Source organism: Pseudomonas nabeulensis, assembly GCF_004682045.1.
In the GTDB taxonomy this organism is placed as follows: Bacteria; Pseudomonadota; Gammaproteobacteria; order Pseudomonadales; family Pseudomonadaceae; genus Aquipseudomonas; species Aquipseudomonas nabeulensis.
Window position 1 is genome coordinate 1 of sequence record NZ_QUZT01000043.1, and the last position, 55274, is coordinate 55274.

A 55274-nucleotide genomic window follows, 5' to 3' on the forward strand; every position below is an offset into this window, starting at 1 on the left:
CTGGCATTAGGGCTTGCCCCCTCCCACATTGGGACAGCATCATTTTCGATGGCTGATCAAGCCCCCAATCGCGCCGTCACCTCGTTCAACTCCCCCGACAACCCCCGCAAGTTCTGGCTCGCCGCTTCGGTGCGCTGCACGTTATCCATATTCGCCGTAGCCACCGTGGTGATCTGGGTGATATTGCGCGAGATATCCTCGGCCACCGAAGTCTGTTCCTCCGCCGCCGTGGCGATCTGGCGGTTCATGTCGCGAATCGCCTCCACCGCCTGAGTGATATGCGCCAGCATGGCACCGGCCTGGGCGACCTTTTCCACACTTTCATCGCTGCTCGACTGGCCGCTGACAATCGCCTCGGCCGCATCCACCGCACCGGTCTGCACCGCCTCGATAATCCCGTTGATCTCGATGATCGACGCCGCCGTGCGTTGCGCCAGGCTGCGCACTTCGTCGGCCACCACCGCGAACCCACGCCCCGCCTCGCCTGCCCGCGCCGCTTCAATCGCCGCGTTGAGTGCCAGCAGGTTGGTCTGCTCGGCGATCCCGCGAATCACTTCCAGCACTTTGCCGATGCGCACGCTGTCGCTTTCCAAACGACGGATGATGGTGCCGGTGTTGAGGATCTCGTTGCGCATCTGGCCGATGGTGGCAATGGTGACTTGCATCACTTCACCGCCTTCACGGGCCGAATGGTCCGCCTCATCGGCCGCTCGCGACGCACTGGCGGCATGGCGAGCGACTTCCTGGGCGGTGGCCGACATTTCGGTCATGGCCGTGGCCACCTGGTCGGTACGGTCGAATTGTTCGTGAGTGCCGGCGCTCATCTGCCCGGCAATCGCATTCAACTCGCCGCTGGCGCTCACCAGATCGGTGGCACTGCGCTGCAAGCGGCTGAAGGTTTCGGCGAAAAAATCCCGCAGCGTGTTGGCGGCCGCGGCGAGGTGGCCCAATTCATCCTGGCGGCGACTGGCAACGCGCTCGGCAAAGCGGCCGTGGCTCAGTTGGGTCACGTAGTCGATCAAGCCACGGATCGGCAGGATCAGGTTACGGTTGATCAAAAACAGGCTGAACAACCCAATCACTGCACCCGACAGCAACATGATCGCCAGGCCCACCCACACGGTGCGCTCGGCGTAGGCACTGATGGCCAGGGATTGTTGGGTGCCTTGCTCGCGCAGGTCGTTGACCAAGGTGCTCATCTGCTCACTGGCGGCACGGTCCACACCTTTTACCGCAGTGTCGCCGGCAGTAGGATCGCCCCCGGCAGCCACATAGGCATCGCGGCCCTTCTGATAAGCCACGCCGAGCTGTTGGTGTTCCTGGCGCAGGGTTTCGATACGTCGGCTCAACGTGGAGTCGTTGCTGGTCTGGGTGACCAGCCGCGTGAGGATGCCTTGCACATCACGTTGACGGTCCTGGAACTGCCCCCAGTATTTCTCCATATCCTGGGGCTGCTTGCCGCGCAGCAGGACGTTTTTCCATTCCTGCACTTGCACCTTGAATTGCAGGTTGGCCTCATCGATCAACTGCGAGGTCAGCAACGGCCCTTCCAGCAAACTGCGATAACTCTGCACCCCATTAGACAGGAAGTTGAAACACGCCAGGGCAATCAACAACATCGCCAGCAGGCTGCCACCGAGCAGCGACAGGATTTGTGCTCTCAAGGAGGTACGCAAAACATTCATCGGGGTAAAGCCTCGATACAAGGGATAAGTGCACGCACGCCGCAACCTCCCTGTTATCAAACGACTCTCCGCGCCTGAATCGGCTGCGCTAGAGTCTTCTTGAACAGCTCCCGACAGACGGTCAAATAAATGTCACGGCAGCGAAATAAATTCAGAACCGTCACAAAACTGTCATTTCACCTTGCAATGATTCGCCTACGCGAACCTGTGAAACGTCCTACAGGTGCTTTCTCTGCGAGCCTCCATGAACCACAGCATCGATCACGGCCATCAGGATCCCGATCTGTTTGGCCTGCTCTACGGTTTTCGGTTTCGCCCCGGTGCAAAAGGCGAGCAGATTGATTCGGCCACCGCCCTCAGGGCCTTGCAGCAACCGGACGACCCGGAAGAGTTCCTGTGGCTGCACCTGAACCTGGCCCACGCCGCGTGCGAGCGCTGGATGCAGTCGCACCTGGACTTGCCCGCCGAGTTCTTCGAAGCACTGCACGAAGGCTCGCGCTCCACCCGCATCGAGCATGTGGACTCGGCCTTGCTGGCGGTGGTCAACGATGTGGTGTTCAACTTCAGCAGCATGGTCTCTTCGGATATTTCCACGCTGTGGGTGTGCGCCCGCAGCCGCCTGCTGATCAGCGCACGCCTGCAACCTTTGCACTCGGTGGACAAACTGCGCTCGTCGGTAAAGGCCGGTGAGCGCTTTCGTTCCCCGCTGGAATTGCTGGTGCACCTGCTGCGCGATCAGGGCGAAGTACTGACCCAGATCGTGCGCAAGACCAGCATCAGCGTCGACCAGATCGAAGACCAGTTGCTGTCCTCGCGCCTGTCCACCAACCGCGCCGAGCTGGGCGCGGCACGCCGGGTGCTGGTGCGCCTGCAACGCTTGCTGGCGCTGGAACCGGGCTCGTTGCTGCGCCTGCTCAACCGCCCGCCGCAGTGGCTGCAAAAGGAAGACGTGAAGGAGTTGCGCAAATCCACCGAGGAGTTTGCGCTGATCATCAACGACCTGACGGCCCTGGGTGAACGCATCAAGTTGTTGCAGGAAGAGATCGCCGCCAACCTCAACGAACAGAGCAACCGCACGCTGTTCACCCTGACCGTGGTGACGGTGCTGGCGTTGCCGATCAATATCATTGCCGGTTTTTTCGGGATGAATGTGGGGGGTGTGCCGCTGTCTACGGACCCGGAGGGGTTTTGGATTTTGGTGGCGCTGGTTGCCACGTTTACTGTGATTGCCGGACGCTGGGCGTTCCGCAAATTCTCAACCTGAAATGCATTTAAAACTGTGGGAGGGGGCTTGCCCCCGATGGCGGTGTGCCAGTCAACAGATGCAGTGACTGACACTCTGTCATCGGGGGCAAGCCCCCTCCCACATTAGCCCTCCAGCACTTCTTAGATCGGCGCAAGGCTCAATTAACCAAACACTGACCTGCGGCAGCATCTCTGTAACATTCTGCAATGAATATGAAGGACATCCTCCCCACTCGGATGCTCCGGCATGGCCACCCCTTCCCTGACTGCCTCCTCACACGCCGCCCCCACACCCCGGCTGGACAAGAAAAACAACCTGGTGACGGTGATCATCTTCTTCGCCGTGCTCGCCATGGGCCTGTTGTTCACCGCCTACAGCCTGATGCACGACATGCACGAACTGGGCACCGTGGTCACCACGTGGACGCCGTTCCTGCTGCTGGGCGTGGCGTTGTTGATCGCGTTGGGTTTCGAGTTCGTCAACGGTTTCCACGACACCGCCAACGCGGTCGCGACGGTGATCTACACCAACTCGCTGCCGCCGCACTTTGCGGTGGCGTGGTCGGGGTTCTTCAACTTCCTTGGCGTGCTGCTTTCCAGCGGTGCGGTGGCGTTCGGCATCATTGCGCTGCTGCCGGTAGAGCTGATCCTGCAAGTCGGCTCGTCGGCCGGTTTTGCGATGATCTTCGCCCTGTTGATCGCCGCCATTCTGTGGAACCTCGGCACCTGGTGGCTGGGGTTACCGGCATCGTCGTCCCACACCCTGATCGGTTCGATCATCGGCGTCGGCGTGGCCAATGCCTTGATGCACGGGCGTGACGGCACCAGCGGTGTGGATTGGAGCCAGGCGATCAAGATCGGTTATGCCCTGCTGCTGTCGCCGCTGATCGGCTTCGCGTTTGCTGCATTGCTGTTGCTGGCCCTGCGCGCCTTCGTGAAAAACCGCGCGCTGTATAAGGCACCGAAGGGCGACACGCCGCCGCCGTTGTGGATTCGCGGCCTGCTGATCGCCACCTGCACCGGCGTGTCCTTCGCCCACGGCTCCAACGATGGGCAAAAAGGCATGGGTTTGATCATGTTGATCCTGGTGGGCACCCTGCCGATGGCCTATGCGTTGAACCGCACCATGCCCGCCGAGCAATCCTTGCAGTTCGCCGCCGTGGCCGAGGTGACCCAAGTGGCCCTGGTGAAAAGCGCGCCGCAAGCGCTGAGCGGTGACCCGCGTCCGATCCTCTCGACCTACGTGCGCACCAAGGAAGCCACCCCGGAACTGATCCCCGCCCTCGCCGCACTGGCCGGCCAGATCGGTGATGAAGTGAAGGGTTATGGCTCCCTGGCCAAAGTGCCGGTGGAAGCCGTGGGCAACGTGCGTAACGACATGTACCTGACCAGCGAAACCATTCGCCTGATGGACAAGGACAAGGTCGGCCACTTCGACGCCGATACCCAAGGCAAGCTGCAACTGTTCAAGCAACAGATCGACAGCTCCACGCGCTTTATTCCGCTGTGGGTCAAGATCGCCGTGGCCATCGCCCTCGGCCTGGGCACCATGGTCGGTTGGAAGCGCATCGTGGTGACCGTCGGCGAGAAGATCGGCAAGACCCACCTGACTTACGCCCAAGGCGCTTCGGCGGAAATGGTGGCGATGCTGACCATCGGCGCGGCGGATATGTATGGTTTGCCGGTGTCGACCACCCATGTGTTGTCGTCCGGCGTGGCGGGAACCATGGTGGCCAATGGCGGTGGGTTGCAGATGCGCACGATTCGGAATTTGGCGATGGCGTGGGTGCTGACGTTGCCTGCGGCAATCCTGCTTTCAGGTAGCCTCTACTGGCTGTTCACCAAACTGTTCTGACCCACCACAAAACCTCAATGTGAACAGAGAACTAATGTGGGAGGGGGCTTGCCCCCGATGGCAGTGGGTCAGCTAAAGATCAGTTGGCTGACCCACCGCAATCGGGGGCAAGCCCCCTCCCACATTTAGTCCTCTTTGTTTTTCAGAGAGTGAACAAACCAGCCATAACCTTGAGCCGCTTCTTGTACACCCGCCGCGCCTCCAACGCCTCCTCCAGCGTTACCGCCACAAACCCCGCCCGCTGGTTCGGCTGCATCTGCCCGATCAGGTCCAGATCCGCACTGATCACCGTGCCGATCATCGCGTAGCCACCGCCCGACACCGCATCCCGGTGCAACACAATAGGCTCCAACCCCGCCGGCACCTGGATCGAGCCGATCGGGTAGCAACTGTCGACGATATTCGACGGATCAGACCCCGCGCCAAACGGCTGTTCCCGTGGCTGAAAGCTCAGTGCGCTGCCGCCCTTGAAGCGATAGCCGATACGGTCCGCCTCCGAACCCACGGTCCACGGCTCGGCAAAAAAACTGCCTTTGGCCGCGTCACTCAGGCGCTCGTAATACAGCCCCGGCACCACGCGCAACGTTACATCGCCGCCTACCGATCGACGTAGCGCCATGGGCAAGCTGTTGCCCGCTCGCCCCGCACCGCTGGCCTCGCCAATGGGCAACTCATCCCCCTCCTGCAAGCGTCGCCCGTTGAACCCACCGAGTGCGCCGAGGGTGTACGTCGAGCGACTGCCCAGCACCAGCGGCACATCGATGCCACCGGCCACTGCCAGGTAGGTGCGGGCCCCGGCCTTGGGGAACTCAAAGCGCAACACCTGCCCGGCGCGCACGTGGAAAGCGGTGTCCTGATGCACCACTTCACCATCCAGGCGCGGCGACATCAATGCACCGCTGAGGGCCACCAGTGCATCCTGCTGGAACTGCAACTCGGGGCCGATCAAGGTGCATTCCAGGCCGGCAGCGCCCGCCGGGTTGCCGACCAGATGGTTGGCTGCACTCAACGCGTATTGATCCAGCGCCCCCGAAGGCGGAATGCCCAAGTGGTAATAACCTTCGCGACCAAGGTCTTGAACAGAGGTGGCGAGGCCGGGTTTGAGGACCTTGATCATGCCAGCGCCTCCTGCAGGGATTTCGGATAACCCATGGGGTCGGCGAGAAAGGCGTCGAGGGAAAACTCCACCGGACGGATGCGCAGGTCGAAACGTCCTGCGTCCACCTCGGCGACCGCCAGGTCGTAGGCGTCGCGGTCCATGGGTTTGAACTGCACGATATCGCCCGGCCGGAAGAACACCATGTGTTCCTTCAGGTAGGCCAACTGCTGCGCCGGGTCATAGATTGGCGCCGGGGTCACGCCGAACATCTGGTAACCGCCGGCGCCGCGTACCGAGTAGATGCAGCCGAAGCAGCCGCCATGACCAAGGGTCAATTTCGGCGTGTCGGTGCGTGGGCGCAGGTACTTGGGCACCTGCAATTGCCGCTCGCGTTCGACCATCTGGAACATGAACGGCAGCCCCGCCACAAAGCCCACCATCGAGACAAACCACGGCGCACCACTGTGGGCGGCGATAAACGCGTCGACATCGGCCAGGCCATTGATGCGAGCGGCGTACTCAAGGTCAGTGCCGCTGGGGTCTTGATGACGGTCGCGAAAACGCATCAAGGTCTCGTGGGTCCACGGGTCGTTGTACAGCACCGGGATTTCGATGATGCGCGTGTGCAAGGTGCGCTCGGCCACGGCCTGGGCTTCGGCGGTCTGCACCGCGTCGAGCAGCACGTGAGGCGCGATGCGGTCGGGGTCGAAGCGAATCTGGAACGATGCATTGGCCAGGCACACATCCAGCACGCCTTCCAGCGCCAGGCGCTCTACCGCTCGGGTCACCGCCATGCCTTTGAAAAAGGCCTCCAGGGACATGCTGTCGCTGACCTCGGCAAACAGATGTTCATCACCGCCGAAGCTGTAGCGGATGGGGGACGTTTCAGCCATGTCTGTTCCTCTTGGAATCGTTGTAGAAAGGCAGGCGAAAAAGTGTGAGATCGTTTTTATTGGGGTGTTTTGACCGTGATGCCCGCTCGGTCCAACGCCTCGCGGGTGGCCTCTACCAGGTCCAAGGCACCGGGAGTGTCGCTGTGCAGGCAGATGGAATCGAACTCGATGAACAGGTCTTCGCCTTCTACGGTTCTTACCAACCCGGTCTGACAAGCACGTAGGACACGCGCCGCCACTGTCGCCGGATCCAACGCCCGCACATTGCGGGTAAACACGATTGAGCCCGTCAGATCGTACTCACGGTCAGCGTAAAACTCCCGCACCACCGGTTGCCCCAGCTCCTTGGCCACACGCCAGATCACCGAGTTGGGCATGCAATACAGCAACAGCGTCGGCTCGATGATTTGCAGGTTTTGCACCAGCAAGCGCGCCGCTTCTTCGTCACGGGCCAGGTGCATGTAGAGCGCGCCATGGGGCTTGATGTGTTGCAGGGTCACGCCCTGGGCACGGGCGATCTCCCGCAGGGCGCCGAGTTGGTAGAGCATGTCGTCCACCAACTCCTGGGCCGGGGCGTTGATGTGTCGCCGGCCAAACCCCACCAGGTCGCGAAAGCCTGGATGGGCACCAATGGCCACGCCCAATTGCTTGGCGCGCTCCACCGTGCGGCGCATGGTGCCGGGGTCGCCGGCGTGGAAGCCGGTGGCGATATTGGCCGAGCTGATGTAGGCCATCAGCTCCGAATCCACGCCATCGCCGATGGTCCAGGGGCCGAAGCCTTCGCCCATGTCCGAATTGAAATCCACTGCCTGCATCGGGGTCGCTCCGCCTAAGTGATGGAAGAAAAGTAGGCTGCGCCTTGACCCCTTGGGAAGATCTATTATCAGATAGGGTATCTTCTGAAAAACAGATATACACAGATCGTTCCCACGCTCCGCGTGGGAACGCAGCCATGGCGCTCTGCGTCCGGATCTCACTATGTCCCTGACCCTGCGCCAAGTGCGCTACTTCGTCGCCACGGCCGAAATCGGTCAAATTTCCCAGGCCGCGATTCACTTGAACATCTCCCAGTCGGCGGTGACCACCGCGATCAAGGAACTGGAAGCCATGCTCGGCGTGCAACTGTTCGTGCGCTCGGCCCAGGGCATGAACCTGACCGACGCCGGGCGGCATTTCCTCAACCGCGCCTACGTGATCGTGCGCAGCGTGGATGACGCACTGAACAGCCCGCTGCCCGACTACCGCGCCAGCGGCGTGCTGCGTCTGGCCGCCAGCTACACGGTGCTGGGTTACTTCCTGCCTCATCATTTGCAGCGCATGGAACACTGGCACCCGGACGTGACCATCGAGGTGTTCGAACAGGAACGCCAAGCCATCGAGCAAGGATTGCTGGACGGTCAGTTCGACATGGCCGTGGTGCTCACCGCCAACCTCACTCACCCGGATATCGTCTCCGAAATCCTGTTCAACTCAGAACGCCGCCTGTGGCTGCCCAGCCATCACCCACTGTGCGAACGCGGTGCCGTGAGCCTCGCGGATGTGGCGCAAGAGCCTTACATCCTGCTGACCGTCGATGAAGCCGAACACAGCGCCATGCGTTACTGGGAGCAGGCCGGGCAAACGCCCAAGGTGCGCCTGCGCACCAGTTCAGTGGAGGCGGTGCGCAGCATGGTTGCCAATGGCAGCGGCGTGGCAATCCTCTCCGATCTGGTACACCGCCCCTGGTCGCTGGAAGGCAAGCGCATCGAAACCCTGACCGTGACCGACCCGGTCACGCCGATGAGCGTCGGCCTGGCCTGGCACCGCGAGCGAACATTCACCCCGGCGATGCAGGCGGTGCGCGATTACTTCCACGACGCGTTCCTGGCACCGCAGCAGTTGTCGGCACGGCGTTAGAGCTGGGATTGCAACAACGCGGCCAGCCAATCCATGAATACCCGCACCCGCTGCGGCAAATGCCGTTGACCGGCGTACAGCAGCGACACATCCAGCGGCGGCGCCGGGTAGTCGGGCAACAGCGCCACCAGTTCACCGCTGGCGAGCAATTCGCGAATGCCCAGGGCGGGCACCTGGGTTATGCCGAAGCCGCCCAGGCACGCCACCCGATAGGCATCGGTGCTGTTGACCGTGACCCGCCCGGCCATGGGCACGCGATGGACTTTGTTGCCTTGCAGGTATTCGAAGCCCGCCGAACGTGACCCCAACGGCCGTACGTAATGCACCAACTGGTGGTGCGCCAAGTCGGCCAGGGTTGTAGGCACGCCATACCGTTGCAGGTAGCCCGCACTCGCGCAGTTGATCATCGGCATGCTGCACAACAGTCGCGCCACCACCGTCTGATCGGGCTGCGCGCCCACCCGCAACACGCAATCGAAGCCTTCGGCGAGCAGGTCGACCTGGCGGTCGGTGCTGCTGATCTCCAGCTCGATCAACGGATGTGCGTCCATGAATTCCGGCAGGCGCGGCAGGATCAGCTCCCGCGCCATCACGTTGGGCATGTCCACGCGAATGCGCCCGCTGAGTTGCGCCTCGTCCTGCCGAAACAGCCCTTCCAGTTCCTCCATGTGTGACAGCAGATCCTTGCTGCGCTCATACAGCACTCGGCCATCCTGAGTGGCTTGCACCTTGCGTGTGGTGCGTTGCAACAGGCGCGTGCCGAGCAGTTCTTCCAGGGCCTGCACATGTTCGGACACGGTAGAGCGCGGCAGCCCCAGGCTTTCGCCGGCGCCGGTAAAGCTCGACAGTTCGGTGACGCGCACGAAGGTGCGCAGCAGCTCAAGTTTATTCATGGGATTGTTCGCCTTATCCGGCCAGTGATTCCGGTATAGCGCTGTTTATCACGTTATGGGCGAATAAATACACTCAGTCCCACTGATCACCCATGAGGACTGCACCATGACCCGTAAAATCGCACTCATCACCGGCGCCAGCCGTGGCCTGGGCAAAAGCGCCGCGCTGCACCTGGCAGCACAGGGCGTCGATATCATCGGCACCTACCACAGCGCAGCGGGCGAAGCCCAGGCCGTGGCCGAGCAGATTCAAGCCCTGGGTGGCCGCGCCGCGATGTTGCAGCTGGACGTGGGCCAGAGCAGCACCTTCGATGCTTTTGTCGGCGAAGTTGGCAGCGTGCTCAAGGATGTTTTCGCACAGGATCACTTCCACTTTCTGATCAACAACGCCGGCATCGGCGCCCATGCCAGCTTTGCCGAAACCACCGAGGCGCAGTTCGACCAACTGCTGGCGATCCAATTCAAAGGCCCGTTTTTCCTGACTCAAAAACTGCTGCCGCTGATCAGCGACGGCGGGCGCATCCTGAATATTTCCAGCGGCCTGGCACGGTTCAGCCTGCCGGGATATGCCGCCTATGCCGCGATGAAAGGCGCAATGGAAGTACTCACTCGGTATCAGGCCAAGGAACTGGGTGGGCGCGGCATCAGCGTGAATATCCTGGCGCCGGGCGCCATCGAAACCGACTTCGGCGGCGGTGCCGTCCGTGACAACGCCGCGCTCAACACCATGGTCGCCAACAACACCGCTTTGGGCCGCGCCGGTTTACCGGACGATATCGGCGGTGCGATCGCCACTCTTCTGGCCGACGGCAGCCACTGGATCACCGGCCAGCGCATCGAGGCGTCGGGCGGCATGTTTCTGTAGGACTTTCTCACGCAGCACGTCATAGCCCCAGTGATAGGCATAGGTGTACGGCAGGAAAAACAGCAGTACACCGATGTCGAGCATAAACGCCTGCAACAGGCTGATATTCAGCCAGATCGCGATCAACGGCACGGCCACGATAATCAGCCCGCCCTCAAACAGCAGCGCATGCAGCACCCGCGTCCATGCGCCACCGAACAGTTGCAGGCGCCCCTTCAAGCGGTCGAACAGGCTATTGAAAATGATGTTCCAGGTCAGCGCCAGCAGGCTCAGGCCCAAGGTCACCGCGCCCATTTCCAGGGCGGGCCGGCCGGTGATCAATACCAGCAGCGGTGTACAGATCAACAGGGCCAGGCCCTCAAAACCCAGGGCTTGGCAAACACGTTCAGTCATCGATTTGGTGGGGGTCATACCCTGCGCTCCGTGAGTGAAGAATGTTGCCATGATCACCCTCTCACTCGATACTTCATAACCAATAACCATCGATCAAGGCGATAGTCATGGCGTCCAACGAAGTGCTGCAGGCGTTTGTACAGGCGGCGACCCAAGGTTCGTTTTCGGCGGCGGCGCGCAAGCTGGGCAAGAGCCAGTCCACCGTCAGTGCGGCGGTGGCGAGCCTGGAGATTGACCTGGATGTGGTGTTGTTCGACCGCAGCAGCCGCAAGCCGACGTTGACCCCCGCCGGGCATGTATTGCTGCAACGGGCCGAACAGGTGCTGGAGGCCAGCAGTCGCCTGGAATTGGCGGCGAGCCAGTTGGCCCAGGGCCTGGAGCCGAAGCTGACGGTGGCCATGTCGGACACGTACCAATCACAGCGCTTTGAAACCACCCTGATCGCGCTGGATGAACGTTACCCCGACCTGGAAATGGAGTGGCTGATCGCCGAATGCGACGACCTGATCGACTTGGTACAAAGTGGTCGGGCGCACATTGCGTTTATCGAGCAACAAGCGGTCTACCCGCCGGACCTGACCGCCTCGCCGGTGCAGGAGCGTACCGAGATCGCGCTGTTTGTTGCGCCGCAACATGCGCTGGCGGGCCTGGCGAGTATCGATCAGCAGACCCTGCAACAGCATCGCGAGTTGCGCCTGGCGAGCATCGTCAAACCCTTCGACAGCCGCCCCGCGGGCCGGGTGTGGTCCGCCGCCAGTTACCTGTTGCTGATGGAAATGGCCCAACAAGGCTTCGGCTGGGCGCCCCTGCCCCGCTGGCTGGTAGAGCGCTTTGGCAATGACAGCTTGGTAGAACTCAACGCACGCGGCTGGCCACGCTCGGTGACGGTGGATGCGTTGTGGTCGCGCCAACAGCCTCCGGGGCCGGCGGGCAGTTGGTTATTGGGCAAGATGCTTGAATGACTTTCTACAGATAATGAGGATCAAAATTGTGGGAGGGGGCTTGCCCTAATGCCAGTCAATTAAGACGTAGCAATTGTAAAAGTAACCTGTGGCGAGGGAGCTTGCTCCCGTTGGACTGCGTAGCAGTCCCAGTCTTTTAAAACAAAGAGCTGGGGCCGCTTCGCGGCCCAGCGGGAGCAAGCTCCCTCGCCACAGGTACAGTGTTCGCCCTAACTGACTGGCATTAGGGCTTGCTCCCTCCCACATTTTGATTTTCATTGTTTGTGGAGATGGAGTTCGGCCAGGCGTTGTTCCAGGAAGCGTTTTTCGGGGATTTGTTGAGTCAATGACAGGGCTTTTTCATAAGCACTGCGGGCTTCTTCGATTCGTCCCAACTGCCGACAAAACTCCCCCCGCGCCGAATGCGCCAAGTGGTAATCCGTCAACTCCCCTCGCTGGAAAATTCCCTCGACCAACTGCAACCCCGCCAATGGCCCCTGCCCCATCGCCACTGCCACGGCGCGGTTCAACTCGATCACCGGCGACGGCGTGGCCCTGAGCAATACGTCATACAGCCCGACGATCTGCGGCCAGTCCGTTTCAGCCGCTGTGGGCGCCTCGGCATGCACCGCCGCAATGGCCGCTTGCAGGCAGTAAGGACCAAAACGACCAGTGGTCAGCGCACGCGCCACCAACGTGCAGCCTTCAACAATCAAGGACGCGTCCCACAGTGATCGGTCCTGTTCACTCAACAGCACCAGCTCTCCACTGACCGACGTGCGCGCCGCTCGGCGGGACTCGTGCAACAGCATCAGCGCCAGCAGCCCCACGACTTCCGGCTCCGGCAACAACTCCATCAGCAAGCGGCCAAGACGAATGGCCTCGCGGGTAAACGCCTCCCGCGTGAGATCGGCGCCCATGGACGCCGAATAGCCCTCGTTGAACACCAGGTAGATCACTCGCAGCACGCTGTCCAAGCGCTCGGGTAATTCGGCGAGGGATGGCACCTGATAAGGAATCCTGGCTTCGCGGATCTTGCCCTTGGCCCGCACGATGCGCTGGGCAATCGTGGCCGGGGTGGCCAGGAAGGCCCGGGCGATTTCCTCGGTGGTGAGGTCGCAGATCTCGCGCAGGGTCAACGCCGTCTGGGCATCGGGGGCCAACGCCGGGTGGCAACAGGTGAAGATCAGCCGCAGGCGGTCATCTTCCACGTCTTCGGCACTCCAATCCGTCGCCTCCAGCGCGTCAGCCTGCTCCTGCAACAACGGGGTAAAGCGCGCCTGGCGGCGCAACCGGTCGATGGCCTTGAAGCGCCCGGTGGACACCAGCCAGGCACGGGGATTATCCGGCACGCCCTCCTGCGGCCAGCGTTCGACCGCGACGAAGAACGCCTCGTGCAAGGCCTCTTCGGCAAGGTCGAAATCCCCCAGCACACGGATCAGGGTGGCGAGGACGCGCCGGGATTCACTGCGGTAAATCGCCTCGACCGACGGGGTCAATCGGTCATGTCCTCGGTCACCAGTTTCACCAACCGGTCGAGGCTCTGGCCCCAGCCGTCGTGAAAGCCCATGGCTTCGTGGGCTTGCTTGTCTTCGGCGTTCCAGTGCATCGCGCGGGCGGTGTAGAGGGTCTTGTTGCCTTCGACTTCCTGAAACGTCACTTCGGCGGTCATGAACGGCTTGCCCGACGGAATCCAGCCGGGCTTGAAGGCGTCGGTAAACACCAATCGCCGCGGCGCGACGATTTCCAGAAATACGCCCTGAGTGGGGTATTCGGCGCCGTCCGGGGCACGCATCAACGTAGAAAACAGCCCACCGACCCAAAGGTTCATTTCGCACTTGGGAGTGGTCATGCCATGGGGCCCCCACCATTGTTGCAGCAAGGCAGGCTCGGTCCAGGCGCGGAACACCCGGCTGCGAGGCGCATCGATCACACGGCTGATGGACAGTTCAAATTCGGCAGAGGGGTTAGACATGGGGCAAACCTCTTGAGTCTTATGGTTGTAGTGGTCAGAGATTCAACGCGCGCACCGGGCGCACTTCCACACTGCCGACCCGGGCCGCCGGAATACCGCCGGCCACCTGGATCGCTTCGTTCAAGTCCCGCGCCTCGATCAGGTAGAACCCGGCGAGTTGCTCCTTGGTTTCGGCAAACGGCCCGTCGGTGATCGACAACTTGCCATTGCGCATGCGCACGGTAGTTGCCGTGGTCACCGACTCCAACGGCTCGGCGGCCAGCATGCGACCACTGGCCTGCACCGATTGGGCGTAGGCGAAACACTCCGGGTCTGCCGGGCTGTCGGGCGAGGTGTGCAGCACCTGTTCGTTGCTGTAGATCAGGCAGAGGTATTTCATGTGCATCTCCGGTGGCGGACTACTGACTATAGTTCGCGGCGCTTAAGGTTTCAGGTCGAACAGTGCCGTGCCGCTTTGCATATCGAAGGGCGCCGACCAATGTTCATGCACGACTTTCCACTCGCCGTGGATGCGCTGGTAACCGGCAGTTACGCGCATCCAGCATGCCTTCACCACGCCATCCGGCCCGGCGCCGCCGCAATGGGCCAGCCAGTGGGCAAAGGCACTCTCGGGGCCCTCGACGACATGCAGTTCATGAAACTCGAAAATGCCGGGGCCAGGGCAATGTTTCATGCACTCTTCCCAATGGGCGCGGTAGGCGGCCTTGCCCTTGAATTGCAGTGCCGTCACTGCATCGAACGAGACGATATCGTCGGCGTAATAGCTGACAATTTTATTGATATCCCGGGAAAGCACGGCTTGCTTCCATTGGTCGATCAGGGTGTGGATTGTGCTGCTCATGGCGATTCTCCTGTGGGGTGAGGACACCTTTAGTCGAATGGCCTGGCCGCAAATCGACAGGCGTCTGAAAATAATTTGGCCCAACGCAAACCCGGTAAACTGCGCCCCTTACTTGCAGCCGTTCGGACACCCCGATGCAAACCCGCCTTGTTGCCTATGAAGCGCTGAATGCCGTGCAACAACAGCACCTCAGCGCCCTTGAAGTTCACCCGGAGCAACTGCCGTTTTGCGGCGATATGTACTGCGCGCTCAACACCTTGTTGGTCAACCCAAGTCCCGGCGTCAAAGGCTTCGCCTTGCTGGCCGATGACCTACCCGTCGCCTTCCTCCTGCTCAAGCGCCCGCCTTGCCTGCCCCACTGGGCCGACGAGCACAGCGCCACATTGCATGCATTCCAGGTGGATCGCGGGCAACAAGGCCGGGGGTTTGGCAAAGCGTGCTTGCAGGCGCTACCCACTGCCGCGCTGCAGGCGTGGCCGCAGATCAAGGGGATTGAGTTGTCGGTGGATACGGACAATGTGGCGGCGATGGGATTGTATCTGGGGGCTGGATGGGTGGATTGCGGAGAGGCCTATCGCGCACGGGTGGGTTTTGAGCGCCGGTTGAGTTGGGTGTTTGGTCGGGGTAGCCTTGACACTCAGAAAATGTAACGTATACATGACTTAACTAAACGAAAGTAATGAATATGTGACATGGAAGCTTCGATTATCACTCAACGGCTCGGCGACCAGGTACGCGGCATGCGCCTTAACAGAGGCTACAAGCAAGCGGAGCTGGCAAAGCTAGCAGGCGTTACTCGTCAAAAATTGATTGAAATTGAACAGGGCAGCCCTTCGGTGTCCATGAATGCCTATGCCCGTGTCATTGCCGCGTTGGGCAGTGAGATCAAATTAGTGCCCGTGACCCTGCCGACCCTGGAAGAACTGGAGGACCTGTTCAATGAATAACCCCAGCCTGCGCGTGCACACGCCTCAGGGTGACAGCGGCAGCGTCTTGATGAGCGCCGCTAGAGATCCGCAGTTCACTCGATCAATTGTTCGACAGTGTAGCCCTGAGTTGCATCGTGGGTAATGGCGATGCTCACCTGAAAAATTTTGGCGTGCTGTATAGCGATCCCGTGCAATTCGATACACGCCTGGCACCGGCTTACGACATTGTTAACACCACCGCCTACATCCCCGAAGACTCATTGGCCCTCGACCTGTCCGGCAACAAATCAATGTTCGCTTCGCGCCTGGGCATTCTTGAGTTTGCGCGAGCCTGTGAAGTCGAAAACCCCGAGGCACGTATTCAGGCGTTGCTTCAAACCCTTGAAGCCGTGCTCAAGCGCGAAGACGAGTATTGCCGGCTAGCCCCCAATGTTGCGAGAGCCATACGCCAATCGGCACAGGGCTTCCAGCTCAGCTTTGGTGGCTGAAGGCCCTGTGGTGAAGGAGGGTTACTTGTCGCCCACCGGCAGCCAGACCTCCACCGTCCCGGTGCCTTTGCGTACGTCAAAATCGGCGCTGTAGCGCTCGAAATCCGCCCCCACGACCCTGTAGCCCGAGTGCGGCAACCACTCGAACATGATGCGTTCGTACGTTTGCTCAAGGGCCTGCACCGGCCCGTAATGCGGGAACACCGCATAGTTGAGCGGTGCAATTTCGATGAATTCGAAGTTGCTCGGCACGTCGCTTTTGCTCGGTACTTCAACCCCGGCCAGGTAATCGAATTCGCCGTGATGGGGGTTATGGCACACGCCGTAGGTCACCCCGCCGACGCGTGGCTTGATGTCCTTGATGCAGGTGTCGAACAACTCCCACAGCTTGGGGATATCCCCCACCGTGGCCTTTGAATAACGCCCTTTCACCCCGGCGATCACCAGGGCTTTACCGGCTTCCATGCGTGGCTCCAGCGGTTGTTTTGTCTGCTGATCCATTCGAACAGTCTCCTTCTTATGAGGGAACAAACCCGCATCGAGTATAGGGGGATATCCCGTCTGCCTTCCACGCAGAAAATTTTCCTACGCATCTGGACAACTGGCCATCATCGACCGTATTGTCTGCCCCGCAGGCCACCGCAGTGGCCGACGTCGCTCGGACGGTTCCGGGCGCTTACGTACTTCGAGGCAACAATGGCAGACCAAGGTTCGCCGCGCCGCTTTGCGCGCATAGATCGACTCCCCCCCTACGTTTTTAATATCACTGCCGAGTTGAAGATGGCTGCGCGTCGGCGCGGCGAAGACATCATCGACTTGAGCATGGGTAACCCCGACGGCGCCACGCCGCCGCATATCGTCGAAAAGCTGGTGCAGGTCGCCCAGCGCGAAGACACCCACGGCTACTCCACCTCCAAAGGCATTCCGCGTCTGCGCCGGGCGATTTCGCGCTGGTACAAAGACCGTTATGAAGTGGACATCGACCCCGAGTCGGAAGCCATCGTGACCATCGGCTCCAAGGAAGGCCTGGCGCACTTGATGCTGGCCACCCTGGACCAGGGCGACACGGTGCTGGTGCCCAACCCGAGCTACCCGATTCACATCTACGGCGCAGTAATTGCCGGCGCCCAGGTGCGCTCGGTGCCGTTGGTGCCTGGCGTGGACTTCTTCGCCGAGTTGGAACGGGCGATTCGCGGTTCGATCCCCAAGCCGAAGATGATGATCCTCGGCTTCCCGTCCAACCCCACCGCGCAGTGCGTGGAGCTGGATTTCTTCGAACGCGTGATCGCCCTGGCCAAGCAGTACGACGTGCTGGTGATCCACGACCTGGCCTACGCCGACATCGTCTACGACGGCTGGAAAGCCCCTTCGATCATGCAAGTGCCGGGGGCCAAGGACATTGCGGTGGAGTTTTTCACCCTGTCCAAGAGCTACAACATGGCCGGCTGGCGCATCGGTTTCATGGTGGGCAACCCGGAACTGGTCAACGCCCTGGCGCGCATCAAGAGCTACCACGACTACGGCACCTTCACCCCGCTGCAAGTGGCGGCGATTGCGGCACTGGAAGGCGACCAGCAGTGCGTGAGGGACATCGCCGAGCAATATCGCCAACGGCGCAATGTGCTGGTCAAGGGCCTGCATGAGCTGGGCTGGATGGTGGAAAACCCCAAGGCGTCGATGTACGTCTGGGCCAAGATTCCCGAGCAATATGCCGCCATGGGTTCGCTGGAGTTTGCCAAGAAATTGCTGCTGGAAGCCAAGGTGTGCGTGTCACCGGGGATCGGCTTTGGTGAATATGGGGATGATCATGTGCGCTTTGCGCTGATCGAGAACCAGGACCGGATTCGGCAGGCGGTGCGGGGGATTCGCGGGATGTTCAGGGCGGATGGGCTGGTCACTAAGGCCTGACCCAATCTATCTATAGGAATGAGGTCAAAATGTGGGAGGGGGCTTGCCCCCGATAGCGGTGGATCAGTCACCGGATACAGTGACTGACACTCAGCAATCGGGGGCAAGCCCCCTCCCACATTTGATTGGGTTACCACATTTGGATTGTGGGTGTACCTGTTACACCACCAACGACAACAACATGATGAAGATCAGCGCCACCACCGACAAAATGGTCTCCATCGCCGTCCACGTCTTGAACGTCTCCGCCACGGTCATATTGAAGTACTGCTTCACCAGCCAGAACCCCGCATCGTTGACGTGAGACAAGATCAACGACCCCGCCCCCGTCGCCAACACCAACAGCTCACGGTTTACCCCTGGGATCATCCCCACCACCGGCACCACAATGCCTGCACCGGTAATGGTCGCGACCGTCGCGGAACCGGTGGCCACACGAATCACCGCCGCCACCAGCCACGCCAGCAGGATCGGGTTGATCTGCGCGTTCACCGCCATATGGCCGATCACGTCGCCCACGCCGCTGGTCACCAGCATCTGCTTGAAGCCACCACCGGCGCCGATGATCAGGATGATCGCGGCGGTCGGCGCAAGGCTGGCGTCGAGCAACTTGAGGATCTGTTTGGAGTGGATGCCCTGGCGATGGCCGAAGGTGTACAGCGACAGCAGCAACGCCAGCAACAGGGCGGAGATCGGGTGACCGATCATGTCCATCCAGTTGCGCACCACGTGGCCGTCCGGCAAACCGATATCAGCGAAGGTCTTGAGCAGCATCAGGAACACCGGCAGCAGCACGGTGATCAGGGTGATGCTGAAGCTCGGCAGGTTCTTGTGTTCCGACTCGCGGGCCAGTTGGTCCACCAGTTCCTGGGACGGGTTACCCGGAATGTACTTGGCGATAAACGTACCGAAGATCGGGCCGGCGATGATGGCAGTCGGCAGTGCGACGATCAGCCCGTAAAGGATGGTCTTGCCGATGTCCGCGCCAAATACGCCGATGGCCAGCAACGGGCCAGGGTGCGGTGGCACCAGGCCGTGTACCGCCGACAGGCCGGCGAGCAGCGGGATACCGATCTTGATCAGCGACACGCCGGTACGGCGCGCAACGATAAACACCAGCGGAATCAGCAATACAAACCCGATCTCGAAGAACAGCGGGATGCCCACCAGGAACGCGGCGAACATCATGGCCCACTGGACCTTTTCCTTGCCGAAGGCGCGGATCAGGGTCTGGGCGATCTGATCGGCACCGCCGGATTCGGCCATCATCTTGCCGAGCATCGTGCCCAGCGCGAGGATGATGCCGACAAAGCCGAGCACCCCGCCAAAACCGTCCTGGAACGCCTTGATGATCTTGTCCACGGGCATGCCCGAGGTCAGCCCGAGGAAGCCGGCCGCGATGATCAGTGCAATGAACGGGTGCACCTTGAACTTGGTGATCAGAACGATCAACCCAATGATAGTGACCACTGCGTCAAGCAGTAGGTAGGACTCGTGGGACATGCCAAACATGGGGGGTCTCTCCTGTTTGTTGTTGTTATTAAAGCGGGTGTTCAACTTCCTGCCGGGGATAGCGCTATCTTTTCCGGCAAAAAATTAATGAGTAGGTTCAAAGCCGTGTTGCAGCCACCAGGCGTTGGTTTGCTCGGCCAGGGCCTCGACGCTGTCGACGCTGGCATTGAGGGCCAGGGTCAGCGGCTCGCCTCTGGGCGATTCAAGGGTGGCGAACTGGCTGTCGATCAGGCTTGCCGGCATGAAATGGCCGGGGCGATGGGACACACGGTCGGAAGCGACTTCACGGGTCAGCTCCAGGAATACGAAACCCAGGCCCGGCGCGGCTTCGCGCAGGTGGTCGCGGTATTTCTTCTTGAGGGCTGAACAGGTGAGCACCGGGTGTTCACCGGCTTTAAGCGAACGGCGCAATTCATCGCAGAGGATGTCGAGCCAGCCGGCGCGGTCGTCGTCGTCGAGGGGGTGGCCGGCGCTCATCTTTTCGATGTTCGCGGCGGGGTGGAAGCTGTCGCCTTCAATGGCGGTGGCGCCGTTCAGACGGCACAGGGCTTCGCTGACGCTGGTCTTGCCACAGCCAGCAACACCCATGATGACCAGGGCAGTAACAGGTTGACTCATGAAACACCTCAGGACGCAGATAGCGCTACCTTTGCACGCTGTAAGGCTAGTGCAAAAACAGGCTTTTCCCGCGCCGTCTTGTCTTTTTTTATGGAGTGACGCGTGCATCCGCTCCAAGCGTTTGAACTCGGATCAGGCAACCCGATATTCAAGAATTTGCAGCCTTTTGGAGACAGCGCTACCTTAGTGCCTCGATTTTTGTTTGGCAAGCCGCCTGATGACCTCCAAGAACGATAAAAAATTGCGCACCACGGGTCGCCCGACCCTGAACGAAGTTGCCCGCCTGGCCGGTGTCAGCCCGATTACCGCCTCCCGTGCCCTGCGTGGCATCAGCACTGTTGCCACCGAACTGGTGGAAAAGGTGCAAAAAGCCGCCAGCGAACTGAACTACGTGGTCAACCCCGCCGCCCGCGCCCTGGCCTCGGCGCAAAGCCATTCGGTGGTGGTGATCGTACCCTCGCTGTCCAACCTGCTGTTTATCGAAACCCTCGAAGCCATCCACCAGGTGCTGCGCCCCAAGGGCTTCGAAGTGCTGATCGGCAACTCTCACTATTCCCGCGACGAAGAAGAAAACCTGCTGCGCAACTACATGGCCTACCAGCCACGGGGCTTGCTGCTGACCGGCTTCGACCGCACCGAAAGCGCCCGACGAATGGTCGAGGCCAGCAATGTGCCGTGCGTCTACATGATGGACCTGGACCCCAATGCCGGCGTGAACTGCGTGGGCTTCTCGCAACTGGCCGCTGGCGAAACGGCGGCGGCGCACTTGCTGTCTCGCGGGCGCAAGCGCTTGGCTTATATAGGCGCGCAGTTGGACCAACGCACCCTGCTGCGCGGCGAAGGCTTCCGCCGTGCGCTGCAACAGGCGGGCATGTACGACCCGGCGCTGGAAGTGCTGACGCCGCGCCCATCCTCGGTGGGTTTGGGCGGCGAACTGTTCTTGCAGTTGCTGGCGGCACATCCGGATGTGGATGCGATTTTCTTCGGCAACGATGACTTGGCCCAAGGTGCACTGTTGGAAGCCATGCGCCATGGCATCAAAGTGCCGGAGCGAGTGGCGGTGCTGGGCTTTAACGACTTGCCGGCGTCATCCTTCATGGTGCCGCGCTTGAGCAGCATCAGCACCCCGCGAGAGGCAATTGGCCGGCGCTCGGCAGAGCATTTGTTGACAGTCATGGCCGGGAATAAGGTGGCCAAGCCGGTGGTGGATATGGGGTTTGAGTTGCAGGTGCGGGAAAGTACCTGACTTTCTGGATCCGAGCACAGTAAAAAATGTGGGAGGGGGCTTGCCCCCGATAGCGGTGGGTCAGCCAGCTTATCTGTAGCTGACACACTGCCATCGGGGGCAAGCCCCCTCCCACATTTTCGACCGTGCCAGCTTGAGACGGTGGAGTTTTGTAGGAATGGCGTAGGACCTAGCTGACATTACAGTAAGCGCCTCGCCCAGTTGCCTACGTTTACGTCAGAACGCGCTGGCTTGTGCGTCTGGGTGGTAGAGATCTAAGGTTTACCGGTCGCTGAATGTTTCGGTGATCGGGTTTAGTAGCCTGAAGTTTCCCACGCAATCAGCCAAAATCAGGTACTTCATAAATGCAAAGCATCCATCCCACGCATGCGCTATTCACCGTCACCCCTGACACATCTACCGAAACCCTGCTGGTCAACAGCTACGAATCCGTATGCTCCGTCAGCACCTTGCTGCTCGACCTCGCTGACGACCTCACCGGCAAGCAACGCGATGTAGCGCTGGCCATCCACCAGCTCAGTGAGCTGAGCGTGCTGCTGGTAGGCAAGGCCATGGACCAGCACGCCCCCCGCTGCTAAGGCCCTACTCGGTCAAAATGTGGGAGGGGGCTTGCCCCCTCCCACATTGCTATCACCCCTGCTATGTTGGCTGCTCTCCACCGCAAGGAAAGCACCATGGGACACTCATTAAAAATCCTCGGCCGCACCTCCTCTATCAACGTGCGCAAAGTGCTCTGGACCTGCCAGGAACTGGGCATCGACTACCACCGCGAAGACTGGGGCATCGGCTACACCCCCACCCAATCCCCCGAGTTCCTGGCGCTGAACCCCAACGCCCAGGTGCCGGTATTGATCGACGACCATGGCGTGCTGTGGGAGTCCAACACCATCTGCCGCTACCTTGTCGGCCTCTATGAGCGCCATGACCTGCTGCCCGCCGAACCGGCGCCACGGGCTCGGGTGGAGCAGTGGATGGACTGGCAAGCCACCGAGCTCAACCCGTCCTGGGGCTATGCGTTCCACGCACTGGTGCGCCAGAACCCAGAGTATCAAGACCCGCAGCGCATCCAGGCCGGCGTGCAAGCCTGGAACGACAAGATGGGTTTGCTGGAGCAACAGCTGATCAAGACCGGTGCCTTTGTCGCTGGCAGTGAATTCACCCTGGCGGATATCCTCGTCGGCCTCTCCGTGCACCGTTGGCGCAACGCGCCACTGCAACATCCGCCCTACCCTGCGGTGGAGGCATACTACCAACGCCTCAGCCAACGTCCCGGCTTCCAAACATTTGCCTTGAACGGTCATAACTAAAATAAAGGTTCTTCATGTCCACGCGCACCACCTCCCCCACCGACGGCATCGACCCGATCCGCGCCGCCCATATCAGCGCGCGCATCGACCGTCTGCCTGCCGTTGCCACCGTCTGGCGCCTGGTGGCGTTGCTCTCGATCGGCGGTTTTTTTGAACTGTACGACCTGTTCCAGACCGCCTATATCAGCCCCGGCCTGATCAGCGACGGCATTTTCCACACGGGCAAGGAAGGCGTGTTCGGCTTCTCCGACCAGGCGGCGTTCGCCTCGGCAACGTTCCTGGGCCTGTTCCTCGGCGCCAGCCTGCTCAGCCCGATTGCCGACCGTTTCGGGCGGCGGGCGATCTTCACCTTTGCGCTGATCTGGTACACCGTCGCTACGATTTTGATGGGTATCCAGACGTCCGCCGTGGGCATTATCTGCATGCGCTTTTTGGTGGGCATTGGCCTGGGGATCGAGTTGGTGACCATCGACGCCTACCTCTCGGAACTGGTGCCCAAGCGCATGCGCAGTTCGGCGTTTGCCTTTGCGTTCTTTATCCAGTTCCTGTCGGTGCCGGCGGTGGCGTTGATGTCGTGGTGGTTGGTGCCGCAGGCGCCGTTCGGTGTATCCGGCTGGCGTTGGGTGGTGTTGTCGAGTGCGGTGTTTGCGCTGTTTATCTGGCAATTGCGCAAGCGTTTGCCGGAATCACCGCGTTGGCTTGCGCAAAAAGGCCGCTTCGAAGAGGCCGATGCGATCATGAATAACCTTGAGACACGCTGCCAGAAAGACCACGGCAAACCGCTGGATGAGCCGGAGCCGGAAGCCGTGAGCGTGCAAGGCAGCGGGCGTTTTGCCGATATCTGGCAACCACCGTATCGCCGTCGCGCCTTGATGCTGATCGTGTTCCATGTGTTCCAGGCCATCGGTTTCTTCGGCTTCGGCAACTGGCTGCCGGCATTGCTGTCGGGCCAGGGCGTGAGCGTGACCCATAGCCTGCTCTACGCGTTCATCATCACCCTTGCCTACCCGCTGGGACCGTTGCTGTTCGTGAAGGTGGCCAATCGCTTTGAAAACAAATGGCAGATCGTCGGCTCGGCCCTGGGCGCGATGATCTTCGGCAGCCTGTTCGCCCTGCAAACCACGGCGGTGGGCCTGGTGATCTGCGGGGTGATGATCACCTTCTGCAACGCCTGGCTGAGCTTCAGTTACCACTCGTACCAGAGCGAGCTGTTCCCCACCAATATCCGCGCACGGGCGGTGGGGTTCTGTTATTCGTTCAGCCGCTTGTCCACGGTGTTCAGCAGCCTGTTGATCGGTTTTATCCTGGAGCACCTGGGCACGCCGGGCGTGCTGGCGTTTATCGCCAGCAGCATGTTGATCGTGATGATCACCATCAGTTGGTTTGGGCCGCGTACGCGTAACCTGGCGTTGGAAAACATCGCCCATTGACGGCAACGGATGGCCGCCGGCAGGACAACCCTTGCCGTAGCGGCCACTCCATCCTCAATAAAATCAGGGCTTTTGTCCCCGGCACGCTATTTGCTCCACCTGTGGCACACGAACATTTCCACAGGTGACCGATCATGCTGGTTAACAACAACACCCAAGCCGTGACCACCGTGCAGCAGCTCAAACGCTCCGACATGGACCCGGCCAACGCCGCCGCCAGTGCGCTGTACAGCGGTGCCGTGCAAGCGGCGCAGCAAAGCGTGACCGTGCCGGCTGCGCAGAAGGAACTGGACAAGGCCGCCGACCGTATCGACGAAGCCTTCGCCAAGACCCGTGTGCAGCTGCAAGCCAGCACGACGGATGTGCCAGCCACCAGCAGCACGTCGTCGGTGCGTTCCGAGTTCACCGAATACATGAGCAAATCCCCGGCCGAACGCATCCGTGAGCAATTGCTCAAGGAACAGGGGTTGACCGAGGCGGATGTGCAGAACATGTCCCAGGAGAAGCAGGACGCTATTGCCAAGCAAGTGGCGGATCGGGTGAAGCAGCAGCAGGAACAGCAGGTAGCGGCGAAGGCTTCTGACCCGGCGCAGGCGGTGAAAGAAACCCTAGCGGCGATCTAGGCAACTCGGGGAAACAAAATGTGGGAGGGGGCAAGCCCCCTCCCACATTGGATCTTCTTTCACATTGGACCTGCGGTGTGTTTGCGATTGGTTATTGCAGTTGCAGAGTCGAGTTGAACTGGCTGATCGCATCCACCACATGCCGTGAGCCTTCCTGAATCTCCAGGATCACCTGCCCGGCCTCATTCGCCAATTCAACACCCAACCCCGTGCGGCTCAAGCTTGATTGCATGCTCGACACCGCGCTCAGCGAGAGGTCGTGGTTCTTGCGCACCACGTCCACAATCTCCACCGTCGCCTGGCTGGTCCTGGCCGCAAGGCTGCGCACTTCATCGGCCACCACCGCAAACCCACGCCCGTGCTCGCCGGCGCGTGCCGCTTCAATCGCAGCGTTGAGGGCCAGCATATTGGTTTGTTCGGCAATGCTGCGGATGGTCTGCACGATGGCACCGATAATGTCCGACTGTTTGTTTACCGCGTCGATGCTCTGCGCCGCCTGGTTCAGGTCGTGGGAAATTTCTTCGATGATGTGTACGGTCTGCTGCACCACCTCCGAGCCCTTGCGTGCGCAGGCGTCATTTTGTACCGAGGTGGCGTGGGCCGAATCGGCGGCGTTACGCAGGGTGGTGACTTGGTCAGTGATGTCGCTGGCGAACTTCACCACTTTGTACAGGCGCCCGTTGGTGTCGAAGATCGGGTTGTAGGAGGCTTCCAGGAACAGCGTCTTGCCGTATTTGTTTTTGCGCTCAAAACGGTGCGAGTGGTACTCGCCGCGATTGAGCGATGCCCAGAATGCCTTGTATGCCGGCGACTCCACCTCGTTGCGGTGGCAGAACATGCTGTGGTGCTGGCCGATGATTTCTTCGCGCGAGTACTGCACAGTGCGCAGGAAGTTGTCGTTGGCGCTGAGAATCTGGCCTTGAGGCGTAAACTCGATCACCGCCATGGAGCGGCCAATGGCGTCGATCAGGCTCTGGTTTTCATGTTCATGGTGCACACGCGCGGAAATATCCGACGCTACCTTGATCACGCTTTGCACCTGCTTGTCGCTGTCCAGCACCGGCATATAACTGGCTTCGAGCCACACTTCCTGACCGCGTTTGTTCAGACGCATGAATGTGCCACTGATGGCCTCGCCCCGAGCCAGATCGCGCCAGAGCTTGGCGTAATCGTCGGTTTTGGCATAGGCCTCATCGCAGAAGATCCGGTGATGTTTGCCACGGATCTCCTCGGCGCTGTAGCCCATGGTTTTGCAAAAGTTCTCGTTGGCGTCGAGGATCACGCCGTTGCGGTCAAACTCGATCATTGCCATGGAGCGGCTGATGGCGGCGAGTTTGGCGTTGGCTTCGGTGAGAGCACAGGAGAAACGTTCGATTTCCAGCAGGTCGGATTTGTGATGGCGGTTGAACATGGTCGGATCACCCTGGACGGTTCTGGGTGAGCATAGACAGGGCTTGACGCTATGCAAGGCCACTAGTCAGCCATTACCGCGGCTACAATAGCCGTCCTCACCTCTCACTGGCTTGAACATGCTGATCGAATTACTGGCAGAGCCGTTATGGCCGCTGCTGAACAAGTTTTACCGCAGCCACAACTCGTCGATGAAGGCGCTCAAGGGCGGGCATTTATGGGTGGCGCGCGAGGGCGAGATCGTGGCCGGGCTGTGCCTCACACCGGTTGTTGGTGGGCAATGGTTGACCGGGGTGTTTGTGGACCCGGCTTATCGCGGCCAGGGGCTGGCGGCGCAATTGGTGCTTGAGGCAGTGGCGGCGAGTGAAGGGACGGTGTGGTTGCTGTGCCACCCGGACCTGGAAGGGTTGTATCAACGCATGGGGTTTACCCAGGACACGGTATTGCCTCAGTCCCTCAGCGAACGGCTGGTGCGCTACAAGCGCAACAAGCCCATGATCGCCATGGGCTTAGATCGTTTGGTGAGGTCGACCTCGGATAATGTGTGATCGGCCCGTGGGGAGCCCGTGCTAGCCTCGGTGGCACAGTGGCCCTTTAAAGGATGATCATGAAAACGACGCTTGCAGCTCTTTCCCTTACCGCCCTTCTTGTTCCCACATTCAGCCAGGCCAGCGACGCGCCGATCAGCGCCAAGCAGTATGAGAGCGTACTTGCCGGCAGTTGGCGCGACCCGGCCAACAGCGCCCGCGATGGCTATCGTCATCCCCAGCAGACCTTGGCGTTCTTTGACCTGGGTGCCAAACAGACGGTGATCGAAATCACCCCGGGTGGCGGTTGGTACAGCGAAGTGCTGGCGCCCCTGCTCAAGGATCACGGGCATTACATCGCCGCCGTGCAGGCTGCGAGCAGCAGTGCCTATGCGAAGACGTCCGAAGAAAACCTGAAGAAGAAGTTCGCGGCGGACCCAGCGCGTTATGGCAACGCCGAGGTGGTCGAGTTCGATCCCAAGGCGCCGGTGTTTGGCAAACCCGCTTCGGCGGATGCCGTATTCACGTTTCGCAATGTGCATAACTGGGTCGCAGCGGATACCGCACCGGCTACGTTCAAAGCCTTCTACAACGTGCTGAAACCGGGTGGCGTGCTGGGTGTGGAAGATCACCGGGCCAAGGATGGGGCGGACCTTGAGGCGATCAAGGACACGGGTTACCTGACCACCGCCCAGGTGGTGAAGTTGGCGACGGATGCGGGGTTCAAGCTGGCGGGCGAGAGTGAAGTCAATGCCAACCCCAAGGACACCAAGGATTATCCGGCGGGCGTGTGGACGTTGCCGCCGACGCTGAAGTTGGGGGAGCAGGATAAAGCGAAGTATGTGGCGATTGGGGAGTCGGATCGGATGACGGTGCGGTTCATCAAACCTGGCAAATAGTTAAAGCCGATCGCGGACTCAATGTGGGAGGGGCGGTGCGACGATTCGACTTGCCCCCGATAGCGGTGTATCAGCTACAGATGTACTGGCTGACACACCGCTATCGGGGGCAAGCCCCCTCCCACATTTTGACCTCATTAGGTCTGAAGGTTAGTCGTCGGCTGTGGGGTCCATGTCGGGGAACATCACTTCGATAAACCCGAACTTGGTGAAGTCGGTAATCCGCGACGGGTACAACCGGCCGATCAGGTGGTCGCACTCATGCTGCACCACCCGCGCATGGAATCCGTCGGCAATCCGCACAATCGGCTCGCCCTTCGGATCAAAGCCCTCATAACGAATCTGCTGGTAACGGTCCACTGCCCCGCGCAATCCCGGCACGGACAGGCAGCCTTCGTAGCCTTCTTCCAATACCGGACTCAGCGGCGTGATCAGCGGGTTGATCAGGATGGTTTGTGGCACCGGCGGCGCATCAGGGTAGCGCTCGCTGGCCTCGAAACCAAAGATCACCAACTGCAAATCCACACCAACCTGCGGTGCGGCGAGGCCCACGCCGCCTACGTGTTCCATGGTCTGGAACATGTCATCGATCAGTTGCCACAGCTCGGGGCTGTCGAACATCTCGGGCGGCACCGGTGGCGCGATGCGCAGCAGGCGCTCGTCGCCCATTTTCAGGATTTCTCGGATCATCGATCAGACTTCATCGGTAGTGGGCTTGGAATGGTCTCGGCCTAGGCCGGAGACGTGCTGTTTTTCGTCTGTGTCAGTGTGTTCATCGAAATCCTTTTCCCCTGGGTCCTTGCCTTCGGCCGACATGTGTTCGATCACGGCATTCATCTCCGCACCCAGCAGCAATACGGCGGCAGAAATATAGAAGTACAGAAGCAGGACAATGATCGCACCGATACTGCCATACATGGCGTTGTAGTCGGCGAACGTCTTGACGTAGTAGCCAAAGCCGAGGGACGCGACGATCCACACCACCACCGCCAGCACCGAGCCTGGGGTGATAAAGCGGAATTTCTGCTGCACGTCGGGCATCACGTAGTACATGAGGGCCACGGCGAACATCAGCAAGATCACGATCAACGGCCAGCGCAGGATGGTCCACAGGGTGACCACGAATTCCTGCATGCCGATCTGCCCGGCCAGCCATTCCATCACTTGCGGGCCAAGTACCATCAGGGCGGCGGCGGCCAGCAACATGCCAGCGATGCCGACGGTGTAGAAGATCGACAGCGGGAAGCGCTTCCAGATCGGCCGGCCTTCCACCACGTCGTACGCGGCGTTCATCGCGCTCATCATCAGGCGTACACCGGCCGACGCCGTCCACAGGGCGATTACGATACCCACCGAAAGCAGGCCACCCTTGGATTGCTGTAACTGGTCAATCACCGGGTTGACCTGCTCCAGGGCCTGGGGCGGCAACACCAGTTCGGACTGCAAGCGCAGCCAGGTGAAGAAGTCTGGCAGGTGCAGGAAGCCAATCAGGGCAATGAGGAACAGCAAGAAGGGAAACAGTGAGAACAGCATCTGGTAGGCCAGTGCCGAGGCGTAGGTGGGCATCTCGTCATCGACGAATTCCTTGACGGTGCGCACCAGCACTTGGTGCAGCTTCAGGCCTTCTAATACCGGAAAAATCATAGCGTCTCCTTTCGCCGCAAAAAGGTCAGGTTCAGGGGCGACTCAGGGGCCGTTTTCTACATCAAGGTAGCCTATTTGGCGACCTTGAAACAATTTCGAAACTTTAATCACGGTATGTGACATAAAAACGGCCATCCGTGGATGGCCGTCTGGACTGCTGGAAAGCGGCCTTATTTGGTCGCTTTCTTTACCGCATCCTTGGTATCGCCAATGGCTTTTTCGACCTGCCCTTTCTTTTCCTGCACCACGCCTTCGGCGCGCAGTTTGTCGTTGCCGGTGACTTTGCCGATACCTTGCTTGATGTTGCCGACGGCTTCGTCTTTCAAACCTTTTGCCTTATCCGCTGTGCTGCCCATGGTATTTCTCCAGAAGAACAATCAAGGGTTTTGGTCATTACCTAGAGATTGACCCGAGGCCGTTCGGCAGAGTTTCAATTATTTCGTGTAGGCATTTCATCGCCGCTCGCAGGTTTGGCTTTATGTTTTGCGGCCAACCCACGAGAATGCCCGGCACATTCAGGCTATAACGCTGAATAACAGATCCCGTAGGAAGGTTATGAAACTTAATAAAGCACAGGCCATCGCCCGCAGAAACACCGAACTGGGCGGTGCCGTACTCGGCGTCAACAACTGCCACTTCACCGACCTGGACCGCAAGCGCAACATCTGGTGGTTCGACCTGCCGGTGGGCCGGATTGCCGTGGGCCAGTACGAGTGGATCCACCTGTTGATGCACAACGCCGAGACCGACCAGTTGCTGCACCTGAAGGTGCCAACCGCGTTCCTGCGCGAGCACATCGAAGGGTTGGTGGTGCGTAATGCGGGCAAGCGCAAGCCGGAGATCACGCTGGAGTTGAGTGCGGATAAGGATTCGTTCTTGAAGGATGTGCGCCCGGCGGGTGCAAACGTGAGCTTTGCGCATTTCGCCCTGTAGGAACGCGGTCAAAACTGTGGGAGGGGGCTTGCCCCCGATAGCTGAGTGTCAATCACTGTATCTGGTAACTGACACACCGCCATCGGGGGCAAGCCCCCTCCCACATTTGGATTGGGTTATTTTTTGAGACCGAGTTTCTTCAGCTCTTCATCCCGCAACTCACGCCGCAGGATCTTGCCCACGTTGGTGGTCGGCAACGCATCGCGAAATTCCACGGCCTTGGGCACTTTGTAGCCGGTGACGTTGGCGCGCATATGCTCCATCACCTGGTCCTTGGTCAGGGTCGCGCCCGGCTTGACCACGATAAACAGCTTGATGTGTTCCCCGGACTTTTCGTCCGGCACACCGATGGCCGCGCATTGCAGCACGCCCGGCAGGCCCGCCAGCACGTCTTCCAGCTCGTTGGGGTACACGTTGAAGCCCGAGACCAGGATCATGTCCTTCTTGCGGTCGACAATGCGCATGTAGCCGTCTGGCTGGATGATCGCGATGTCACCGGTCTTGAGCCAGCCTTCGCTGTCGAGCATTTCGTCGGTGGCGTCCTGGCGCTGCCAGTAGCCTTTCATCACCTGTGGGCCCTTCACGCACAGCTCGCCGGTTTCACCCAGCGCCAGTTCGGTGCCGTCATCGGCAATCACCTTGCACGCGGTAGACGGCACCGGAATGCCAATGGTGCCGATCTGGATATGCTGGATCGGGTTCACCGTGGCCACCGGGCTGGTCTCGGTCATGCCGTAGCCTTCGCAGATGCCACAACCGGTCACGGCCTTCCAACGTTCGGCCGCCGCCAACTGCAGGGCCATGCCGCCCGACAGGGTGACTTTAAGCGCGGAGAAGTCCAGCTTGCGGAACGCCTCGTTGTTGCACAGCGCCACGAACAAGGTGTTCAGGCCGACAAAGCCGCTGAATTTCCACTTGGACAGTTCCTTGACCATCGCCGGCAGGTCGCGCGGGTTGCTGATCAGGATGTTGTGGTTGCCGATCAGCATCATCGCCATGCAATGAAAGGTGAACGCATAGATGTGGTACAGCGGCAGCGGCGTGATCAGGATCTCGCAGCCTTCGTTGAGGTTGGAACCCATCAGCGCCTTGCATTGCAGCATGTTGGCGACGAGGTTACGGTGGGTGAGCATCGCGCCCTTGGCCACGCCGGTGGTGCCGCCGGTGTATTGCAGCACGGCCACATCGCCGCTGACCGGGTTGGCGTCGCTGACCGGTTGGCCGTGCCCCTTGGCCAGCACGTCGTTGAACTTGATCGCGTTGGGCAGGTGATACGCCGGGACCATCTTCTTCACGTACTTGATGACGCTGTTGATCAGCAGGCGCTTGAGCGGCGGCAACAGGTCGGCGACTTCGGTGACGATCACGTGCTTGACGCCGGTCTTGGGCACGACCTTTTCCGCCAGGTGCGCCATGTTGGCCAGGCAGACCAGGGCCTTGGCACCGGAGTCGTTGAATTGGTGTTCCATTTCCCGCGCGGTATACAGCGGGTTGGTGTTGACCACGATCAGCCCGGCACGGATAGCGCCGAACACCGCGACCGGGTATTGCAGGACGTTGGGCAGTTGCACGGCAATGCGGTCGCCGGGCTTCAAGTCGGTGTGCTGTTGCAGGTAGGCGGCGAAGGCGCCGGACAGTTCGTACAGCTCACCGTAGGTGATGGTCTTGCCCAGGTTGCTGAAAGCCGGTTTGTTGGCGAAGCGCTGGCAGGACTGTTTCAGTACCGCCTGAATATTTGGATACTCGTCTGGATTGATCTCTGGAGCAATCCCGGCGGGGTACTTATCCTTCCAAAAGTCTTCGTTCATGGAAGCCCACTCCTCAGCGACGTCAGCGACGCGAATTCATCATCGCATTTGATGCGATTATTATTGGTGTGTGTTTTTTAGGTGAATCTGGCGCTTTCAAGCAGGCCGAGACGTCACAAAGCGCGCCGAGAGTAGCAGCTTTGCCAAGGGCCGCCTAGAGCCAAAAGCGGGCCCCGCAGTCATAAACGCGACTGTCCTACAATATTTGGTCACACTTGAAAACAGGCTTAAATCCCCCCCTAAAAGGCTCTGGAATGGGATTTTCAGGATAATAGGGTCCAAATGTGGGAGGGGGCTTGCCCCCGATTGCGGTATCCCAGTCGATACATCTGGTGACTGTTCCACCGCCATCAGGAGCAAGCCCCCTCCCACATTTTGACCCTGTTTCACATCAAGCTATGTCGCGTAGCTCACGCCGCAAGATCTTACCCACCGGCGTCATCGGCAACGATTCGCGCAACACAATATGCTTGGGCACCTTGTACCCCGTGAAGTTGGTCTTGCAGTACGCCTTCAACTCCTCAAGGCTCACGCCTTCGGAACGCGCCACCACGAACAGCTTCACCGCCTCCCCCGTGCGCTCGTCCGGCACACCGATCACCGCGCAATTGGCCACCGCCGGGTGGGCCATGACGACGTCTTCGATTTCGTTGGGGTACACGTTGAAGCCCGACACGATAATCAGATCTTTCTTACGGTCGACGATGCGGATAAACCCATCCTCATCGATCACCGCAATGTCACCGGTCTTGAGCCAGCCTTCGGCGTCCAGGGTCTCGGCGGTCGCGACCGGCTGTTGCCAGTAACCCTTCATCACCTGCGGGCCCTTGATGCACAACTCGCCCCGCTCACCCAGAGGCAGTTCGACGCCGTGGTCGTCAATCACCTTCATCGCCGTACCCGGCACCGGAATGCCCACGGTGCCCAGCCGCGATTTATTGCCGTAAGGGTTGGTGCTGGCGACCGGCGAAGTCTCCGTCAGGCCATAACCCTCGCCAATCGCACAGCCGGTGATTTGCTCCCAACGTTCGGCGGTGGCCTTGATCAGGGCAGTGCCACCAGAATTGGTGAGCTTGAGATGAGAAAAATCCAGGGTCTTGAACTGCGGATGATCCATCAACGCCACAAACAATGTGTTGAGCCCCAGCAGCCCGGTAAACCGCCACTTTTTCAGCTCCTTGATAAAACCACCGATGTCCCGCGGGTTGGTGATCAACACGTTGTGGTTGCCGGACACCATCATGCACATGCAATTGGCGGTGAATGCATAGATGTGGTACAGCGGCAGCGGCGCGATCATCACCTCCTGCCCTTCCTTGATCAGCGGGTGGCCGTCCTCACCGGTCTGGGACATGCAGGCGCGCACCTGCTGCATGTTCGCCACCAGGTTGCCGTGGGTGAGCATCGCGCCCTTGGCCAGGCCGGTGGTGCCGCCGGTGTATTGCAACACCGCGATATCGTCCAGGCTCACCGGATGGCGAGTGATACCCTGGCCCGCGCCCATGTGCAGTGCGCGTTTAAACGAGACGGCCCGTGGCAGGTGGTAGGCCGGGACCATTTTCTTGACCTTGTCGACCACCGTGTTGACCAGCCAACCTTTGGCGGCGGGCATGAAGTCGCCCATCTTGGCTTCGATCAGGTAGTCAATCTCGGTGTCGCTGCACACTTCCTGCACCCGCGAACCGAACAGGTTCAGATAAACCAACGCGCGCACGCCGGCATCCTTGAACTGATGGCGCATCTCACGCGGGGTGTACAGCGGGTTGGTATTGACCACGATCAGCCCGGCGCGCAGGGCGCCGAACACAGCAATCGGGTAATGCAGCACGTTGGGCATCTGCACGGCGATACGGTCGCCGGGCTTGAGGTCGGTGTGCTGCTGCAAGTAACCGGCGAACGCCGCGCTTTGGCGTTCAAGCTCGGCATAGGTCAGGGTGATGCCCATGTTGCTGAAGGCAGGACGGTCGGCAAAAGCCTTGCAGGAACGCTCGAAAACTTCGATCACCGATTTGTAGGCAGAAAGGTCGATGTCATTGGGTACGCCCGCTGCGCGTTTGTCATTCCAGAAATCAGGTTGCATTATTCTTGTCCTCTTACCTGAGTGTGTCCGGCCGCATAAGAAGCGGAGCTTTGGGGACGTTAGCAGTTATGGCCAAACTGGCAAATACAGGAAAGAGCGTCATTAATTGCGTGAATCTTCCTACAAGGCCCCGCGTTGATCAGACGCTTCTCGTGGGATGAGCTATACACTGCATCGACCCCGAGCAAAGGAAGCGCCATGAACCACAGCACCTTCTGGCTGACCGCGAATGACCGCAGCCGCCTGTACATCAACCAATGGATGCCGGCGGGCCCGGCCAAGGCTCTGGTGATGCTGTCCCACGGCATGGCCGAGCACAGCGGTCGCTATGGGCGGCTGGCCGAAGCGCTGTGCGGCGCGGGCTACGGTTTGTATGCGCTGGACCAGCGTGGTCATGGCCGTACCGCCGACGAAGGGACATTGGGACTGTTTGCCGAGCACGATGGCTGGAACAAGGTGGTGGGCGACCTGGCCAGCCTTAATCAACATATCGGCCAGCAGCAGCCGGGGCTGCCGATCATTCTGCTGGGGCACAGCATGGGCAGCTATATCGCCCAGGCTTATCTGCTGCACCACAGCGCCAGCCTGAGCGGTGCGATCCTCAGCGGTTCGAACTTCCAGCCGGTGGCGCTGTACCGCGCGGCGCGGGTGATTGCACGCATCGAGCGGGCGCGCCAGGGATTGCGCGGGCGCAGTGCGCTGATCGACTTTCTGTCCTTCGGCTCATTCAACAAAGCGTTCAAGCCCAATCGCACGGCCTTCGATTGGCTCAGCCGTGACCCGGCCGAAGTGGACAAGTACATCAATGACCCACTGTGCGGCTTTCGTTGCACCAACCAGCTGTGGATCGACCTGCTGGGCGGCTTGCAGCAAATCAGCAAAGCGTCCAATCTCGCGCAGATCGATCCGGGCCTGCCGATCCTGGTGACCGGCGGCGAATGTGATCCGGTGAGTGAAGGCAAGCGTCTCACCCACCTGGCCAACGCCCTGCGCGAAGCCGGCGGCCAGCAGGTACAGTTGACGATCTACCCGCAGGCACGCCATGAAGTGTTCAATGAAACCAACCGCGACGAAGTCACCGCCGATGTGCTGACGTGGCTGGACCGGGCCCTGACCTTGCGCAGGCCCGCTCGCTGCGAATAATTCGTTTAAAATCAGCCAATTAAATTACCGATTAGCCACAGGATGCACCTTTAGATGACCCAGGTAACCAACACCCCGTACGAAGCCCTCGAAGTCGGCCAGACCGCCAGCTACAGCAAATTGGTGGAAGAACGTGATATCCAGCTGTTCGCCGCGATGTCCGGTGACCACAACCCGGTACACCTGGACGCCGAATACGCCAAGGCCACCATGTTCAAGGAGCGTATCGCCCACGGCATGTTCAGCGGTGCGTTGATCAGTGCGGCCGTGGCTTGTGAGCTGCCTGGGCCGGGCACTATCTATATTGGCCAGCAGATGAGTTTTCAGAAGCCAGTGAAGATCGGCGACACCCTGACAGTGCGCCTGGAAATCCTGGAGAAACTGCCGAAGTTTCGTGTACGCATCGCCACGCGCGTGTTTAACCAGCGCGATGAGTTGGTGGTGGATGGTGAAGCGGAGATTTTGGCGCCGCGTAAGCAGCAGGAAGTGACTTTGACTGAGCTGCCACCGATTACCATCGGCTGATCACAATCCAAAGTTCTACATCAATCAAATGTGGGAGGGGGCTTGCCCCCGATAGCGGTGGGTCAGTCATAAATATTTTGACTGACACTCCGCCATCGGGGGCAAGCCCCCTCCCACATTTTTTACAACATTTTCAGCTACAGCACCGGGCTTACGACTGCGCGCGAGCCTGGTTACGCAAGGCTTTCACCTGATCGTGATTACGTTGCGCACCGTGGAACTGGCGCTCCACCAAATCGCGAATACCCAGCAGGTTGTGCTTGTTAATCTTCTCGATCGCTTCCTTGTAAGCCTTCAGCGCATGGTCTTCACCACGCTCGGCTTCATTCAGCACCGCCTCTTCATCTTTACCGGTGACCAGCGACTTCACGTCGACCCAACCACGGTGCAGGGCACCGGCCACGCTACCGGATTTTTCCGGATCACCGCCCAGGGCGCGAACTGCGGTTTGCAGCTCAGCGGCTGCGGTGGCGCAGTCGGCCGAGCGCTTGACGAACAGCGCCTTGAGCTCTGGGTGCTTGATGTCTTCGGCGCAGGTGGCGAAACCTTTCTGGCCGTCTTTGCTGGTCTCGATCAGGTCATTGAGTACGGAGATCGATTCTTTATTGATGTCAGTCATTTTCCAATTCCTTGTGCGGGTTAAGAAGGTTGCATAAGTAATTGCAGCGCCCGTGCCAGGTCTTGATAAATTATTTTTTTGTTTAATTTCAATAACTTAAAATTAAAGGAACCATCTGTATCTACGTTATTTGCATGATCTGTCATTTGGCCTTCATGCAGAATGCCTGTATTTTCCAAGGCCTCGACTCAATCGCTTGAAGCCCATGAACCCGGAAAAACTCGAACTGCTGATCACCCGCGAAATGCCCTTCGGCAAATACAAGGGACGGATCATCGCTGACCTGCCCGGCCCGTACCTCAATTGGTTCGCCCGTGAAGGTTTCCCCCACGGCGAACTGGGCGGTTTGCTGGCATTGATGCAGGAAATCGACCACAACGGTCTGTCCGAATTGCTCGAACCCCTTCGTGTGAAACACGGTAAACCTGCCCCTCGCCACTAAGAGCTTCGCCATGCCAAGGAATGCCGACAACGAAATACACTGGAACGCCATCGCCCAGCGCTACGCACTGGAACCTGGCCCCATCAATCTGGAAAACGGCTACTTCGGGCGCATGAGTCGCGCCGTGCAGGCGCAGTATTTGGAGCACGTGGCGTTTATCAACCGCAGCAATTCGGTGTACGTGCGCCAACGTTTCGAGCAAGGCGAAAACGTCGAGATCCGCCGCCAGTTGGCCGAGCTGATCAACGTCGATCCCGAGGCGGTCGCCTTCACCCGCAACGCCACCGAAGCCTTGCAGTCGCTGATCCGCAACTACAACCGGCTGCAACCGGGCGACCAGGTGTTGATCAGCGACCTGGAGTACGACACGGTCAAAGGCGCCATGCGCTGGCTGGCCGGGGTTCGTGGCGTTGAGGTGGTGGAACTGTCCCACGCACACCCGGCCAGTTTCGACAGCCTGGTGCAGACGTATCGCGATGCGTTCACGCAGTACCCGCGTTTAAAGCTGATGGCGCTGACCCATGTCACCCATCGCACCGGGCTGGTGATGCCGGTGGAAGCCATTGCCAATGTGGCACGTGAGCATGGCATCGACGTGATGCTCGACGGCGCTCACGCCCTTGGCCAGATCGAGTTCGACCTCGTTGAGCTGGGTATTCAGTTCGCCGGCTTCAACCTGCACAAGTGGATCGGCGCGCCATTGACCCTGGGCTTTCTGTACATCGCCCCCGAGCGGCTCGCCGATATCGACCCGGACATGGGTGAGTTTCACTATCCCGCCACCGACGTGCGTGCCCGTACGTCCTACAGCACGCCAAACTTTCCCGCGTTGATGACCTTGCCGTTGGTGTTCGCAGAACATCGTGCGCTGGGCGGCTCGGCAGCCAAAGGTGCACGGGTGAATTACTTGCGGGATCTGTGGGTGAGTCAGGTGCGCTCGTTGCCGGAAATTGAGGTGCTGACGCCGGATGATCCACGGCTGTATTGCGGGATCACGGCGTTCAAGTTTGCCGGGCGGGATCAGCAGGTGATGGCGGATCGATTGCTCAAGGACTTCAACCTGTTCACCACCACGCGTGTCGGCGCGGCGTTTGGCAGCTGTATTCGGGTGACGCCGGGGTTGGTGACGTCGGCGGCGGATATCAATGCCTTGGTCAACGCCATTACCGAACTGAACGCAGAATAAAATGTGGGAGGGGGCTTGCCCCCGATAGCGGTGCGTCAGTCACAGATGTATCAACTGACACTCCCTCATCGGGGGCAAGCCCCCTCCCACATTTTTAGATTTTTGTTGACCTCTAGTTTTCGATAGGCAAAAAAAAGCGGCACACCGACCAAGTGCGCCGCAAAAATGCCGTTAAGCACAGCAACAACGATTCGTTAAAGCAGATCAGTCCAGCAGCGCCAGCGCCTCGGCCGTCACTTCCTGGATGCGGGCCCAGTCGCCGTTCTTGACCCACTCCGGGTCGAGCATCCAGCTACCGCCCACGCACATCACGTTTTTCAACGCCATGTAGCTCTTGATGTTGGCCGGGCCCACGCCGCCGGTGGGGCAGAATTTCACTTCGCCGAACGGGCCGCCTAGCGCCTTGATGGCCGCGACGCCGCCGCTGACTTCCGCCGGGAACAGCTTGAAGCGGCGATACCCCAGGCCATAGCCTTCCATGATGCCGGAGGCATTGCTGATGCCCGGCAGCAGCGGGATCGGGCTGTGTACCGAGGCTTCCAGCAGGTCGCGGGTGATGCCAGGCGTGACGATAAACTGCGAGCCGGCCACTTCGGCCGCTTCGAGCATGTGACGGTCCAGCACGGTGCCGGCGCCAGTGCACAGTTCAGGGCGTTGCTCGCGCAGTACCTGAATGGCCTTGAGGCCGAACTCGGAACGCAGGGTCACTTCCAATGCAGTCAAACCGCCAGCGGCCAGGGCATCGGCCAGCGGCAGGATGTCCTGTTCGCGGGCGATGGTGATCACCGGCAGGATCCGCGCCTTGGCGCAGAGGCTGTCGATCAGGGCAACTTTGTCCGCCATGGACACGGTCGGTTGGGGGCTGTTCATAGCGGCTGATCCTTGGCTCATGGGCACCAGTAAATCTCTAATGTAGGTTGCAAAAACGCGCGAATCGGCATGGCAGCAACGTCGTCACTGGCCAGCGCGGCGCTTAGGGTGGTGAGTTTCGAACTGCCGGAAATCGACAGCACGGTGTAGTTCGCCGTGGCCAACAGGGCGCGACTCATGGTCAGGCGCTGGTGCGGCACGGTGGGCGCCAGCATTGGCCAGCAACGGCGCGTGCCGTCGGCTTGCAACGCTTGGCTCAGGTTCGGGCTATTGGGGAACAGCGACGCGGTGTGACCGTCATCGCCCATGCCCAGCACCAGCACATCAATAGCTGGCAGTTCGCCCAGCAAGCGATCAGCCTGCTCGGCCGCTTCTTCAAGGTTGGCAGCGGCGCTGTACAGGCTGAGGAACCTGGCCTTGGCCGCCGGACCTTGTAGCAGGTGTTGCTTCAACAGGCCTGCATTGCTATCGGCATGTTCCACCGGCACCCAACGTTCGTCGGCCAGGGTGATGGTCACCTTGGACCAGTCCAGGCCTTGCTTGGCCAGGTGCTGGAAAAACGCCACGGGGCTGCGGCCACCGGACACCACCAGCGTCGCCTCGCCACGGGCACTGATGGCCGTGCGCAGCTGTTCGGCCACATCATTGGCCAAACCCTCGGCCAACAGTACCGGCGTGCGGTACTCATGGGGCGTTACGCCTTGCGGCAGTTTCAAATCAGATATCGCCATACCACGACCTCCCATCCCGCGTGATCAGTGCAATGGAGCTCATTGGCCCCCAGGAACCCGCCGCATACGGCTTGGGTGCATCGCCGGATTTTTTCCACCCGGCGATCAGCTGGTCACACCACTTCCACGCGGCTTCGATTTCATCTTTACGGACAAACAGGTTCTGATTGCCGCGCATCACTTCCAACAGCAACCGCTCGTAGGCATCCGGGATGCGCGCGCTGCGATAGGTGTCGGAGAAATTCAGTTGCAGCGGGCCGCTGCGCAGTTGCATGCCCTTGTCCAGGCCCTGCTCCTTGGTCATCACGCGCAAGGAAATACCTTCGTCCGGTTGCAGGCGGATGATCAACTTGTTGCTGATCTGCAAGCGCTGCTCGGGGGCGAAGATGTAGTGGGACGGTTCCTTGAAGTGGATGACGATCTGCGACAGTTTTTGCGGCATGCGCTTGCCGGTACGCAGGTAAAACGGCACCCCGGCCCAACGCCAGTTGCGGATATCGGCACGCAGGGCGACGAAGGTTTCGGTGTCGCTCTGGGTGTTGGAGTTTTCTTCTTCCAGGTAGCCCGGCACCGCTTTACCCGCGCTGTAGCCGGCGATGTACTGGCCGCGCACGACTTGAGTGGTGAGGCCGTCCGGGCTGATGGGTGCCAGGGCCTTGAGCACCTTGACCTTCTCGTCGCGGATGCTGTCGGCGGACAGGTCAGCCGGCGGGTCCATGGCGATCAGGCAAAGCAGTTGCAGCAGGTGGTTCTGGATCATGTCCCGCAGCTGGCCGGCCTTGTCGAAGTAGCCCCAACGGCCTTCGATGCCAACCTGCTCGGCCACGGTGATTTCCACGTGGGAGATGTAGTTCTGGTTCCACTGGGTTTCGAACAGGCTGTTGGCAAAACGCAGGGCGATCAGGTTCTGGACGGTCTCTTTGCCCAGGTAGTGGTCGATGCGGTAGGTGCGGTTCTCCGGGAAGAACTGCGCCACGGCGTCGTTGACCTTGCGCGAGGACTCCAGGTCCGAGCCGATGGGTTTTTCCAGCACCACGCGGGTGTTTTCCGCCAGACCGACCTTCGACAGGTTTTCGCAGATCGCGCCGTACACCGCCGCCGGGGTGGCGAAGTAGGCGATCAGGCGTTGCTCGGTGCCGGCGATCTCCGCCAGGGCCGCGTAGTCATCGGCCTTCATGAAGTCAACGTGCAAATAGGTCAGGCGAGCCAGGAACCGCTGGGCGATGGCTTCGTCCAGTTCCTTGCCGACGTAGTTGCGCAGTTCTTTTTCGATATGGGCCAGGTGCTGTTGCTCGGAGCCGGCTTCACGGGCCAGGGCCAGGATGCGCGTGTCGTCGTGCAGCAGCCCCGCGCCATCGAGTTGATAGAGGGCAGGAAATAACTTGCGCAGCGCCAGATCACCCAAGGCGCCAAACAGGGCAAAGGTGCAGGGTTCTACGGTTATCGAAGGCATGATGTTTGTTCTTTTATCAAGTTAAGCTACAAATACCTTTTTTCAAGGCATCACTCAAGGAAAAATGTAGTAATAACCACAACATTTTCCCGAAATACGCATTCCGAGTGGTGGTGTTCAGCTACCCTCAGTAGGATAGGCCACCGCAAAAGACCATTGGTCGATTGGTTGCCACCCTTTATTTGCATCGTCGCCCGAAGGAAAGACTGAATGGACCGCGTGCGAAATCTTCTGGAACAGATCCAGAGCCGCCTCGAAGAATTGAACAAGGCCGAGCGCAAAGTCGCTGAAGTCATCCTGCTCAACCCACAGCAGGCCACCCGCTTCTCGATCGCCGCCCTCGCCCAGGCCGCCTCGGTCAGTGAGCCGACGGTCAACCGTTTCTGCCGTTCGTTCGGCGTGAGCGGTTACCCTGAACTGAAATTGCAATTGGCGCAAAGTCTGGCCAGTGGCGCGGCGTATGTCAGCCGTGCCGTGGAGGCCGATGATAACCCTGAGGCCTACACCCAGAAGATCTTCGGCAGCGCCATTGCCTCCCTGGACAGTGCGTGCCAGGCGCTGGACCCGGCGCTGATCAGCAAGGCGGTTGACCTGTTGATTCAGGCGCGGCAGATCCACTTCTTCGGCCTGGGTGCTTCGGCGCCTGTAGCCATGGACGCGCTGCACAAGTTCTTCCGTTTCAACCTCGCCGTCACCGCCCACGCCGACGTGCTGATGCAACGCATGATCGCGTCGGTGGCGCATACCGGCGAGTTGTTTGTGATCATTTCCTACACCGGGCGTACCCGTGAGCTGGTGGAAGTGGCGCGCATTGCCCGCAGCAACGGCGCTTCGGTACTGGGCGTGACGGCTGAGAATTCACCGTTGGCCAAGGCCAGTACGGTGAGCTTGAACATTCCGTTGCCGGAAGACACTGACATCTACATGCCGATGACCTCGCGGATCATTCAGTTGACGGTGCTGGATGTGCTGGCGACCGGGATGACGTTGCGCCGTGGGGTGGATTTCCAGCCGCATTTGCGCAAGATCAAAGAGAGCTTGAATGACAGCCGGTATCCGGTGGGGGATGAATTCAACTAGGCCAGCATTTTTGTTGGTTGTACTGGCCTCATCGGGGGCAAGCCCCCTCCCACACTGACCGTGTTCACAAATCAAAATGTGTGAATGCAGTCAATGTGGGAGGGGGCTTGCCCCCGATAGGGCCATCAGCCACACCGCTAAACCCCAGCCCTGGCCTGCAAACTCAAATGCGCCCTCTCCCCCGGCGCCAAACTCGCCCCGGCCATCGCCGACTCCACACACACAAACCCCGACGCCTCGTTAAAGCTCACCCCCAACAGCGGCCGGCTGCCCGGGTGCCACACCACGGTGTTGGCACTGTCGCCCGTGTCGATGCACAGTTCGCGCTGCCAGGCGTGGTCCTTGAGTTGCAATTCACCCTCATGCTGGAACACCCGCTGACACCCACCGTCCACCCGCAGCTCGCCTTCCTGCTGGCAAGTCTGGCGGCTGAGCTGGTCATAACCTTGTGCACCGTCTAGCCCAGACAGCGCTATCTCATCAACATGACCAATACGCCAGTAAGCATGCAACGCATGGCTCAGTTGGCACGGCAGTTCGTCTTGATGCTCGGTGCTCAGGCGCAGGTCGAGGGTTTCGCCCAGGTGCGCGTGCAGGTCCACTTGCCAGTCGCACAGCTGCAATTGCCAGTGCAGGCGCACGCCGTCGTCATCGGTGCTGCTGTCGAGCAGTTTCCAGTCGATCAACCGTGCCCAGCCATGGGACGGCCAGGCGTTTTCGCTGGGGTGACGGCCATACCACGGCCAGCACACCGGCACGCCACCACGGATGGCACCGACTTGTGGCCATTTGGCTGCACACCACAGCCAAGGCTTTTGGCCTGTGGGCTGAAAGTGCAACAGTTGCGCGCCCTGGCGACTGAACACCGCTTGGCACAACGGATGATCGATCACCAACACATCCCGCATCTGGAAGCGCTCCCAGGCGAACACCGGTCGTTCGCGCAAGGATTTGAAAAAGCGTTGCAGCGGTTGCTCATGCATGTGCCACAGTCCTGAAATTCAACACGGTGCTACCCAAAAAAAAGCGGATAGCCATGGCTACCCGCAAAATGCGCACAGAGAGAAGGAGCTTATCGCAACAGCGTTAGAACGTAGACTGAATTTTCAGGCCCGCTACCAATGCGTTATCGACTTTATCCACGCCGCCAGGTTGCACGACGTATTGCAGGTTAGGACGCACAGTCAGCCAGTTGGTAACGTGGAAACCGTAGTTGAGTTCCACGTTGTACTCAGTCTCACGGATTGGCGTATACAGCGGGTTATCGTAGTCGCTCACACCATTGGCGACGTTGAGCAGTTCAGAGTTCTTCTTCACGTCATCGTTGACGTGCAGACGAGCGACGCCGATACCGACATCATCTTTTGGACGTGCGTCGAATGGGCCTTTGTACACCAGCATGATCGACTGATAGTTGTCGACCAAATTGGTTTCCTTGTCATGGAAAGTGGCGTTGGCCGCGATATTCAGACCGCGGGAAGCGTCGCCGTTATGCGTGGTGAGTTGCTGTTGGGCCACGAACCAGTAGCCTTTCTTGCTGCTACGGGTACGGTAAGCCGCGCCAGTGGTGGCAGCATCGTTGCCGTTGATATCTTCACGGACGTCAGAGGCATCGGCGGCACTTTTGTAGTAACCCACACGGTATTCGCCCGGCAGGTTATTCACCTTCGGCGACCAGACCAATTCCACCGGAATCACGGTGCCCTTGGTGCCGCTGCCGCTGAGTTTGAAGCCGTTGCCGTGCTCCAGTTGCGATGGGTTCTGGTTGTACGCACCGATTTGCGCATACAGCTCAGGCGTGATGTTGTACTTCACGCGGATCGCCGCCTGGCTGACCGGCCAGTTGTACCAGGTATTTACATAGTTACCGACCTGGGAGCCGCAGAACGACAGGTTCTGGAAGTCGCACGGGAAGGTGTTGAAGTCTTCGCCTTCACCGAAGTAACCGAGTTTGACGTCCAACTTGTTGTCGAACATCTGGTGCTGGATCCAGAACTGGGTCAGACGCACCATATGGCCACGGCCATACACTTCCTGGGACGAGCTGAGGGTGCCGGCACGCGGGTCGCCAATACGGTCATTGGAGATGTTCTGGCCATTACGGTTGGTCAGTTGGATCTTGGCCTGGGTGTTGTCCCAGCCCCACAGTTTTTGCAGGTCCAAGGCGACGCCCAAACCAAACTGGTCAGCGTAACGACCGGTCTTGTCATCATTGAAGCCGCCGTGGGCGTTGTAGCCCATTTCCCCTACGTAGTCGGCCTTGATGTCGATACCTTGCTCGATCAGTTTGGTCCGCTCACCACCCCAATCGCCGGTCATCCACTTGGAATCGGCGCTGAATGCATCGGCCGCCATCGCATTGGCGGACAGTACAAGGGCTGCTGCAGCTGACATCTGGCAGATCAGCCGAGTGTTGTTGTGTTGCTTTTTCATCCCTACATCCTCGTCTTTATTGTTATTAAACTGTTTTTATCTAACGCGGTTTACATTTTTTATCCAAAACAACAACTTATCTGCTTCAGCGGCCTTTGAATTGGGCCACATTGTCGGCATGCCCCTGTGCGGGCAATGAAGAAGCAGTGCCCAGACGCTCGCCGGTATTGGCGTCGAACAGCAGAACCTTGGAAGGATCAAATTGCAGGGTCAGGGTCTCGCCCACCTGCGGTGCCACATCCGGGGACAGGCGGCAGCACACCTTGGTGTCGTTGAGTTGCACGAACACCAGGGTGTCCGGGCCGGTCGGCTCGGTGACCTGGACTTCGGCACGAATGCTCGACGCACTGTCACCCTCGCCCGCCGCCAGCAGGATCTGCTCCGGGCGCAGGCCGAGGATCACATCGCGGTCTTCAAGACCCGCATCCGTCACGTTCAATGCCAGCTCGCACCGGGCCTGGCCGCTGTCGAGCAGGGCCACCAGGCGACCGTCCTTGCGTTGCAGGCGCAGGGGCACGAAGTTCATCGGCGGCGAACCGATAAAGCTCGCCACGAACTGGTTGGCCGGGTTGTTGTAGATCTCTTTCGGCGTGCCGAACTGCTGGATGATGCCGTCCTTCATGACCGCCACCTTGTCGCCCAGGGTCATGGCTTCGATCTGGTCGTGGGTCACGTAGACCGTGGTGGTCTTGAGGCGCTGGTGCATCAACTTCATTTCGGTGCGCATCTCGACACGCAACTTGGCGTCGAGGTTGGACAGTGGCTCGTCGAACAGGTAGATCTTCGGCCGCCGCGCCAACGCACGGCCCATGGCCACGCGCTGTTGCTGGCCACCGGAGAGCTGGCCCGGCTTGCGATTGAGCAGGTGCTCGATCTGCAGCAGCTTGGCCACGCGCGCCACTTCGGCGTCGATGTCAGCCTGGGGCATCTTGCGGATCTTGAGGCCGAACTCGATGTTCTCGCGCACGCTCATGGTCGGGTACAGCGCGTAGGACTGGAACACCATGGCGATGTCGCGATCCTTGGGGCTCATGCCGCTCACATCCTGGTCGCCGATCATGATCGCGCCGCCGGTGATGGTCTCCAGGCCCGCGATGCAGTTCATCAACGTGGATTTACCACAACCCGACGGGCCGACCAGGATCAGGAATTCACCCTCTTTGATCGACAGCTCGATGTTCTTCAAGGTGTCGGGCAGGCCGGCGCCATAAGTCTTGTTTACATTGCGAAGTTCAAGCGTAGCCATGATTACCCCTTGACCGCGCCGGCCGTGAGGCCGCGCACGAAATACTTGCCTGCGATCACATAGACCAGCAGGGTCGGCAGCCCGGCGATCATCGCCGCCGCCATATCCACGTTATATTCCTTGGCCCCGGTGCTGGTGTTGACCAGGTTGTTCAGCGCCACCGTGATGGGCTGGGAGTCGCCGCTGGAGAACACCACGCCGAACAGGAAGTCGTTCCAGATCTGGGTGAACTGCCAGATCAGGCAGACCATGATGATCGGGGTGGACATCGGCAGAATGATCTGACGGAAAATGGTAAAGAACCCCGCCCCGTCCAGGCGTGCCGCCTTGATCAGCGCATCCGGAATGCTCACGTAGTAGTTACGGAAAAACAGTGTAGTAAAGGCCAACCCGTAGACCACGTGCACAAACACCAGGCCGGTGGTGGTGCTGGCCAGGCCCATCTTGCCGAGGGTGAACGACGCCGGCAGCAGCACGGTCTGGAACGGCAGGAAGCAGCCGAACAACAGCAGGCCGAAGAACAACTGCGAACCGCGGAAGCGCCAGAACGACAGCACATAGCCGTTCAACGCACCGATGGCGGTAGAGATCAGCACCGCAGGCACGGTGATCTTGATCGAGTTCCAGAAGTAGCCATCTACCGTGGCCCAGGCCTTGACCCAGCCGATGCCGCTGACCACGGTCGGCCAACTCAGCAGGTTACCGGTGCTGATGTCTTCCGGGGTCTTGAAGCTGGTGAGCAACATCACCACCAGCGGCACCAGGTACAGCAGCACCGCGAGGATCAACACCGCGTAGATCGCGATGCGGCTCAGGCTGATGGAAGGTTTGGAGGCGAGACTAGTCATGGCGCTTGGTCCTCAGCTCGGAGTAGAGGTAAGGCACGATGATCGCGAGGATCGCACCGAGCATCAGGATTGCACTGGCCGAGCCCATGCCCATCTGGCCACGGCTGAACGTGAAGGAGTACATGAACATCGCCGGCAGGTCGGACGAGTAGCCCGGCCCCCCCGCGGTCATCGCCGCCACCAGGTCGAAGCTCTTGATCGCGATGTGCGCCAGGATCATCACCGCACTGAAGAACACCGGACGCAGGCTGGGCAGCACCACGCTCCAGTAGATGCGCGGCATGCTCGCACCATCGATCTGCGCAGCGCGCACGATGGATTGATCAACGCCACGCAGGCCGGCGAGGAACATCGCCATGATAAAGCCCGAGGCCTGCCACACGGCGGCGATCACCAGGCAGTAGACCACGCGGTCGGGGTCGATCAGCCAGTCGAGACGGAAGCCTTCCCAGCCCCAGTCCCGCAGGAGTTTGTCCAGGCCCATGCCCGGGTTGAGCAGCCATTTCCAGGCGGTGCCGGTGACGATCATCGAGAGCGCCATCGGGTACAGGTAAATGGTGCGGATAAAACCTTCGCGACGGATTTTCTGGTCGAGGAAAATCGCCAGGGTCACGCCGATGACCAGGGTGATGCCGATAAACATCCCGCCAAAGACAGCGAGGTTTTTGCTCGCGACCCACCAACGGTCGTTGTCGAACAGCCGCGCGTATTGCGCAAGGCCCGCCCACTTGTAGCTGGGCAGGAAAGTGGACGTGGTGAACGACAGTACAAACGTCCACAGGATGTAGCCGTAGAAGCCCACCAACACGATGAACATGCTGGGCGCCAGCACCAGTTTGGGGAGCCAGCGCTGCAGTGCATCGAACGGCGAGGCTTTGCTGAACACAGCAACAGAACTCATGGGGAAATCCAATACAGGGAAAAAGGACTACTGCCTGCTGGAGTCTGCTGGGTGTGGCGAGGGAGCTTGCTCCCGCTCGGCTGCGAAGCAGACGCCGCCTTGGGGGGTGCTTCGCACCCCAGCGGGAGCAAGCTCCCTCGCCACAACAACACAACTCCTAGAAGAAAGGTGTTACTTGGCAGACTTGATCGCAGCGCCCAACTTCTTGGCGGTGTCGGCCGGGTCGGCTTTCGGGTCGTTGATGTAGTTGGTCACGACGTCAAAGAACGCGCCCTGCACAGCCAGAGTGGTCGCCATGTTGTGCGCCATGCTTGGCTGCAGGCCGCCGGTCTTGGCGTCTGCCAGGAAGTCCTTGGCCGCGGTCTGGGCGCACTCGTCGAAGCCGAGCTTGTCCATTTCGTGGAGCATGTCGTTGCGCACCGGGATCGAACCCTTGTTGATGCTGAAGACTTTCTGGAAGTTTTCACCCAGCACGACTTTGGCAATGTCCTGCTGGCCGGCAGCAGTGCCTTTGTCTTTCTGCTTGAACACCGCCAGGGAGTCGATGTTGTAGGTGAAGGCTGTGTCGGTGCCCGGGAAGGCTACGCACTGATAGTCCTTGCCAGCGACTTTCTTGGCCGCGGTCCATTCGGACTTGGCCCAGTCACCCATGATCTGCATACCGGCCTTGCCGTTGATGACTTTGGCCGCTTCGAGGTTCCAGTCCTGGCCTTTGCCGTCGACGTCCATGTAGGTCGCGACTTTTTTCAGCTCGGTCAGGGCCTTGATCATTTCCGGGCCGGTCAGGGTTTTGTCGTCCAGATCCACCAGGGCTTTCTTGTAGCCATCGGCTCCCATCACCGACATCACTACAGCTTCGAACACGGTGCTGTCCTGCCAAGGTTGGCCGCCGTGGGCGAGCGGAATGAAACCTGCCGCTTTGAGCTTGTCGCCGGCTGCGTAGAATTCATCGAGGGTGGTGGGGTTCTTGGTGATACCGGCTTTCTTGAAGACTTCCGGGTTGATCCACAGCCAGTTCACACGGTGGATGTTGACCGGTACGGCGACGTAGTCACCGTCGAACTTCACGGTATCGGAGACTTTCTTGTCGAGCAGGGAGTCCCACTTTTCTGCTTTGGCGACGTCTTTGAGCACGTCGGTGTCGAGCAGGCCGGTCGACGCCCATTCCTGGATGTCGGGGCCTTTGATCTGGGCAACGCCTGGCGGGTTACCGGCCACGGCGCGGCTTTTGAGCACCGTCATGGCAGTGGAGCCACCACCACCGGCTACGGCACCGTCTTTCCAGGTGAAGCCGTCTTTCTCTACTTGGGCCTTCAGGACATCCACAGCCGCCTTCTCACCACCGGAGGTCCACCAATGCACCACTTCCACCGTCCCGTTGGAGCCAGCGGCAAATGCAGAGAGGGGAAACAACGAGGCAATGGAAATAGCGACGGCGAGGCGATTAATCGCGTTCATCTGAGTACCTTTTCTTGTTGTTATGCATGCAAGTCTAGAGCTTGCGCTGCACGGAGTTTAAACAGGGATGTTCAGGGCGCAGGTAACAAAGGGACGTACAAATGTCACCATCTGGTGACATAAGTGCCGTTCCCCAATGCACTGGCCATGCTGGGTGCCAAGGGTAACGCAGGCAGCAAAACCGCTTGCCAGGCATGGTACAGGTCCGGCTTGCCGCCCCAGATGGTGCTGCTGGGTCGGTTGTGCGGGCTGAGTTCGTGGTGCCAACTGCCGTGGGTACGGTCGATGAAATAGGTTTCGCAAAACTCCCAGAAGCGCCGGTACCAGATTTCGTAATTCAGCTCGCCGCTGCGTTTGAGCAAGGCCTGGGCGGCAGCGCTGGCTTCGGCGTGGGTCCAATGCAGGCGCTCGCGCACCACGGGGCGCTGGTTCCAATCGAGGGTGTAGACAATGCCGGGGGCGCCATCGACGGCCCACGCGTATTCGCAGGCGCTGGCGAACAGGCCCTTGGCGTCGCTCAGCAGCCAGTCCGGGGTAACCAGCCCGGCGCGCAGGCGTGCGGCTTCCAGATGCAGCACCAGCCGCGCCCACTCGAAACCGTGGCCAGGGGTGATGCCGTAGGGGCGGAAACCATCGGCGGGGTTGTCTTCGTTGTAACCGAGCAACGGCTGCCACTGAGCGTCGAAATGCTCGATCACCATGAATTGGTTGGCGGCGGCGTGGGTTTGGATCACGCGCTCGACAATCCGCAGCGCGCGGTCCAGCCAACGGGTATCACCGGTTACATCGGCCAGGGCGAGGAACGCTTCGGTAGCGTGCATGTTGCTGTTGGCGCCGCGATAGGCTTCGACGCCGCTCCAGTCCTGAGCGAAGGATTCGAGCATGACGCCCTCCCCTTCGCTCCAAAAGAATTGATCGATGATGTGGATCGCGTCGTTCAACAGCGCTTGCGCACCGGGTGCGCCAGCCACCACCGCCGAGCTGGCGGCCAGGGCCACGAACGCATGCAGGTAGGCGGCCTTGCCACGGTTGCCATCCAACGCATGGGGCGTGGCGAACCAGCCACCGTGTTCAGCGTCCTTTAATGGGCCGCTAAGGGCCGCGACGCCATGCGCCACCAGGTCGGCATAACCGGGCAAGCCCATGGCATGGGCCATGGCGAAACTGTGGGTCATGCGGGCGGTGTTCATGGTTTCGGCGTGGGCATTGGCCGGCAACTGGCCTTTATCGTCCAGGTTGCCGAAACCGTCGGGCAGGCGGGAAGCCTTGGCAAATGCCAGCAGACGCTGGCCTTCGGCGGCGAGCCAGGCGTGATGGGCAGGTGCGTTCAGCCAACTGCTGGCAGGCAGTGGTTGGGTGGTCATGGGTGGCCCTTATTATTGTTTGCGGGATGACCGGAGTCTAAACAAGGAGACGGTCGGGGCAAGTAACGAAGGGCAAGGGAAATGTCACTAAGCGGTGACAAATACACAGGTATAGAGGGCCTTTTGTGGGAGGGGGCTTACCCCCGATAGCTGAGTGTCAGTCACTGCATCTGGTTTCTGACACACCGCAATCGGGGGCAAGCCCCCTCCCACATTTGGAGCCGGTTTCAATCATTGACCCAGCGGCGTTACTCTCGCCGGCGCATTGAGCTGTTGCTGCAAATTCTGCACCTGGCTCTGCAAGGTGGTGATATTGCGCGTGGTCTGGATGCGGAACACGTCGAACTCTTTATTGGTCGGCGCATCGCTGTTGACTGGCTTGTTGTCCTGCTCGCTCTTAAGTACCACTAAGTCCTGTTCCAGGCGGGCGATGGCGGCGCTCGGATTCCCCTGTTTTTTCAACGCGGCAACGTCAGCGGCCAGCTCTTTGATTTGAGTATCGTTTTGCGCCGCCTTGAGGGCGGCCACGGCTTCGGTCAGGGCCTGCACCTGGCCTTGGAGTTTGCTGTTGGCGCTGGAGAGGTCGGTGGTACTGGCGGTCATTTGCGCCAGGCGCTTATCCAGCTCGGTGGCCTGGCCGGCAACGCCGACTTGCTGCTTGCCTTGCTCCAGCAACTGGGTTTCCAGCTGTTTGATCTGCAGTTTCAGCGCTTCACTGCCGTTATTGACGCTGGCTTCACTGGCCACGACCTTGCCGGAAATGTCCTGCAGGCGCCCCGCCGCTTCCTCGCTGATGCGCGCAAAACTCTCCTGGGTGGCGACCAATTGCTGGCCCATCAGGGAAATCTGCTGGAAGCTCCACCATGCCAGGCCGGCGAAGGCGATCAGCAGTGCGCCGATCAAGGCCCACAACGGGCCGGTGCTGGCGCTCTTGACCTTGACCACGGGCGTATTGCGCGAACGCACCGAAGTGGCGGGAGAAGGTTCGAAATCATCGTCATCCCCAAGATCGGCCCGCAGGCTGGGAACGTTGTCGAAGTCGTCTTTAGCATCGTTACGCATGAATCAACCCTGAATCGGTGGAGGTGGCTGGAAAGCCGAGCGACGGGAGTATAAACCGCGATCCCGCCGCACTGATCGACCCGGAACCACGAATTCGGTTCCCGAAGTGTTGCCGGTTGTGAGCTTACTTGAACCCCGGATCCTGGGCCTTCCACCAACTGCAAAACTCGTCGAGGGCGGTCCACAGGCTGACCTTGGGCTCGTAGTCCAGATAATGCCTGGCACGGCTGATGTCCAGGGTGAAATCTTTGTTCATCACTTGCATGCCCAGACGCGATAACGCCGGCTCCGGGCGACCGGGCCACATCGCGCAAAACGCTTCGTTGAGCGCCGCCACGCTGTAGGACAAGCCGTAGGAGCGGTAACGCATCACCTGGGGCAGTTCCATTTGGCGCATCACGTAGTTCACCACATCCCACACCGGCACCGGCGCACCGTTGCTGATGTTGTAGGCCCGGCCCAACGCAGAACCTGGGGCCAGCAAGCTGCTGAGCAAGACTTCATTAAGGTTGTGCACGCTGGTGAAGTCGACCTTGTTCAAGCCGTCGCCGACAATGGCCAGGCGGTTCTTGCGCTGCATGTTCAACAGGCGCGGGAAGATGCTCATGTCGCCAGCGCCGGTGACAAAGCGCGGGCGCAGGGCCAGCACTTCCAGACCGAACTCCTGGGCGCCGAATACCTTTTGCTCGGCCAGGTATTTGGTGGCGGCATATGGGTGTTTAAAGCGCTTGGGCACTTGCTCTTCAGTCAGACCCAGATGGTCGCGCCCATCGAAGTAGATCGAGGGCGAAGACAGGTGCACCAACCGACCCACGTTCTGTTTAAGGCAGGCTTCGACGACATTTTCAGTCACCTGCACGTTGCCTTGATAAAAGTCCTGATACTTGCCCCACAACCCAACCGCACCCGCGCAATGCACTACGGCTTCGACGTCGCGGCACAGGTGGCGCACCAGGTCGGCATCATTCAGGTCACCCTGGACAAACTCGGCGCCGCGCCTGACCAGGTGCTCTACACCTTCGGCGCGGCGCCCGTTGACCCGCACGTCCAGGCCTTGCTCCAGGGCGAAGCGCGCAAAGCGCCCGCCAATGAAGCCGCTCGCGCCGGTGACCAGAATTTTCATGTATTACCCCGTGTTCTCTCGTTTTTCATCGCTGTTGCCTTGACGCGCGCCATCACTCCAACGGCACCAACCATTGACCACAGGCCTGAGCCAGATGATCGGTCAACAAACTCAACAGTTGCCCGCCACTGCGCCAATGATGCCAGTACAGCGGCACATCGATGGGCTTATCTGGCAGCAACTCCACCAACAGGCCCTTTTCCAACTGCTCGCGCACCTGCAGTTCCGGCACCAGGCCCCAACCGAGGCCGGCTTCGGTCAGGCGGATAAACCCTTCGGACGACGGGCATAAATGGTGTTCAAAACCGCCGTCCACGCCGAGGGATGCCAGATAGCGATGCTGTAGGAAATCATCCGGGCCAAACACCAATGCAGGCGTGCGCGCCAGTTGATCAGCCCGCACCCCCTCAGGAAAATGCCGGGCTATAAAAGCCGGGCTGGCCAGTGCGCGATAACGCATGGCACCGAGCAGCAGACTACGGGCGCCGGCCACGGGACGTTCGCTGGCACAGATACAAGCCGCAACTTCACCGGCGCGCATGCGTTTGAGGCCGACGGTCTGGTCTTCGACTACCAGGTCCAACAGCAAATGTTGCTCGGCACAAAACTCGCTGACGGCCTCGGCCCACCACGTGGCCAGGCTATCGGCATTCAGCGCGATGCGCAGTCGCTCGGGCATGCCCTCCTCGTCCAGTGCCGGCACCTGGCTTTGCAGGTCGCGCTCCAGCAGGCGTACCTGCTGCACATGGTTGAGCAGGCGTCGGCCGATATCGGTGGGCGTTGGCGGCGTGGCCCGCACCAGTACCGGCTGGCCGATGCGCGCTTCAAGCAGTTTGATGCGCTGGGAGATCGCCGACTGCGACAGCCCCAGCACTTGGGCGCCGCGTTCAAAGCCGGCCTGTTCCACCACCGCCGCGAGGGCGGAAAGCAATTTATAGTCGAACATCAGTTTCTCTAATGAGCGATCACCAATATTGGTTTTTCTTATACAGCTTAGCTCGAGAGAATGGCCAGCATCATTTAGAGGATCGTTATGTATGTGGCAAAGCTATGTGAACGGATTGCTGGTGGCCCTCGGCCTGATCATGGCCATCGGCACGCAAAACGCATTTGTACTGGCGCAGAGCCTGCGGCGTGAACATCACCTGCCCGTCGCAGCGCTGTGTGTGATTTGCGATGCGCTGTTGGTGGCCGCCGGCGTATTCGGGCTGGCGACGGTGCTGGCCCACAGCCCGATCCTGCTGGGTATTGCGCGTTGGGGCGGTGCGGCGTTCCTGTTGTGGTACGGCACCTTGGCGCTGCGCCGGGCGTTTTCCAAGCAGAGTCTGGACCAGGGCGAGAACGCCAAGGTGCGTTCCCTGCGCGCCGTGCTGCTGAGCGCATTGGCCGTGACGCTGCTTAACCCTCACGTGTATCTGGACACGGTGCTATTGATTGGCTCATTGGGCGCCCAGCAAACCGAACCCGGCGCTTATGTCGCAGGTGCGGCCAGCGCGTCGTTCCTGTGGTTCACCACCCTGGCGCTCGGCGCGGCGTGGTTGGCACCGTGGCTGGCACGCCCGTCGACCTGGCGCCTGCTGGACCTGTTGGTGGCGGTGATGATGTTCAGCGTGGCCTACCAATTGATTGCCGCCTGACGAATATTCCAAAACGCTCTGGAACCTCTATTCCACACAGTTGTTGCGTGGTTTTGCCGCACCCCCGGTGCTATGATCCAGCCCCTGCGCCGCAAAGAGTACAAACTCCCCGGCGCTTGTTTGGCCGCCCGTGATCGGCCTTGCGCTCACCGCAACTGACCTGATTAGGAGAATCATCATGGCTTTCGAATTGCCGCCGCTGCCCTACGCACACGATGCCCTGCAGCCGCACATCTCCAAGGAAACCTTGGAGTTCCACCACGACAAGCACCACAACACCTACGTCGTGAACCTGAACAACCTGGTGCCAGGCACCGAGTTCGAAGGCAAGACCCTGGAAGAGATCGTCAAATCCTCTTCGGGCGGTATCTTCAACAACGCCGCTCAGGTCTGGAACCACACCTTCTACTGGAACTGCCTGGCGCCAAACGCCGGCGGCCAACCTACCGGCGCGCTGGCTGAAGCCATCAACGCTGCGTTCGGTTCGTTCGACAAGTTCAAGGAAGAGTTCACCAAGACTTCGGTCGGCACCTTCGGTTCCGGTTGGGGCTGGCTGGTGAAAAAGGCTGACGGTTCCCTGGCCCTGGCCAGCACCATCGGCGCCGGCAACCCGCTGACCAGCGGCGACACCCCGCTGCTGACCTGCGACGTGTGGGAACACGCTTACTACATCGACTACCGCAACGTGCGTCCAAAGTATGTGGAAGCGTTCTGGAACCTGGTCAACTGGAAGTTCGTGGCTGAGCAGTTCGAAGGCAAGACCTTCACTGCCTAAGTACACAACCTGCAGTAGAAAAAGCCCGGCACATGCCGGGCTTTTTTGTGGACCAGGGAACTGAGCGACCGCAGCTGGCCACCCAGGCAGGTAGAGGAATTCACCTCTCATACCTGTCGGAGAAATCACAATGACCATTGGCGCACTTGCATCTCTGCCTATCGTTGGCGACCTCGTTAAAACCGCTGGCGAAATCACCAAGGCTGTCGCCCCACTCGCCCAACCTTTCGCTGATGTGCTGGCCAAGGCACTGGGCAATGCATTGGAACCTCAAAACAAAAGCGTGGAGTTCTCGGCTACACAAGAGACCGAAAAGCGTCAAATAAACTTTGCCAGCTGACCCGCCCGAAGCACTGATACCTGGCAGGCGGATCAAAATCCGCCTCGCCCACTTTTCCCAAACTGCCCGCCAACCACATCAAACCCGCCTTTACC

Annotated in this window: 57 protein-coding genes and 2 pseudogenes; 25 read left to right on the forward strand and 34 right to left on the reverse strand. The window is 60.1% G+C overall.

The window, feature by feature from the left end:
* Positions 1–56: 56 nt before the first annotated feature.
* Positions 57–1685, reverse strand: coding sequence for a methyl-accepting chemotaxis protein (locus DYL61_RS20705; protein ID WP_135309871.1), 1629 nt, complete (start codon positions 1683–1685; stop codon positions 57–59).
* Positions 1686–1929: 244 nt separating this feature from the next.
* Between DYL61_RS20705 and DYL61_RS20710 the strand changes: the two genes are divergently transcribed.
* Both DYL61_RS20710 and DYL61_RS20715 read left to right on the forward strand, forming a co-directional pair.
* On the forward strand, positions 1930–2949 hold the full coding sequence (locus DYL61_RS20710) for a transporter (protein WP_135309872.1): 1020 nt from the start codon (positions 1930–1932) through the stop codon (positions 2947–2949).
* A gap of 228 nt (positions 2950–3177) precedes the next feature.
* Positions 3178–4785 carry an inorganic phosphate transporter gene (locus tag DYL61_RS20715; RefSeq protein WP_135309873.1) on the forward strand — a complete coding sequence of 536 codons (1608 nt, stop codon included), beginning with the start codon at positions 3178–3180 and terminating at the stop codon, positions 4783–4785.
* 142 nt (positions 4786–4927) lie between these two features.
* Here DYL61_RS20715 and DYL61_RS20720 read toward each other — a convergent pair whose 3' ends face one another.
* From DYL61_RS20720 to DYL61_RS20730, 3 genes are read right to left on the reverse strand one after another with little or no spacing between them, the layout of a single operon-like run.
* Positions 4928–5902: a 5-oxoprolinase subunit C family protein gene (locus DYL61_RS20720; RefSeq protein ID WP_135309874.1), complete on the reverse strand. Its 975-nt coding sequence runs from the start codon at positions 5900–5902 to the stop codon at positions 4928–4930.
* Positions 5899–6777 (reverse strand): 5-oxoprolinase subunit B family protein, encoded by an 879-nt coding sequence (locus tag DYL61_RS20725; protein ID WP_135309875.1) that lies wholly within the window; start codon positions 6775–6777, stop codon positions 5899–5901. Before DYL61_RS20725 ends, DYL61_RS20720 begins: the two co-directional genes overlap by 4 nt.
* A 56-nt stretch (positions 6778–6833) precedes the next feature.
* Positions 6834–7592: a 5-oxoprolinase subunit PxpA gene (locus tag DYL61_RS20730; RefSeq protein WP_135309876.1), complete on the reverse strand. Its 759-nt coding sequence runs from the start codon at positions 7590–7592 to the stop codon at positions 6834–6836.
* Positions 7593–7755: 163 nt separating this feature from the next.
* Here DYL61_RS20730 and DYL61_RS20735 point away from each other — a divergent pair, with 163 nt between their 5' ends.
* Positions 7756–8673 carry a LysR family transcriptional regulator gene (locus DYL61_RS20735; protein ID WP_135309877.1) on the forward strand — a complete coding sequence of 306 codons (918 nt, stop codon included), beginning with the start codon at positions 7756–7758 and terminating at the stop codon, positions 8671–8673.
* Here DYL61_RS20735 and DYL61_RS20740 read toward each other — a convergent pair.
* Positions 8670–9566: a LysR family transcriptional regulator gene (locus DYL61_RS20740; protein ID WP_105695509.1), complete on the reverse strand. Its 897-nt coding sequence runs from the start codon at positions 9564–9566 to the stop codon at positions 8670–8672. The genes DYL61_RS20735 and DYL61_RS20740 overlap by 4 nt on opposite strands.
* Before the next feature lie 106 nt (positions 9567–9672).
* Here DYL61_RS20740 and DYL61_RS20745 point away from each other — a divergent pair, with 106 nt between their 5' ends.
* Positions 9673–10431 (forward strand): SDR family NAD(P)-dependent oxidoreductase, encoded by a 759-nt coding sequence (locus DYL61_RS20745; RefSeq protein WP_135309878.1) that lies wholly within the window; start codon positions 9673–9675, stop codon positions 10429–10431.
* On the opposite strand, the gene DYL61_RS20750 is transcribed toward DYL61_RS20745, so the two are convergent.
* Positions 10330–10842, reverse strand: a complete 513-nt coding sequence (locus DYL61_RS20750) for a multidrug/biocide efflux PACE transporter (RefSeq protein WP_135309879.1) — start codon at positions 10840–10842, stop codon at positions 10330–10332. The two genes, DYL61_RS20745 and DYL61_RS20750, sit on opposite strands and share 102 nt — an antisense overlap.
* A gap of 89 nt (positions 10843–10931) precedes the next feature.
* Here DYL61_RS20750 and DYL61_RS20755 point away from each other — a divergent pair, with 89 nt between their 5' ends.
* Positions 10932–11786 (forward strand): LysR family transcriptional regulator, encoded by an 855-nt coding sequence (locus DYL61_RS20755; protein WP_135309880.1) that lies wholly within the window; start codon positions 10932–10934, stop codon positions 11784–11786.
* Positions 11787–12040: 254 nt separating this feature from the next.
* Here DYL61_RS20755 and DYL61_RS20760 read toward each other — a convergent pair whose 3' ends face one another.
* Genes DYL61_RS20760 through DYL61_RS20775 form a run of 4 tightly spaced genes read right to left on the reverse strand, consistent with a single transcriptional unit; the run spans position 12041 to position 14581 of the window.
* Positions 12041–13264: an RNA polymerase sigma factor gene (locus tag DYL61_RS20760; protein WP_135309881.1), complete on the reverse strand. Its 1224-nt coding sequence runs from the start codon at positions 13262–13264 to the stop codon at positions 12041–12043.
* Entirely contained in the window at positions 13261–13740 is a 480-nt protein-coding gene (locus DYL61_RS20765; RefSeq protein ID WP_135309882.1) for an SRPBCC family protein, read from the reverse strand. The genes DYL61_RS20760 and DYL61_RS20765 overlap by 4 nt, the downstream gene beginning before the upstream one ends.
* Positions 13741–13774: 34 nt before the next feature.
* Positions 13775–14119, reverse strand: a complete 345-nt coding sequence (locus DYL61_RS20770) for a YciI family protein (protein WP_135309883.1) — start codon at positions 14117–14119, stop codon at positions 13775–13777.
* Positions 14120–14161: 42 nt separating this feature from the next.
* On the reverse strand, positions 14162–14581 hold the full coding sequence (locus DYL61_RS20775) for a YybH family protein (RefSeq protein WP_135309884.1): 420 nt from the start codon (positions 14579–14581) through the stop codon (positions 14162–14164).
* 134 nt (positions 14582–14715) lie between these two features.
* Here DYL61_RS20775 and DYL61_RS20780 point away from each other — a divergent pair, with 134 nt between their 5' ends.
* The 3 genes and pseudogenes from DYL61_RS20780 to DYL61_RS20790 all read left to right on the forward strand — a co-directional run.
* Complete coding sequence (locus tag DYL61_RS20780) at positions 14716–15231, forward strand: GNAT family N-acetyltransferase (protein ID WP_135309885.1); 516 nt, start codon at positions 14716–14718, stop codon at positions 15229–15231.
* 42 nt (positions 15232–15273) lie between these two features.
* Positions 15274–15528 carry a helix-turn-helix domain-containing protein gene (locus DYL61_RS20785; protein ID WP_135309886.1) on the forward strand — a complete coding sequence of 85 codons (255 nt, stop codon included), beginning with the start codon at positions 15274–15276 and terminating at the stop codon, positions 15526–15528.
* 65 nt (positions 15529–15593) lie between these two features.
* A pseudogene (locus tag DYL61_RS20790) lies at positions 15594–15998 on the forward strand (HipA domain-containing protein); the annotation flags it as partial.
* A 21-nt stretch (positions 15999–16019) separates the two neighbouring features.
* On the opposite strand, the gene DYL61_RS20795 reads toward DYL61_RS20790, so the two are convergent.
* Positions 16020–16499: a GyrI-like domain-containing protein gene (locus tag DYL61_RS20795; RefSeq protein ID WP_135309887.1), complete on the reverse strand. Its 480-nt coding sequence runs from the start codon at positions 16497–16499 to the stop codon at positions 16020–16022.
* A 195-nt stretch (positions 16500–16694) separates the two neighbouring features.
* Here DYL61_RS20795 and alaC point away from each other — a divergent pair, with 195 nt between their 5' ends.
* Positions 16695–17906: an alanine transaminase gene (gene alaC / locus DYL61_RS20800; RefSeq protein WP_135309888.1), complete on the forward strand. Its 1212-nt coding sequence runs from the start codon at positions 16695–16697 to the stop codon at positions 17904–17906.
* Positions 17907–18065: 159 nt separating this feature from the next.
* On the opposite strand, the gene DYL61_RS20805 is transcribed toward alaC, so the two are convergent.
* The gene (locus DYL61_RS20805; RefSeq protein WP_105695498.1) at positions 18066–19418 is read right to left on the reverse strand and encodes a GntP family permease; all 1353 of its coding nucleotides are present in this window, start codon (positions 19416–19418) and stop codon (positions 18066–18068) included.
* 84 nt (positions 19419–19502) lie between these two features.
* Positions 19503–20036: a gluconokinase gene (locus DYL61_RS20810; RefSeq protein WP_135309889.1), complete on the reverse strand. Its 534-nt coding sequence runs from the start codon at positions 20034–20036 to the stop codon at positions 19503–19505.
* A 214-nt stretch (positions 20037–20250) separates the two neighbouring features.
* Between DYL61_RS20810 and gntR the strand changes: the two genes are divergently transcribed.
* The 5 genes from gntR (at position 20251) to DYL61_RS20835 (ending at position 24642) form a co-directional block, all read left to right on the forward strand.
* Complete coding sequence (gntR, locus tag DYL61_RS20815; RefSeq protein WP_167497987.1) at positions 20251–21282, forward strand: HTH-type transcriptional regulator GntR; 1032 nt, start codon at positions 20251–20253, stop codon at positions 21280–21282.
* Between the two features lie 344 nt (positions 21283–21626).
* Positions 21627–21860: a DUF6124 family protein gene (locus tag DYL61_RS20820; RefSeq protein ID WP_135309890.1), complete on the forward strand. Its 234-nt coding sequence runs from the start codon at positions 21627–21629 to the stop codon at positions 21858–21860.
* Between the two features lie 96 nt (positions 21861–21956).
* A complete protein-coding gene (locus DYL61_RS20825; protein WP_135309891.1) occupies positions 21957–22589 on the forward strand; it encodes a glutathione S-transferase family protein in 633 nt (210 codons plus the stop codon).
* 14 nt (positions 22590–22603) lie between these two features.
* Complete coding sequence (locus tag DYL61_RS20830; protein ID WP_135309892.1) at positions 22604–24019, forward strand: MFS transporter; 1416 nt, start codon at positions 22604–22606, stop codon at positions 24017–24019.
* Positions 24020–24153: 134 nt separating this feature from the next.
* On the forward strand, positions 24154–24642 hold the full coding sequence (locus DYL61_RS20835; RefSeq protein ID WP_135309893.1) for a hypothetical protein: 489 nt from the start codon (positions 24154–24156) through the stop codon (positions 24640–24642).
* 91 nt (positions 24643–24733) lie between these two features.
* Here DYL61_RS20835 and DYL61_RS31940 read toward each other — a convergent pair whose 3' ends face one another.
* Positions 24734–25303: a methyl-accepting chemotaxis protein gene (locus DYL61_RS31940; protein ID WP_420825084.1), complete on the reverse strand. Its 570-nt coding sequence runs from the start codon at positions 25301–25303 to the stop codon at positions 24734–24736.
* A pseudogene (locus DYL61_RS31945) lies at positions 25277–26053 on the reverse strand (PAS domain-containing protein); the annotation flags it as partial. The pseudogene DYL61_RS31945 and the gene DYL61_RS31940, both read right to left, overlap by 27 nt.
* Before the next feature lie 118 nt (positions 26054–26171).
* On the opposite strand from DYL61_RS31945, the gene DYL61_RS20845 reads away from it, so the two are divergent.
* Together DYL61_RS20845 and DYL61_RS20850 are read left to right on the forward strand one after the other, a co-directional pair.
* Complete coding sequence (locus tag DYL61_RS20845) at positions 26172–26600, forward strand: GNAT family N-acetyltransferase (protein WP_135309895.1); 429 nt, start codon at positions 26172–26174, stop codon at positions 26598–26600.
* Between the two features lie 59 nt (positions 26601–26659).
* Positions 26660–27478 carry a class I SAM-dependent methyltransferase gene (locus DYL61_RS20850; RefSeq protein WP_135309896.1) on the forward strand — a complete coding sequence of 273 codons (819 nt, stop codon included), beginning with the start codon at positions 26660–26662 and terminating at the stop codon, positions 27476–27478.
* Positions 27479–27628: 150 nt separating this feature from the next.
* Here DYL61_RS20850 and def read toward each other — a convergent pair whose 3' ends face one another.
* From def to DYL61_RS20865, 3 genes are all read right to left on the reverse strand, one after another.
* On the reverse strand, positions 27629–28168 hold the full coding sequence (def, locus tag DYL61_RS20855; RefSeq protein WP_135309897.1) for a peptide deformylase: 540 nt from the start codon (positions 28166–28168) through the stop codon (positions 27629–27631).
* A 3-nt stretch (positions 28169–28171) separates the two neighbouring features.
* Entirely contained in the window at positions 28172–29122 is a 951-nt protein-coding gene (locus DYL61_RS20860) for a YihY/virulence factor BrkB family protein (RefSeq protein WP_135309898.1), read from the reverse strand.
* A 170-nt stretch (positions 29123–29292) separates the two neighbouring features.
* Positions 29293–29478, reverse strand: coding sequence for a CsbD family protein (locus DYL61_RS20865; RefSeq protein ID WP_016975970.1), 186 nt, complete (start codon positions 29476–29478; stop codon positions 29293–29295).
* 199 nt (positions 29479–29677) lie between these two features.
* Here DYL61_RS20865 and DYL61_RS20870 point away from each other — a divergent pair, with 199 nt between their 5' ends.
* Positions 29678–30055 (forward strand): hypothetical protein, encoded by a 378-nt coding sequence (locus tag DYL61_RS20870; RefSeq protein WP_135309899.1) that lies wholly within the window; start codon positions 29678–29680, stop codon positions 30053–30055.
* Between the two features lie 116 nt (positions 30056–30171).
* Here the strand turns inward: DYL61_RS20870 and fadD1 are convergent, their stop codons facing one another.
* Both fadD1 and fadD2 read right to left on the reverse strand, forming a co-directional pair.
* Positions 30172–31863 carry a long-chain-fatty-acid--CoA ligase FadD1 gene (gene fadD1 / locus DYL61_RS20875; protein WP_135309900.1) on the reverse strand — a complete coding sequence of 564 codons (1692 nt, stop codon included), beginning with the start codon at positions 31861–31863 and terminating at the stop codon, positions 30172–30174.
* Between the two features lie 391 nt (positions 31864–32254).
* Positions 32255–33943: a long-chain-fatty-acid--CoA ligase FadD2 gene (fadD2, locus tag DYL61_RS20880; RefSeq protein WP_135309901.1), complete on the reverse strand. Its 1689-nt coding sequence runs from the start codon at positions 33941–33943 to the stop codon at positions 32255–32257.
* 198 nt (positions 33944–34141) lie between these two features.
* Here fadD2 and DYL61_RS20885 point away from each other — a divergent pair, with 198 nt between their 5' ends.
* The gene (locus tag DYL61_RS20885) at positions 34142–35086 is read left to right on the forward strand and encodes an alpha/beta hydrolase (protein WP_135309902.1); all 945 of its coding nucleotides are present in this window, start codon (positions 34142–34144) and stop codon (positions 35084–35086) included.
* Positions 35087–35140: 54 nt separating this feature from the next.
* Entirely contained in the window at positions 35141–35611 is a 471-nt protein-coding gene (locus DYL61_RS20890) for a MaoC family dehydratase (protein ID WP_105523957.1), read from the forward strand.
* Between the two features lie 151 nt (positions 35612–35762).
* Here DYL61_RS20890 and DYL61_RS20895 read toward each other — a convergent pair whose 3' ends face one another.
* A complete protein-coding gene (locus tag DYL61_RS20895) occupies positions 35763–36230 on the reverse strand; it encodes a ferritin-like domain-containing protein (RefSeq protein ID WP_105695479.1) in 468 nt (155 codons plus the stop codon).
* A gap of 205 nt (positions 36231–36435) precedes the next feature.
* Between DYL61_RS20895 and DYL61_RS20900 the strand changes: the two genes are divergently transcribed.
* Positions 36436–36672, forward strand: coding sequence for a DUF3820 family protein (locus DYL61_RS20900; RefSeq protein ID WP_017139191.1), 237 nt, complete (start codon positions 36436–36438; stop codon positions 36670–36672).
* 10 nt (positions 36673–36682) lie between these two features.
* The gene (locus DYL61_RS20905; protein WP_135309903.1) at positions 36683–37858 is read left to right on the forward strand and encodes an aminotransferase class V-fold PLP-dependent enzyme; all 1176 of its coding nucleotides are present in this window, start codon (positions 36683–36685) and stop codon (positions 37856–37858) included.
* Positions 37859–38062: 204 nt separating this feature from the next.
* Here the strand turns inward: DYL61_RS20905 and DYL61_RS20910 are convergent, their stop codons facing one another.
* The 3 genes from DYL61_RS20910 to zwf are packed head-to-tail and all read right to left on the reverse strand — an operon-like array spanning position 38063 to position 40912.
* Positions 38063–38728: a bifunctional 4-hydroxy-2-oxoglutarate aldolase/2-dehydro-3-deoxy-phosphogluconate aldolase gene (locus DYL61_RS20910; RefSeq protein WP_105695477.1), complete on the reverse strand. Its 666-nt coding sequence runs from the start codon at positions 38726–38728 to the stop codon at positions 38063–38065.
* Between the two features lie 17 nt (positions 38729–38745).
* The gene (gene pgl / locus DYL61_RS20915; protein ID WP_135309904.1) at positions 38746–39459 is read right to left on the reverse strand and encodes a 6-phosphogluconolactonase; all 714 of its coding nucleotides are present in this window, start codon (positions 39457–39459) and stop codon (positions 38746–38748) included.
* Positions 39446–40912 carry a glucose-6-phosphate dehydrogenase gene (zwf, locus tag DYL61_RS20920; protein ID WP_135309905.1) on the reverse strand — a complete coding sequence of 489 codons (1467 nt, stop codon included), beginning with the start codon at positions 40910–40912 and terminating at the stop codon, positions 39446–39448. Before zwf ends, pgl begins: the two co-directional genes overlap by 14 nt.
* Before the next feature lie 219 nt (positions 40913–41131).
* On the opposite strand from zwf, the gene DYL61_RS20925 reads away from it, so the two are divergent.
* Positions 41132–41992 (forward strand): MurR/RpiR family transcriptional regulator, encoded by an 861-nt coding sequence (locus DYL61_RS20925; RefSeq protein ID WP_181157241.1) that lies wholly within the window; start codon positions 41132–41134, stop codon positions 41990–41992.
* A gap of 137 nt (positions 41993–42129) precedes the next feature.
* On the opposite strand, the gene DYL61_RS20930 is transcribed toward DYL61_RS20925, so the two are convergent.
* From DYL61_RS20930 to DYL61_RS20980, 10 genes are all read right to left on the reverse strand, one after another.
* A complete protein-coding gene (locus DYL61_RS20930) occupies positions 42130–42975 on the reverse strand; it encodes a D-hexose-6-phosphate mutarotase (protein ID WP_105695473.1) in 846 nt (281 codons plus the stop codon).
* A gap of 103 nt (positions 42976–43078) precedes the next feature.
* Entirely contained in the window at positions 43079–44425 is a 1347-nt protein-coding gene (locus DYL61_RS20935; RefSeq protein ID WP_135309906.1) for a carbohydrate porin, read from the reverse strand.
* Positions 44426–44510: 85 nt separating this feature from the next.
* On the reverse strand, positions 44511–45671 hold the full coding sequence (locus DYL61_RS20940; RefSeq protein WP_135309907.1) for an ABC transporter ATP-binding protein: 1161 nt from the start codon (positions 45669–45671) through the stop codon (positions 44511–44513).
* A gap of 2 nt (positions 45672–45673) precedes the next feature.
* The gene (locus DYL61_RS20945; RefSeq protein WP_135309908.1) at positions 45674–46519 is read right to left on the reverse strand and encodes a carbohydrate ABC transporter permease; all 846 of its coding nucleotides are present in this window, start codon (positions 46517–46519) and stop codon (positions 45674–45676) included.
* Positions 46512–47420, reverse strand: a complete 909-nt coding sequence (locus DYL61_RS20950; RefSeq protein WP_105695469.1) for a carbohydrate ABC transporter permease — start codon at positions 47418–47420, stop codon at positions 46512–46514. The genes DYL61_RS20945 and DYL61_RS20950 overlap by 8 nt, the downstream gene beginning before the upstream one ends.
* Before the next feature lie 171 nt (positions 47421–47591).
* A complete protein-coding gene (locus DYL61_RS20960; RefSeq protein ID WP_135309909.1) occupies positions 47592–48878 on the reverse strand; it encodes an ABC transporter substrate-binding protein in 1287 nt (428 codons plus the stop codon).
* Between the two features lie 104 nt (positions 48879–48982).
* Complete coding sequence (locus DYL61_RS20965) at positions 48983–50242, reverse strand: D-mannose isomerase (RefSeq protein WP_135309910.1); 1260 nt, start codon at positions 50240–50242, stop codon at positions 48983–48985.
* A gap of 231 nt (positions 50243–50473) precedes the next feature.
* Positions 50474–51304: an ATPase gene (locus DYL61_RS20970; protein WP_135309911.1), complete on the reverse strand. Its 831-nt coding sequence runs from the start codon at positions 51302–51304 to the stop codon at positions 50474–50476.
* A 124-nt stretch (positions 51305–51428) separates the two neighbouring features.
* Positions 51429–52427 (reverse strand): NAD-dependent epimerase/dehydratase family protein, encoded by a 999-nt coding sequence (locus DYL61_RS20975; protein WP_135309912.1) that lies wholly within the window; start codon positions 52425–52427, stop codon positions 51429–51431.
* A gap of 52 nt (positions 52428–52479) precedes the next feature.
* Positions 52480–53373, reverse strand: coding sequence for a LysR family transcriptional regulator ArgP (locus DYL61_RS20980; RefSeq protein WP_135309913.1), 894 nt, complete (start codon positions 53371–53373; stop codon positions 52480–52482).
* A 91-nt stretch (positions 53374–53464) separates the two neighbouring features.
* On the opposite strand from DYL61_RS20980, the gene DYL61_RS20985 reads away from it, so the two are divergent.
* From DYL61_RS20985 to DYL61_RS20995, 3 genes are all read left to right on the forward strand, one after another.
* Positions 53465–54064, forward strand: coding sequence for a LysE/ArgO family amino acid transporter (locus tag DYL61_RS20985; RefSeq protein ID WP_135309914.1), 600 nt, complete (start codon positions 53465–53467; stop codon positions 54062–54064).
* A gap of 178 nt (positions 54065–54242) precedes the next feature.
* The gene (locus tag DYL61_RS20990; RefSeq protein WP_017125974.1) at positions 54243–54839 is read left to right on the forward strand and encodes a superoxide dismutase; all 597 of its coding nucleotides are present in this window, start codon (positions 54243–54245) and stop codon (positions 54837–54839) included.
* Positions 54840–54969: 130 nt separating this feature from the next.
* On the forward strand, positions 54970–55179 hold the full coding sequence (locus tag DYL61_RS20995) for a hypothetical protein (RefSeq protein ID WP_135309915.1): 210 nt from the start codon (positions 54970–54972) through the stop codon (positions 55177–55179).
* Positions 55180–55274 lie beyond the last annotated feature (95 nt).

What these genes read in the sequence shown, in the direction of transcription:
- DYL61_RS20705 (WP_135309871.1), bottom strand. Translation starts at nt 1,685, where the DNA reads ATGAATGTTTTGCGTACCTCCTTGAGAGCACAAATCCTGTCGCTGCTC.
- DYL61_RS20710 (WP_135309872.1), top strand. Translation starts at nt 1,930, where the DNA reads ATGAACCACAGCATCGATCACGGCCATCAGGATCCCGATCTGTTTGGC.
- DYL61_RS20715 (WP_135309873.1), top strand. Translation starts at nt 3,178, where the DNA reads ATGGCCACCCCTTCCCTGACTGCCTCCTCACACGCCGCCCCCACACCC.
- DYL61_RS20720 (WP_135309874.1), bottom strand. Translation starts at nt 5,902, where the DNA reads ATGATCAAGGTCCTCAAACCCGGCCTCGCCACCTCTGTTCAAGACCTT.
- DYL61_RS20725 (WP_135309875.1), bottom strand. Translation starts at nt 6,777, where the DNA reads ATGGCTGAAACGTCCCCCATCCGCTACAGCTTCGGCGGTGATGAACAT.
- DYL61_RS20730 (WP_135309876.1), bottom strand. Translation starts at nt 7,592, where the DNA reads ATGCAGGCAGTGGATTTCAATTCGGACATGGGCGAAGGCTTCGGCCCC.
- DYL61_RS20735 (WP_135309877.1), top strand. Translation starts at nt 7,756, where the DNA reads ATGTCCCTGACCCTGCGCCAAGTGCGCTACTTCGTCGCCACGGCCGAA.
- DYL61_RS20740 (WP_105695509.1), bottom strand. Translation starts at nt 9,566, where the DNA reads ATGAATAAACTTGAGCTGCTGCGCACCTTCGTGCGCGTCACCGAACTG.
- DYL61_RS20745 (WP_135309878.1), top strand. Translation starts at nt 9,673, where the DNA reads ATGACCCGTAAAATCGCACTCATCACCGGCGCCAGCCGTGGCCTGGGC.
- DYL61_RS20750 (WP_135309879.1), bottom strand. Translation starts at nt 10,842, where the DNA reads ATGACCCCCACCAAATCGATGACTGAACGTGTTTGCCAAGCCCTGGGT.
- DYL61_RS20755 (WP_135309880.1), top strand. Translation starts at nt 10,932, where the DNA reads ATGGCGTCCAACGAAGTGCTGCAGGCGTTTGTACAGGCGGCGACCCAA.
- DYL61_RS20765 (WP_135309882.1), bottom strand. Translation starts at nt 13,740, where the DNA reads ATGTCTAACCCCTCTGCCGAATTTGAACTGTCCATCAGCCGTGTGATC.
- DYL61_RS20770 (WP_135309883.1), bottom strand. Translation starts at nt 14,119, where the DNA reads ATGAAATACCTCTGCCTGATCTACAGCAACGAACAGGTGCTGCACACC.
- DYL61_RS20775 (WP_135309884.1), bottom strand. Translation starts at nt 14,581, where the DNA reads ATGAGCAGCACAATCCACACCCTGATCGACCAATGGAAGCAAGCCGTG.
- DYL61_RS20780 (WP_135309885.1), top strand. Translation starts at nt 14,716, where the DNA reads ATGCAAACCCGCCTTGTTGCCTATGAAGCGCTGAATGCCGTGCAACAA.
- DYL61_RS20785 (WP_135309886.1), top strand. Translation starts at nt 15,274, where the DNA reads ATGGAAGCTTCGATTATCACTCAACGGCTCGGCGACCAGGTACGCGGC.
- DYL61_RS20795 (WP_135309887.1), bottom strand. Translation starts at nt 16,499, where the DNA reads ATGGATCAGCAGACAAAACAACCGCTGGAGCCACGCATGGAAGCCGGT.
- alaC (WP_135309888.1), top strand. Translation starts at nt 16,695, where the DNA reads ATGGCAGACCAAGGTTCGCCGCGCCGCTTTGCGCGCATAGATCGACTC.
- DYL61_RS20805 (WP_105695498.1), bottom strand. Translation starts at nt 19,418, where the DNA reads ATGTTTGGCATGTCCCACGAGTCCTACCTACTGCTTGACGCAGTGGTC.
- DYL61_RS20810 (WP_135309889.1), bottom strand. Translation starts at nt 20,036, where the DNA reads ATGAGTCAACCTGTTACTGCCCTGGTCATCATGGGTGTTGCTGGCTGT.
- DYL61_RS20820 (WP_135309890.1), top strand. Translation starts at nt 21,627, where the DNA reads ATGCAAAGCATCCATCCCACGCATGCGCTATTCACCGTCACCCCTGAC.
- DYL61_RS20825 (WP_135309891.1), top strand. Translation starts at nt 21,957, where the DNA reads ATGGGACACTCATTAAAAATCCTCGGCCGCACCTCCTCTATCAACGTG.
- DYL61_RS20830 (WP_135309892.1), top strand. Translation starts at nt 22,604, where the DNA reads ATGTCCACGCGCACCACCTCCCCCACCGACGGCATCGACCCGATCCGC.
- DYL61_RS20835 (WP_135309893.1), top strand. Translation starts at nt 24,154, where the DNA reads ATGCTGGTTAACAACAACACCCAAGCCGTGACCACCGTGCAGCAGCTC.
- DYL61_RS20845 (WP_135309895.1), top strand. Translation starts at nt 26,172, where the DNA reads ATGCTGATCGAATTACTGGCAGAGCCGTTATGGCCGCTGCTGAACAAG.
- DYL61_RS20850 (WP_135309896.1), top strand. Translation starts at nt 26,660, where the DNA reads ATGAAAACGACGCTTGCAGCTCTTTCCCTTACCGCCCTTCTTGTTCCC.
- def (WP_135309897.1), bottom strand. Translation starts at nt 28,168, where the DNA reads ATGATCCGAGAAATCCTGAAAATGGGCGACGAGCGCCTGCTGCGCATC.
- DYL61_RS20860 (WP_135309898.1), bottom strand. Translation starts at nt 29,122, where the DNA reads ATGATTTTTCCGGTATTAGAAGGCCTGAAGCTGCACCAAGTGCTGGTG.
- DYL61_RS20865 (WP_016975970.1), bottom strand. Translation starts at nt 29,478, where the DNA reads ATGGGCAGCACAGCGGATAAGGCAAAAGGTTTGAAAGACGAAGCCGTC.
- DYL61_RS20870 (WP_135309899.1), top strand. Translation starts at nt 29,678, where the DNA reads ATGAAACTTAATAAAGCACAGGCCATCGCCCGCAGAAACACCGAACTG.
- fadD1 (WP_135309900.1), bottom strand. Translation starts at nt 31,863, where the DNA reads ATGAACGAAGACTTTTGGAAGGATAAGTACCCCGCCGGGATTGCTCCA.
- fadD2 (WP_135309901.1), bottom strand. Translation starts at nt 33,943, where the DNA reads ATGCAACCTGATTTCTGGAATGACAAACGCGCAGCGGGCGTACCCAAT.
- DYL61_RS20885 (WP_135309902.1), top strand. Translation starts at nt 34,142, where the DNA reads ATGAACCACAGCACCTTCTGGCTGACCGCGAATGACCGCAGCCGCCTG.
- DYL61_RS20890 (WP_105523957.1), top strand. Translation starts at nt 35,141, where the DNA reads ATGACCCAGGTAACCAACACCCCGTACGAAGCCCTCGAAGTCGGCCAG.
- DYL61_RS20895 (WP_105695479.1), bottom strand. Translation starts at nt 36,230, where the DNA reads ATGACTGACATCAATAAAGAATCGATCTCCGTACTCAATGACCTGATC.
- DYL61_RS20900 (WP_017139191.1), top strand. Translation starts at nt 36,436, where the DNA reads ATGAACCCGGAAAAACTCGAACTGCTGATCACCCGCGAAATGCCCTTC.
- DYL61_RS20905 (WP_135309903.1), top strand. Translation starts at nt 36,683, where the DNA reads ATGCCAAGGAATGCCGACAACGAAATACACTGGAACGCCATCGCCCAG.
- DYL61_RS20910 (WP_105695477.1), bottom strand. Translation starts at nt 38,728, where the DNA reads ATGAACAGCCCCCAACCGACCGTGTCCATGGCGGACAAAGTTGCCCTG.
- pgl (WP_135309904.1), bottom strand. Translation starts at nt 39,459, where the DNA reads ATGGCGATATCTGATTTGAAACTGCCGCAAGGCGTAACGCCCCATGAG.
- zwf (WP_135309905.1), bottom strand. Translation starts at nt 40,912, where the DNA reads ATGCCTTCGATAACCGTAGAACCCTGCACCTTTGCCCTGTTTGGCGCC.
- DYL61_RS20930 (WP_105695473.1), bottom strand. Translation starts at nt 42,975, where the DNA reads ATGCATGAGCAACCGCTGCAACGCTTTTTCAAATCCTTGCGCGAACGA.
- DYL61_RS20935 (WP_135309906.1), bottom strand. Translation starts at nt 44,425, where the DNA reads ATGAAAAAGCAACACAACAACACTCGGCTGATCTGCCAGATGTCAGCT.
- DYL61_RS20940 (WP_135309907.1), bottom strand. Translation starts at nt 45,671, where the DNA reads ATGGCTACGCTTGAACTTCGCAATGTAAACAAGACTTATGGCGCCGGC.
- DYL61_RS20945 (WP_135309908.1), bottom strand. Translation starts at nt 46,519, where the DNA reads ATGACTAGTCTCGCCTCCAAACCTTCCATCAGCCTGAGCCGCATCGCG.
- DYL61_RS20950 (WP_105695469.1), bottom strand. Translation starts at nt 47,420, where the DNA reads ATGAGTTCTGTTGCTGTGTTCAGCAAAGCCTCGCCGTTCGATGCACTG.
- DYL61_RS20960 (WP_135309909.1), bottom strand. Translation starts at nt 48,878, where the DNA reads ATGAACGCGATTAATCGCCTCGCCGTCGCTATTTCCATTGCCTCGTTG.
- DYL61_RS20965 (WP_135309910.1), bottom strand. Translation starts at nt 50,242, where the DNA reads ATGACCACCCAACCACTGCCTGCCAGCAGTTGGCTGAACGCACCTGCC.
- DYL61_RS20970 (WP_135309911.1), bottom strand. Translation starts at nt 51,304, where the DNA reads ATGCGTAACGATGCTAAAGACGACTTCGACAACGTTCCCAGCCTGCGG.
- DYL61_RS20975 (WP_135309912.1), bottom strand. Translation starts at nt 52,427, where the DNA reads ATGAAAATTCTGGTCACCGGCGCGAGCGGCTTCATTGGCGGGCGCTTT.
- DYL61_RS20980 (WP_135309913.1), bottom strand. Translation starts at nt 53,373, where the DNA reads ATGTTCGACTATAAATTGCTTTCCGCCCTCGCGGCGGTGGTGGAACAG.
- DYL61_RS20985 (WP_135309914.1), top strand. Translation starts at nt 53,465, where the DNA reads ATGTGGCAAAGCTATGTGAACGGATTGCTGGTGGCCCTCGGCCTGATC.
- DYL61_RS20990 (WP_017125974.1), top strand. Translation starts at nt 54,243, where the DNA reads ATGGCTTTCGAATTGCCGCCGCTGCCCTACGCACACGATGCCCTGCAG.
- DYL61_RS20995 (WP_135309915.1), top strand. Translation starts at nt 54,970, where the DNA reads ATGACCATTGGCGCACTTGCATCTCTGCCTATCGTTGGCGACCTCGTT.